Here is a 56,212-nt window from a genome sequence, read left to right as displayed (position 1 = left end):
GAAGAGGCAGAAGATCAGCAGAATCTGCCAGATGAGCGCGCCGAGCGGACCCATGAAATACCAGCCGAGCACGGAGGCGAAGAACCAGGCGATCGGCGTCAGCGAGCGGCGCAGATTGTCGAACATCTTCCACCGGCCGAGCGCCGTGACGCCATATTTCGGATTGAACATGTAGGGGAGAAGCTGCCAGTCGCCGCGCGCCCAGCGATGCTGGCGCGAGGTTTCCACCTCGTAGCGGATCGGGAAATCCTCCACCAGTTCGAGATCGGTAACGAGCGCGCAACGCGCCATCGAGCCTTCGAGAAGATCGTGGCTGAGCACGGAGTTCTCGTCAATCCGGCCCTTCAGCGACGCTTCGAAGGCATCGACATGGTAAAGGCCCTTGCCGGTGAAGGTGCCTTCGCCGGCGAGATCCTGATAGACGTCGGACACGGTGAAAACGTAAGGATCGAGGCCGCGGTTGATCGAAAAGACGCGCTGGAAGACCGACGCGTCCTTGCCCGTCGTCAGCGACGGGGTGACGCGCGGCTGCAGCACGCCGTAGCCGCTTTCGACACGGCCGGTTTTCGGATTAATCACCGGACGGTTGATCGGATGATAGAGCTTGCCGACGAGCTTGGTGACGGCATCGCGCATCAGGCGCGTATCGGCATCGAGCGTCATGACATATTGTACATTGGCTGGCACGGTATTGGCGCCCGGCAGGTAGGTCGTGTCGCGGTCGCCGCGCAGAAGCATGTTCAGCTCGTGCAGCTTGCCGCGCTTGCGCTCCCAGCCCATCCAGACGCCTTCCGAGGGATTATAGAGGCGGCGGCGATGCAGCAGATAGAAACGCGTCTTGCCGTCATAGGCATAACGGGCGGAGAGATTGGCGATCTCGCGCCTGGCATAATCGAGAACCTCGAGATCGGCAGGCGTTTCCTCGACCTCGCTGTCCGGCCAGTCGCTGAGCATCGCGAAATAGATCTCGCCGCGCGGATTGGCGAGATAATGGACCTCGAGATTGCGCACGTGGTCGTCGACGCTGTCGCGGTTCGAGATCAGGCAGGGCACGACGAGCAGCGTGCGCGCATCTTCCGGAATGCCGTCCTTGAACTCGTAGCCGACGAGGCGCGCCGGTGTCACGAAGAAGGAAAGCAAGGTGTTGAAGAGACCTGTCGCCCCCTCCGACGCCGGCACCGAGAACATGATCAGCAGCAGGGCGATTTCGACCGCCCCCATGCCGGCATTCGCCATGAACTTGCCGACGATTGCCATGGCGATGACCGTCAGCAGCATGACGGGCACGGCAATCGCCAGCCAGTTGAACCGGCGAACGGCGCGCACGAAATGCTGGGTGACCGTCGGACGATAGTTCGCCCGCGCCTCGAGCTTCGGCCGCTGCGCGCCCGACAGGAAGCCGCCGACATTCGGTTCATGCGGCTGCGGCTCGTCGGAGGCCTTGGCGGCATCGGTCATGTCGAGCGCCAGCTGGGCGATTTCCATTTCCGACAGCGGCGAGCGCTTGGCCAGCTTCTCGATCTGCTTGCGATATTTGTTGCGCGAGCCGGAATCGAGGATGCCGTAATCCGAATGCTCCCAGAGCAGCTTGTCGACATGGCTGACCTGCTCGACCCAGACCGACCATTCGGCATCATCGATCTCGCGAAGGCTGCGGATGATGTTGCCCATCGTCACATTGCCGGACGAGAGCCGGCTGTGTTCGGCCGTCGTCGCCTCTTCGGTGTTGCGGCCGAGCTCTTCCAGCCGCTCGTCGAGCCAGGTGATCGCCAGGCTCGACGTCTGCGAGCCGTCGCGCAGGCGATAGAGGAACTGCGTCGAGAAGGTATTGTCCTCGGCAAGCGGTTCCAGCGTCTTTAGATAGGCGGCCGCCCCGGCCGGGTCGGTCAGGCGCACCAATTCGTCGGCTGCCTCGTTGGCGCGGCGGCGCAGCCGGCGGCTGGCTTCGACACGGCTCGAAATGCGGCGAAGGTTTTCGACGAGCACGTAGCGCACCAGAGAGGGCAACGCCCAGAGTTCGCCGATCCTGAGCGTCTCGCTGGCCTGGAAGCCATCGACCAGCGCCGTCAAACTTTCCTGCGAGATCGTGCTGTGGGTATGGGCGACATAGAGCCAGGCAAGCACGAGGGTGCGCGGCACCTCGACGCCACCGACGACCATGGTCGGCAATTCGCGGTAGAAGCGGCGGGGGAAGTCGCGCCGCACCTCCTGGATCGCCTCTTCGACGATATAGTGATTGTCCAGCAGCCATTCTGCCGCCGGCGTGATCGTCTCGCCGGCCTCGACGTCGGTCGCCGTTGTCCGGTAGACGCGCAGGATTTCCTTCTCGTTTTCCTTATGGCGCGCGAAGAAATCGAAGGGGGCGAAAGCCGGCAGCTGGTCGACGCCGTTGCGGGCGACCGCATCGCCCATCGCCTTGATGTCTTCGATCGACAGATAGGTCGAACGGATCGAACCATTGTGATCGATCTGCTTCATATCGGGTTCGCGCGGAAGGCTCGGAGAAAGATGAGAAATAGACATGGGTTCGGTTCTGGATCCAAACGAAGTTATGGCTGTTTTGCTCAGCCTTTTGCACTGCTTATCATGACTGCTACATGAACGGAGCCCTATTCTTCAAAGATCGATGAAGCCGGGGTGAACGACACTCGGGCCAAGCGATGCAAACGGGCCAAGCCCTGGTTCAGGACTGGCCCGAGGGGATCGAGACCATCGATACCCTCTCCGCGAAAGCTATGTCGGAAATTTGGACACTATCGGGATAATTCAAGTCAAGAGGCGTTCGCCACTCGCCCGGCGAGCTTGTCTGGGCGGTGGGAATGACGAAAGTGCCGGCACCTGGTCCCGGCGATCAACGGCTTCGATTTCAGAAAAAGGAAAGAAGAATCGCCGGATCATGCGCCTGCCGGCGAATTGGCCGGCTTGCGCCCCACGCATGAGCAAGTTCGCCGTGGCGTGCTTTGGATGGCGTGAAAAAGTACAGAAGAATGATGGTGATGAGTCTCGGAAAGCCGAGACAAATTAATGTTCCGGAATTCAATAAAGGCGGAAACCGCCGCAGCGCCGGCACCTGCCGACGCTAATCATCCGCCGGATTACCCGACGACGCCGCAAACCATGGCTACGACGAACAGGAATGCTGCGGTGAAGATCGCGCCATGGAGCATCGTTTGAAGCCTGTGGCGCGTGGTGAGCGGCTTCTTGGTCGGTACGGAACCATATTGGTTCACGTGAGCATGCGAAATACCCAGATCTGCCATATGTCGCCTCCGTTGTTCTCGTTCGGCCGGTTGTGCGGCTCGCGCTTATATTCGTATTTTGTCTATCAAGTAGGTAGAGATAAATTTCCGTCCAGGGCGAACGAAAGAGAAAATTCAACCAGACCTTTTAGCAGAGCGTGCGCCATGCCCAGATCAACGAGCGCTCGACAGCGTTCTCGGTCTGGGGCGGGTTGGAGGAAGTCTCGATCAGCCGACGGTCCTTTTCCGCAGGAATGGATGCCGAAATCTGTTCCCGGCAATCGGCTTTAACAGGAGGATCGAGGTAACCCATGGTCATCCCACCGAGAAAGAACATGCAATCAACCTCCATCGATCACGAAAGCTAACAAACGTTAACAGGATCATGACAGAAGCAAGGCAGCTGTCAATAGTCTAGTTGAATGGTCGTCTTTTAGGAAACCATTATCCTTAACACCGTCGCCGGTCTTTTCTTTTCAAAGGTTTGAAAAGATTGGCTTTCACGCTTTGACGAAACCCTTGCTCGCGATCATCAAATTTCTCGTATAGTCCTCGTGAACCGCGCCTTCTGCCAGTGCCTGCGAGCTCAGCCGCTCGACGACGGCGCCGTTGCGCATCACGGCGAGCCTTTCACACATATGGGTGACGACACCGAGATCATGGCTCACCATCACAAAGGTAAGCTTGCGGTCGCGTCGGATCTCTTCCAGCAGGTTCAGCACCTCGGCCTGCACCGAGGCGTCGAGCGCCGATGTCGGCTCGTCGAGCAGCAGGATCGACGGTTCCACGATCAGCGCCCGGGCGATCGCCACGCGCTGACGCTGGCCGCCGGAGAGCTGGTGCGGGTAGCGGAAACGGAAACCATTGCCGAGGCCGACCTCGTCGAGCGCTCGGGCGATGCGCTTCTCGCTGTCGGCGATGCCGTGGATTGCAAGCGGTTCGAGCAGAAGCCGATCGATCGTCTGGCGCGGATGTAGCGACCCGTAGGGATCCTGAAAGACCATTTGCACGCGCCGGTAGAAGGCTTTGCTGCGCTTCGAACCTTTCAGCGGCTCACCATCGATGTTGATCGCCCCGCCGCTGATCGGTGCAAGTCCGGCAACGGCTCGCAGCAAGGTCGATTTTCCCGAGCCGGACTCGCCGACAAGACCAAAGGATTCGCCGCTTTCGATGGCGATGCTGACATCCTTCAGCGCATGAAAATGGTCGTAGACGACGCTGAGATCGTGGATATCGAGAGCTGCGCTCATGCCGCCCACTCCGGCTTGCGGTCGAGCACCGGCAGCGGATGGCGGTTTGCACCGATCTCGGGCATGCAGTTCAGGAGCCCCTGCGTATAGGGATGCTGCGCATGTTTGAGATCGGCCGCCGCCAGCTCCTCGACGACCTTGCCGGCATACATGACGATGACGCGGTCGCAGAAGGACGAGACCAGCCTCAGATCATGGGAGACGAAAATCAGCCCCATGCCGCGCTCGGACACCAGCCTGTCCATGATCCGCAGCACGTCGAGTTGCACCGTCACGTCAAGCGCCGAGGTTGGCTCGTCGGCAATCAGCAGTTCAGGCCCGGCAATCAGCATCATGGCGATCATCGCCCGCTGCCCCATGCCGCCCGAGACCTCGTGCGGATGCAGGTCGAACACACGTTTCGGGTCGCGGATCTGCACCGCTTCCAACATGGCGAGCGCGCGCTCGCGCGCCTCCGCCTTGCCGACCTTCTCATGCGTCCGCAGCGTCTCGCAGATCTGCCGTCCGATCGACATGACGGGATCGAGCGAATATTTCGGATCCTGCAGGATCATGGCGATACGCTTGCCGCGCAGCCTGCGTCTTTCGCCGGCGGAGGCGTTGATCAGATCGATGCCGTTGAAATTAAGCCTGTCGGCCGTGACGATGCCGTGTTTCGGCGTCAGGCCCATGATCGCCCGTCCGGTCTGCGACTTGCCGGAACCGGATTCGCCGACGATGCCGAGCCTTTCCTTGCCGAGCGTGAAGGAGACGCCGCGCACGGCCTCGATCACGCCGGTGCGCGTGGGGTAGCTGACCTTGAGCTTGTCCACGGTCAGAAGTGTCGTCATTGGCCACTCTCCTTCGGATCGAGCGCGTCGCGCAGGCCGTCGCCAAGGAGATTGAAGCCGAGGCTGACGATGAGGATGGCGATGCCGGGCATCGCTGCGACCCACCATTGATCGAGGATGAAGCGCCGTCCCGAGGCGATCATAGCACCCCATTCCGGCAGTGGCGGCTGCGCACCGAGACCGAGGAAGCCGAGACCGGCCGCCGTCAGGATGATGCCCGCCATGTCGAGCGTCACGCGCACGATCAGCGAGGAAATGCAGAGCGGCATGACATGGCGCACGACAATGCGAAGCGGCGAGGCGCCCATCAGCTTCACCGCCGAAATATAGTCGGAACGCCGGACCGCCAGCGTCTCGGCGCGGGCGATGCGGGCATAGGGCGGCCAGGAGGTGATGGCGATGGCGATGATCGCATTCTGGATGCCGGGCCCGAGGGCTGCGACGAAGGCGAGCGCCAGAACCAGCTTCGGAAAAGCGAGGAAAATATCGGTGATACGCATCAGCGTCGCATCCACCCAGCCTCCGGCATAACCGGAGACGGTGCCGACGATCAACCCGATCGGCGCCGAGATGACGGCGACGAGCGCAACGACAAGGAGCGTCAATCGCGATCCGTAGATCAGCCGCGAATAGATATCACGGCCCTGGTCATCCGAACCGAGCCAGAATTCCCCCGTGCCGGGCGGCAGCAGGCGAGCATTGCGCAGATCGCCGATCACCGGATTATGCGTTGCGAGCACATCGGCAAAGGCGGCGATGAAAAGCAGCGCCACGATGATGAGCAGACCAACGACAGCAAGTCGGTTTGCCGTGAACTGCCGCCAGGTAACATAGGTGCGGCCGAGGCGAGCCTGCAGGCGCGATTGCGGCCGGTCGGAGAGCAGCCATTCGCGGCGGCTCATCGGCTGGGATGGGCTGGCGGTCACCGTCATCGGTTTCGCGTCCTCGGGTCGAGTGTCCGGTAGAGAAGGTCGGACAGAAGGTTGATGCCGATGAAGACCGTACCGATGACGATCGTGCCGCCGAGCACGGCATTCATATCGGCATTCTGCAGCGAATTGGTGATGTAGAGCCCGATGCCCGGCCAGGAAAAGACAGTCTCGGTCAGCACCGATCCTTCCAGCAGGCCGGCATAGGAAAGCGCAATGACGGTAACGAGCGGCACGGCGGCATTGCGCAGCGCATGGCCCCAGATCACCCGCGTTTCCGAAAGCCCCTTGGCACGCACGGCGACGATATATTCCTGGGAAAGCTCGTTCAGCATGAAGCTGCGCGTCATGCGGCTGATATAGGCGAGCGAGAAGTAGCCGAGCAGTGAAGCGGGCAGGATGATGTGGCGGAATACGTCGTAGAAGACATCCCACTGCCCCTGCCAGGCACTGTCCAGCAGATAGAAGCCGGTGATCGGCGTGAACGTATATTCGAAGACGATATCGATGCGGCCGGGAAAGGCCACCCAGCGCAATTGCGCATAGAAGATGACGAGCGAGATCAGCGCCAGCCAGAAGATCGGCACCGAATAACCGATCAGACCGATGACGCGCACCACCTGGTCGACGATGCTGCCGCGACGCACCGCGGCGAGAACACCGAGCGGCACGCCGACGAAAGCGCCAATCAGCGTTCCGAGCGTCGCAAGCTCGACCGTCGCCGGAAATGCACGGCGAATATCGACCATGACGGGATTGGTCGTCAGGACCGAATTACCGAAATCGCCGGACAGGATGCCTTTGATATAGATGAAGAACTGCTGATAGAGCGGCAGGTTGAAGCCCATTTCCTGGCGTACACGCTCGACGACATGGTTGGGCGCGCGGTCGCCAAGAATGGCGAGCACGGGATCGATCGGCACGACGCGGCCGATGAAGAAGGTGACGGCCAGCAGGCCGAGATAGGTGGTGACGGCGGCAAACAGAAACCGCCCTAACGCCTTCGCAAAGGCCCTAGCACGGCCCTTCCGGGGCCGCGCCTCCTGCGTTGTTTCGACGGTGCTCAAGTCACTCAATCCTGCCGGACTATTCCTTGCCGATCGGACCGACGAAATTGGTGTCGAAGCTCGGACCCAGTTTGAAGTCCTTCAGGCTCTTGCGGTAGCCGGCCACCTCGATCTGCTGGAAGATGAAGACGAAGGGGCTGTTTGCCAGGTACTTCTTCTGGATATCCTGGTACATGGCGGCGCGCTTGGCGCCGTCGCGTTCCAGAAGTGCGGCCTTGGATTGCTTGTCGAGTTCCGGCGCTTCCCAGGTGTTGCGCCATGCGAGCGTCTTCACCGTGCCGGCATCGGAATTGTCGGGGTTGCCGGTGAAGGTGTCGGCATTGGAATTCGGGTCGAAATAATCAGAGCCCCAGTTGCCGATATACATATCGTGGGTACGGGCACGATATTTGGTCAGCGTCTGCTTGCCGTCGCCGGGGATGATTTCCATCTTCACGCCGGCCTGCGCCAGCGTCTGCTGCATCGATTCGGCGATACCGGTCACCGGCTGGCTGTTGCGCACGTCCATGGTGATCGAGAAACCGTCGGGTACGCCGGCCTTGGCCAGCAGTTCCTTGGCCTTGGCGACATCGAGCTTGTAGGGGTTCTCATCGAGTGCGCCGAGCTGACCCTTCGGCAGGAAGGTCTGATGGATCTCGCCGATTCCCTTGATTAGCGTTGCGCCGATCGCATCGTAATCGACCAGATATTTGAAGGCTTCCTGGACTTCCGGCTTCTTCAGGTTCTCGTTCTTGTTGTTCAGGCTGACATAATAAATCGTGCCCTTCGGCGCACTGGCTGTCGCCAGATCCGCATTCTTCGACACCGCGTCGATGTCGCCCGGCTCGAGGTTGCGGGCGATATCGATGTCGCCGGCTTCGAGCGCCAGCCGCTGGGCAGCGCTTTCCTTCATATAGCGGTAGATGACGCGGTTGAGCTTTGCCTTGTCACCATAATAATTGTCATTGCGCTCCAGCACGACGACTTCGTTGGCGCGCCATTCGCGCATCTTATAGGCGCCGGAGCCGGCATAGCCGGTCTTCAGCCATTCATTGCCGAAGTCGTTGTCGTATTTGTGGTCGGCATCGGGCGCCACCGCCTTCACATGCTCCAGCACCAGCTTCTTGTCGACGACGGAAGCGACGGTTGCCGTCAGGCAGTTGAGCACGAAGCTCGGCGCATAGGCCTTATCGACCGTGAAGACGAAAGTGCCGGCATCGGCCGCCTTGGCTTTTTCCGCGACGTTATCGCCGGTCAGACCGAACTGGGTGAGGATGAAGGCTGGGCTCTTGTCGAGCTTGACGGCACGCTCGAACGACCAGGCGACGTCTTCGGCGGTGATCGGGTTGCCGGAGGCGAATTTCAGGCCTGACTTCAGCTTGAACGTATAGGTAAGACCGTCATCGGAAACGCTCCAGCTCTCGGCCAGATCGCCCTTCACCTTGGACGTGTCGTCCATGTCGAGACGGACGAGCAGGCTGTAGCTGTTGGTGGTGATTTCGGCGGTCGAAAGCTCGAAAGCCTCACCCGGATCCATCGTGATGATATCGTCGATGGCGAAACCTTCGACCAGCGTATCCTTCGGTGTCTCGGCAAAGGCCGAGGGTGCCGCCATCATCAGGAGCGAAAGAGCGGCTCCCGCGGAAAGCAGGCGAAAATTGCGGCTGAGTTTGGTCATCATCATGGTCTGTTCCCCTGTTTTTTGATTGAATACGAAAGGCTTAGGCGTGGTCCTCCCGCCAAGCCTGGGCCAGAATGCGAAGCCAGTTTTCACGGGCAAGTTTTGCCAGGTCGGCGTCAGCATAGCCAACCTCTCTGAGAGCGGCAATCAGCTTCTGATTACCGGCTGCATCACCGATTTCCTCCGGAATGGTGGCCCCGTCGAAGTCCGATCCGAGCGCTACGCAGTCGATGCCGATGCGATTCACAAGATAGTCGATATGGCGGATCATGTCGGCAAGCGGCGTGTCGCTGTCTGAGCGGCCGTCGGCACGCAACATGGCGGTGGCATAGTTGATGCCGACGAGCCCGCGGCTTTCGCGGATCGCATCGAGCTGCCTGTCCGTCAGGTTGCGCGCGACCGGCGTCAGGGCGTGGGCATTGGAATGGCTGGCGACCAGCGGCTGGTCCGTCTTCTTCGCCACGTCCCAGAAACCCTTCTCGGTGATATGGGCAAGGTCGATCAGGATGCCGAGGCGATTGCATTCCCTGACCAGCGCGAAGCCGGCATCGGTAAGGCCCGGCGCCGTGTCCGGCGACATCGGGAAGGCGAAAGGTACGCCGTGACCGAAGACATTGTGCCGGCTCCAGACCGGACCGAGCGACCGCAGCCCTGCCGCGTAGAACACCTCGAGCGCCGAGAGATCGACACCGATCGCCTCGCAGCCTTCCATATGCATGACGGCGGCGAAAATGTTATCCGCCATGGCGCCGCGGATATCCTTCACCGTCCGGCAGAGCCGCCAGGCGCCGGCCTGGTCGAGCCGCAGCGCGATCGCCGCCATTTCATTGGCGATGGCAAGGGATGGCAGCGGATCGAGAGGGGCCGCCATCGGCGTCATATAGCGGCCGTGGGCATCCGGATCGGCGAAGACGAGATCGCCCGAGGGAATATAGATGGCACAGAGACCGCCTGAAAGACCGCCCTCTCTAGCCCGATGCGCATCGATATGGCCGACCGTCGTGCCGTCTGCGAATTCCGCGATCGGGTCGCTGCCGTCTTTTGAATGTGTCCAGAGTCGAAGGAGAACGTCGTTGTGACCGTCAAATACGAATTGCATCTGTCTTCCTGCGCTGCCCTACTGCATAATTCCTTAAATCGGAATCGATTTAAGAATAAAATTATGCAGCATTCAAAGTGCTACAGCGTCCTTTGCGCGTCTTTTCAGACGCGCGGCGCTGTAGAGGGCGAATGAAGCGGCCAGAATAGAAAAGCTGACGGAATTCGCCACTTCTTTTTTTATAAATCCGTCGGCGCCGAAAATGAAACGGGGGCCGAAGCCCCCGCAAAAACCATCGGATCATACCGCCAGAGGATTAGTGCTTGCGGCGTTTCTTCTGTCTGTAGACGTCGATGACGACAGCCGCGATGATAATGAGACCCTTGACGATCTCCTGGTAATAGGCGTCGATCCTGAGGAACGTGAAGCCCGAGGTCATGACGCCGAGAATGATCGTGCCGATGACGGTGCCGGTGATGCGCCCGACGCCGCCGGTGAGCGAGGTGCCGCCGATGACGGTCGCAGCGATCGCGTCGAGTTCATATCCGACACCCATGCTGGCCTGTGCGGTTTCAGCCCGGGCCGCCGTGACGATACCGGCAAGGCCGGCGAGCAATCCGGCAATCACGTAGACCTTGACGAGATGCGCCTCGATGTTGATGCCGGAAACGCGCGCGGCCTGCGGGTTCGCGCCGATGGCATAGGTGAACTTTCCATAACGGGTGTAGCGCAGCGCAATATGAAAGATCAGCGCAACCACCAGGAAGACGACAACCGGCCAGGCTTTCGTTCCGATGAAATGAAACTGCTCGGTGATCCCGGAAACCGGCTGCCCCTTCGTATACCACTTCGCCACGCCCCTCGCCGAAACGAACATGCCGAGCGTGGCAATGAACGGTGGGATCTTCGTGTAGGCGATGAGCGCGCCGTTCGCGAGGCCGGCGGCCGCCCCGATCAGCAGACCAACGACGATCGGCACGAAAGCCGGCAGGTCGGTCAGCGAGGGAAAAACGGCTCGTCCCCAGGTGGAGGACTGAGCAAAGCTTGTTGCGATCATCGCCGTCATGCCGACGACCGACCCTGATGAAAGGTCGATGCCGCCGGTGATGATGACCTGCGTGACGCCGACGGCGATGATGCCGATGACGGAGACCTGCAGGATCATGATCGTCAGACGCTGCGAATTCATCAGGAAGCTTTGGCCGATGAACATCCAGCCGAGCACTTCGTAGATGAGCGCGATGCCGACGAGCACGAGGAAAATGCTGAGCTCCGTCGGTATGCGCCGCCGCCTTTGCCGGGTTGCGAGCGGAGCCGCGCCCTCTGCTGCCTTGGTAGTCATGTCAAACCTCCCTTGGGCAATCGCCGTCAACGCATCACTGCGCCGCCAGCTCCATCACCTTGATCTGCGTTGCTTCGTCGCGATTGAGGAAACCGGTCACGCGTCCCTCGTGCATGACCATGATGCGGTCGCTCATCCCGAGAACTTCGGGCATCTCGGACGAGATCATGACCACCGCCACACCATCTCGCGCCATTTCCGTGACCAATCGGTGGATTTCCGCCTTGGCGCCGACATCGATGCCACGCGTCGGCTCGTCGAGGATGAGGATGCGCGGATTGGTGAGCAGCCAGCGCCCGATCAGCACCTTCTGCTGATTGCCGCCCGAAAGATTTTCCACCCGCTCGTACAGATTGGGCGTTTTCACGCGCAGCTTTTTTGCCATGTCTTCGCAGGTTGCCTCGACTGCGCCCTGCTGCACGAAGCCGCCCTTGACGTATCTGTCCTGTAGAACGGCGATCTGCATATTCTCGAGAATATCGAGGATCAGCAGGCAGCCGGTATCTTTGCGGTCCTCAGTCAGGAACGCCATCCGATTGCGGATGGCCTCGGTCGGCGAAGAAATGGTCACCGGCTTGCCGTAGAGCTCGATCGAGCCGGAGCTTGCCGGCGTCACCCCAAACAGCGTTTCGGCGACATTCGACCGGCCGGAGCCGACGAGGCCGGCCACGCCGAGGATTTCGCCGGCCCTGACCTCGAAGGAGACGTTGTTGAAGACGCCCTTGAGACAAAGATCCTTGACGGAGAGCACGACCTCGCCGATCGGCACCTCTTCCTTGGGAAACATCTGGGTAATCTCGCGCCCGACCATCATGCGGATGATGTCGTCGCGGGTGACGTCGGTCGAGGCATGCGTGCCGATATATCGGCCGTCGCGGAAGACGGAGAACTCGTCGGCGATCTCGAAAAGCTCGTTCATCTTGTGGGTGATGTAGACGATGCCGATGCCTTGGGCCCTGAGGTCGCGGATAATACGGAAAAGATGCTCGACCTCGCGCTCCGTCAGCGCCGAAGTCGGCTCGTCCATGATCAACACGTCGGAATTATAGGAAACCGCCTTGGCGATCTCGACCATCTGACGGTTGGCGACCGAGAGGTGGCGGACCTCGATATCGGGGTCGATGGCGATATTGAGCCGAGTAAACAGTTCCTCGGTCATGCGATGCATCACGCCGTGATCGATGAAGCCGAGGCGGTTCTTCGGTTCGCGGCGAATCCAGATATTTTCGGCAACCGTCATGAACGGCATCAGGTTCAGTTCCTGATGGATCATGGCAATGCCGTTCTCCAACGCGTCGAGCGGAGATTTCAGTTGGATCTCGATCCCTTTCAGCCGAATATCGCCCTTATCGGGCGTGTAGATGCCAGCGAGGATCTTCATCAACGTCGATTTGCCGGCGCCGTTTTCGCCCATCAGCGCATGCACGGAGGCGCGCTTCAGCCGGAACTGCACGTCGTCGAGTGCGACGACACCAGGAAATTCCTTGCGGACACCCTCGGCGCTCAAGAGATATTCCGCATTCGGGACCGCGCCGCTCGCGCGCACGGCGGCCATGGTTGTCGGACTGACGGCCATATCATCTCCTCCGGATACGGGCAGGCGAAAAGGATGCGGACAAAGCCCGCATCCTCTTAGCGTTCGCCTCAGTTCTTGGTGACGAAGTCCTTGACGTTGGCAGGTGTGACGAGCTGGAAGGGAATGTAGACCTTCTTCTCGATCTTTTCGCCCTTGGCGAGCTTGAGCGCTGCATCGAGCGAGCCCTTGCCCTGGCCGGCGGCATCCTGGAACACCGTGACGTCGAGATCGCCCGCCTGCATGGCGGCAAGCGCATCCTGCGTGGCGTCGACGCCGCCGACGACGACCTTGGTCATATCCTTGCCGGCCGCCTTCAGCGCCTGAATGGCGCCGATCGCCATTTCGTCGTTGTTGGCGATCACGGCGTCGAATTCGATGCCGCTCGAGAGCCAGTTGGTCATCAGGTCGGCGCCCTGGGTGCGGTCCCAGTTGGCCGTCTGCTCTTCGACGATCTCCAGGCCCTTGCATTCATCCGTCTTGATGACGTCGTGGATGTCCTGGGTGCGCATGCGCGCAGCCTGGTTGGAAAGCTCGCCCATGATGACGACGGCCTTGCCCTTGCCGCCGAGAATGCGGCAGATTTCCTTGGTTTCCAGCGTGCCGGATTCCTGTTCGTTGGATGCGACGAAGGCCTGCTTGTCCGGCAGCGTGTCGACGTTGACCGGCTGACGGTTGACGTAAACCAGCGGGATGCCGGCATCGGCCGCGAGCTTCGACATTGCCGTAGTCGCATCGGTATCGACAGGGTTGACGATGATCGCATCGACCTTGGAGGCGATGAAATTCTGGATCTGGCTCTGCTGCTTGGAAACGTCGTTCTGTGCGTCTTCGACCTGCAGCGTCACACCGCTCAGTGTCTTTGCATAATCGGTCATGCCGTTGCGCAGAACCGTCAGGAAATTGTCGTCGAATTTCGCCATCGAGACGCCGACAGTTTCCGCGTGAGCGGCCGTCGACATGACGAGCGCCATCGCAGTGCCCAGGATAAACTTTTTCATTTTCACTTCCTCCACAAAGCGGTGCCCGGCTGCACCCTCCTCACGCCGGAGCTCCAGGCATTTGCTCTGAAGCCGCAATTCCCCTGCGCCACCTCTCCCGCGGCGCTCCGCAAAACGGAACAAACAAACCGTTAAATCTGTTCTGCGGAATATTCATTCCATTTTCTGGGAACGGCGTCAAGTATCTTTAGCGGCGACGAGATATGGATGAGAGCGAAATGCCACGGGGCCTCACGACCGACGCCCACATTCCTCGTGTTGTGAAAGACCAAGCGAGCATCCATCTATGGGAGGATCGAAGGCAGGCTCACGGCCGCAGGCGCCTTCGACCTCTCGCCGCGACCCAATCATTTGAAGATTTTGGAGACAGGACAAATGTCCATTTCGATGTATCGCCTCACCGTTCCAATGTTCCAGCGCGGCCTCGCCAGTCTGAAAACCTACCTCGACAAGGCCGAAGCCTATGCGAAGGAAAAGAATATCGATCCCGCCATATTAGCCGCCGCTCGCCTGGCGCCCGACATGCTGCCGCTCTCCGGCCAGTATCAGCGCGCCAGCGACAGCGCCAAATTTGCGCTCGCCCGCCTGACGGCGACCGACGCCCCGAAGTTCGAGGATAACGAAACGACGTTCGACGACCTGCGCGAGCGCCTGGCAAAGACCGAAGCCTATCTCGCCGGCTTCTCGGCGGAAGCATTGGAAGGCACGCAAACCCGCCAGATCACCCTGCCGGGAAAGAGTGGTATCGTACTGCCGGGTGACGAATATATCGCCACCTTCGCCCTGCCGAATTTCTATTTCCATGTCGCGACGGCCCACGCCATCCTGCGCAACCAAGGCGCACCGATCGGCAAACGCGATTATCTCGGCTGAACCCCCGGTTCGGCTCGGCTGAACCCCCGGTTCGGCCCGGCTAGACCACTGCATAATTCCTTAAATCGGAATCGATTTAAGGATAAAATTATGGAGCGATTCAAAGTGTTACAGCGTCCTTTGCGCGTCTGAAAAAGACGCGCGGCGCTGTAATATCAGGGCCGGTGCGTCACCGGCCCTCTTTCCGTCAGCTCGGTATAGGCGAGCGTCTGATCGAGATGGCGTGCGCGGAGCGACAGCAGCTTCTCGGCATAGTCGAGCCGTATCGCCGCATAGGCCGGATCCGCCGCGACATTGTCGAGTTCCATCGGGTCGTCGGCAAGATTGAAGAGCAGCGGCGGCAAGGCGGTGAAATGCACATATTTGAACCGCCCGTCGCGGATCACCGCGAGATTGCATTCGTTGGACCGCAGCCGGAAATGCTGCTCGGCCTCACCATGCGCAATGTCGCGGAAATCGAATTCCCAAAATGCCGCGTCCCGCCAGCCCTTTCCGCTGCCACCCCTGACGAACGGCATGAGCGACCGGCCATCGAGCCCGTTCTTCGCGTCGATGCCAAACCTTTGGCAAAGTGTCGGAAAAATATCCGCAGCGCTGGTGAATTTGTCGACGACCCCACCCGCAGCACTGCTTGCGGGATCGCGGATCACCAGAGGAATATGATAGCTGCCGTCGAAGAAACCGCCCTTGCCGAGCATCCAGTGATCGCCCGCCATCTCGGCGTGATCAGAGGTGAAGACAACAAGCGTATCGTCCCAGGCGCCCGCATCCTTGAGGGCCTGCCAGATGCGGCCGAGCTGCGCATCGACCTCTGATATCATGCCGTAATAGATCGCCCGGATCGCGGCGAAATCCTCGGCGTTCCAGCCGCTGAGCGGCCCCGTTGCGCCGTGGATAAAGCTGCCCTTGTCAGCGCGCGGCATGGCATAGGCGAGGTAGGGATGGCTGACCGGTTCCGCTTCGCGGTTTGTCGCGCGGGCAAAAGCCGGTCCCTCGCCTGGCTTGACCATCCGGTTGAACGGCTCCGGCACGGAGAACGGCGGATGCGGACGTAAGAAGGAGACATGCGCAAACCACGGCCTGTCCTGTTCGCCCATCCAGCGGATGAACTCGCCGGCCAGGAAAGCCGTTTGGGTCTCGTCGCGCGAATAGGCCGGCGCCGCATTTGAAATTTCTCCGGCTCCAGCACCAACAGGAATATGGATATCGCGGCTGACGGCATCGGCATGGCCGCGAGACCTGAGCCAGGAGAGCCACTGTCTTTCGTGCTCGGGCAGAAGCTGGCGGGCCGTAAAGCCCGGCAGCACGCCTTCGTAGCTCGTTAGATGCGGATCGCCGCCATCCATCCCGCGCGGATCGGGCGCCGTATCGGTGTAGCCGAACAGCGTCGGGTCGTATCCCGCCCGCCGGGCGGCCAGGGCCAGATTGTCGAAGCGGGCATCGAGCGGCGAACCGTTGCGGCAGACCCGGTGGTTCATCTGATAGAGACCGGTATAGAGCGTGGCCCGCGCCGGTGAGCAGGGCGCCGCGCCGGCATAGTGCCGCCGGAACAGGGTGCCTTCCCGCGCCAGAGCATCGACGCCAGGTGTCTTTACACAGGCATGACCGACAGCCGACAGGCAATCGCCGCGCCACTGATCCGCCGTGATCAGCAGGACGTTCGGCCGGCGCGCTTTCTCGATGCTGGTTGGCTCAATGCTGGTTGGATTTTGCATGCCAGTCCCAGGCGGAGCGGATGATCTCGGACAGATCATATTGCGGCACCCAGCCGAGCACGTCGCGCGCCTTGTCGTTATTGGCGACCAGCGTATGCGAATCGCCTTCGCGACGGCCGATATATTCGACCGGGAAAGGCCGGTTCGATACGTCCTCGATCGCGCCGAGCAATTCCTTGACTGTCGTGCCGGTGCCGGTGCCGAGGTTGAGCGCGACGGAATCGCCGCCCTTCAGTAGATATTCGACGGCGCGCACATGCGCATCGGCAAGATCCAGCACGTGGATATAGTCGCGCACACAGGTGCCGTCGCGTGTTTCGTAATCGCTGCCGAACACCTTGAAACCCTGACGGCGGCCGAGTGCCGCGTCGATCGCCAACGGTATTGCATGCGTTTCCGGTTGATGCCATTCGCCGATCCGGCCCTCGAAATCGGCGCCGGCCGCATTGAAATAGCGCAGTACCACCGAGCGCAGGCTCCTGTAATGGTCGTAATCGGCAAGCGCCTGTTCGACGATATATTTCGTCCGCCCATAGGGATTGATCGGCACCTGCCGGTGCGTCTCGTCGAGCGGCACGCTCTGCGGCAGGCCGTAGGTGGCGCAGGTGGAGGAGAATACGAAGGCGTTGATGCCGGCCGCCTGTGCCGCCGAAAGCAGTGTCAAAGTGCCGATCACATTGTTCTCGTAGAAGGAAACCGGATCCTTGACCGATTCGCCGACCTCGATCAGCGCCGCGAAATGCAGGATCGCCGCCGGCTTGTGTTTGGCCAGCACCGCGTCCAGCCGGGTGCGATCGCGAATATCGCCTTCCTCGGCCGGCCCCCATCTGACGAACTCGCGATGGCCGTTCGAAAAATTGTCGAAGACGACAGGCGTATAGCCCTTGTTCGCCAGGTCGAGGCACGTATGCGAGCCGATATAGCCGGCGCCGCCGACGACAAGAACCGTTTCACCTGCCATGCACCACCCTTATTTTTCGTTGAGAGATGGGAGAAACCTAGACGAGATACACGTCAATAAAAAGAAGGAACTGCGATCGGCGTCAACGGACAATACGTCAAATGCCGAAGCCACGTTCGACCGGGTGCGATCCGCCTGCGCAATATATGCCGGATCAGAAGGAAGCATAAATTATTCGCGTGATTTGCATAGCGGCCCGATCTAAGGCGCTTGCACCACCATGTGATGATCAACGGTCCGCAGCCATCAGACAGGAGAGCGCGAATGAGGAAGGCATTGGTCGTTTGGGGCGGCTGGCAAGGCCATGAGCCGGAGCAATGTGCCGATATCGTCGCCGATCTCTTGCGCGAGGACGATTTTACCGTCGAGGTGACCGGCGATCTCGGCGTATTCGGATCTCCGACGCTGGCGAAAGCCGATCTGCTGGTGCCGATCATTACCGGCGAAAAGCTTGAGAAGGAGCATGCCATCGGCCTCGTCGAAGCGGTGCGCGGCGGGCTCGGACTTGCCGGCCATCACGGCGCGCTCGCCACGTCCTTCAAGGAAAGCGCGCCTTTCCGCTATATCTCCGGCGTCACCTGGGTCGCCCATCCCGGCAATATCATCGACTTTCGCGTTGCCGTCACCCGCCAGGACGATCCCGTCATGGAGGGCATTCCCGATTTCGACTATCGTTCGGAGCAATATTATCTCCATTATGATCCGACCGTCGAAATCCTCGCGACCACCACCTTCACCGGCGCCTACGATCCGGCGGCCCGCAATGTGGTGATGCCCGTCGTCTTCAAGCGCCATTTCGGCGCCGGCCGCATCTTCTATTCCGCCCTCGGCCATGTCGCGGCCGAATTCGACCATCCCTACATGCCCCTCATCCTGCGACGCGGCCTGAGCTGGGCCGCACGCCAGTAACGTCGGGACGAGCCGCACGCGGGCGACCGCTTGCCGATCGTCGGCCCGCGCCATAACTTGCCCGGATGCCGGATCGCTTCTCTTTCTTCCCCGCCACCGCCGGCCGCCTGGCCGATATAGAAGCGGTCTTCGACGATTGCGCCGACGGCCGGAATTGTCGCTGCGCCTATTGGTATCTTCCGAATGCCGACTACAAGGCAGGATGGGGCGAGGGAAATCGCAACTGGTTCCGAAGCCTGCTCGCCGAACCGCGCCCGCCCGGCATTCTCGGCTATCATGAGAACGAGCCGGCCGGATGGTGCGGTGTCGCGCCGCGCATCGTTTTCGACCGGCTGCGCCGTTCAAAACCCTTTGCGCCGGTCGATGACAAGCCGGTCTGGTCGATCAATTGCTTCATCGTCCGCAAGCCGTTCCGGCGGCAGGGATTATCGCGACTGCTGCTGAAACATGCCGTCGAATTTGCGACGGCGAACGGGGCCGAATGTCTCGAGGCATACCCCGTCGACCAGGCAGCCCGCGCTTCGAAAGGAGCCGAGCTTTATCCGGGAACGCTCTCGATGTTTCTGGATGCCGGTTTCACCGAAGTGGCAAGACGCCTGCCGGGAAGACCGGTCGTTCGCCTGGAATGCCGCTGAATATTTCGGCAACCCAGGGATTGATAATATGGCTTAGCGGGCCGCCTTGATCTGCCGGTCGTTCTCGACGGCGGGAGCCGCCTCGTCATAAATCCGCAGCAGCCGTCCGGCTGCCTTCAGCTTCTCGATGAGGTCGTTTCCATCAGGCGAGGCCTTCGTCAGCTCCAGCTGTTCGAACTCCCTCAGCGCCTGCGCCCAATGGCTTTCCCCACGCCCATCCGGCCTGCCTTCCGATTCCCATAGTGAATAAGCGCGCTGGCTGACCCAGGCGTCTTTATTATGGCTCATAATCAACCCCAGCGAGAAATTTGGAAGCAATATTCGACAAGCAACAAGGTGCCAAAACCGGCTTTAGGAGTCGTTACGAGGCAGCGTTAGTTTTTAGCTAATCCGAGGTGCCCGAGGGATTATCCCGTGCACACATTCCGAGACCTTGGCCTCGTACCGCCTGCAGGGTAGGGTCACCCGCAGAAACGACAGCGATGACCGATGGCAGCCAAGACGACACTCAATGCGACGAATCTCGAATCCCTTGGTGCGCAGCGCCTTGCTGAGCTGCTGATCGAGATCAGCATGGGCAGTGCTGCCCACAAGCGTCGGCTTCGAATGGAGCTTGCCGGCAATCACGGCGGCGCCGAGGTGGCGCGTGAGGTGCGAAAGCGACTTGTCAGCATTGCCCGCGCCCGCACCGTCATCAACTGGCGCAAAGTGAAAGCGCTGAAGAACGACCTGGAAACGCAGCGCAAGACGATCGCAGAGACGGTTGCAGCCGATGATCCCCAGGAGGCTTTCGAACTGATATGGCAGTTCCTCGCATTGGCGAATCCGATCTTTGAGAGATCCAGTGACAGCAGCAGTTCTCTCATCCAAAGTTTTCATCAGGCTTGCGAGGATGCTGCCGCAATCGCCGCCTCCGCCAGAATCGACTCCAATGTCCTGGCCGATAAGGTGTTCAAAGCCGTGCAAGACGATGGTTACGGCCAATACGACAACCTGATTTCGGCAATGGCGCCAGCTCTCGGCAAGGATGGTCTCGATTGCCTGAAAACGCTCTTCGTTCAATGGTCCAAGGAGCCGAAAGACAAGCCGACGAATGACAAGCGCCAGGTCATCGGCTGGGGTAGCGCGGGCCCCCTTTACGAAGACGAGATCTACGGCACTCAGCGCGATCTGACGGTGCGCATAGCCTTGCAGGAAATTGCCGACGCCCAGGGCGATGTTGATGCCTACATCGCTCAGCAATCCGAGAAAATGCGCAAGATGCCGATGATTGCGGCCGACATCGCCAATCGCCTGGTCTCGGCCGGCCGGGCGAAGGAAGCACTTGAGGTGCTGAATGAGGTCGATGCGACAGGCCGGGCCGGCATGCCATTCGAATGGCAACTCGCGCGCGTCGAGACGCTCGAGGCCCTGGGGCGACGAGAGGAGGCCCAAACCTATCGATGGACGTGCTTCGAGCAGTCGCTGCACGATCAGCATCTCCGCGCCTTCCTCAAGCGACTGCCGGACTTCGACGATCTGGAGGCCGAGGAGAAGGCATTCGCCCATGCTCAGGCTTTCCCGGACGTCCACCAGGCGCTTGCATTTTTCCTGCTTTGGCCGGCACCGGCCGAGGCAGCAAAACTCGTGATGAGGCGGAAGGCGGAACTGGATGGCAATCTCTATGAGCTGATGCCGGCGGCGGCCGAAGCTCTGGCGGAGAAACATCCGCTTGCGGCAACCATCCTCTTGCGCTCCATGATCGATTTCGCGCTCGATAGCGGCCGGTCCAGCCGCTATAAGCATGCGGCGAGGCATCTTGCGGACTGCGCATCGCTTGCGCCTCATATCAATGACTTCGGCGACACAAGACCCCATGACATCTATGTCGCAGAACTTAAGCGTCGGCACGGCAAGAGGCATGGCTTCTGGAGCCTGGTGACCTAAGTCGCTTCAGATATCTCACCTTCGGAGGAATTCCATGACGACCACTTCCTGGCATGCCGATCCGCTCACTTGGGGCACTGGACCCCGCATCTTCGAAGCCTTTCTGGAGCCGACTTGCCCCTATTCGGTCAAAACGTTCAACAAGCTCGATGACCTGCTGAGCCAAGCCGGCGAAGACAAGATCACCGTGAAGATCCGCCTGCAGTCGCAACCCTGGCACATGTATTCGGGCGTCCTCGTCCGCTGCATCATCGCAGCCTCAACGTTAGAAGGCGGCAAGCAGACAGCAAAGAAGGTGATATCAGCCATCGCCGCCCATCGCGAGGAGTTCGAATTCGAGCGTCATGCCGGCGGCCCGAATATGGATGTGACGCCGAACCAGATCATCGAGCGCCTGGAAGGCTACAGCGGCGTCAAGCTGAAGGAAGCCTTCGCAATCCCGGATCTCGACCGGGAGATCAAATGGCACTGCAAATATGCCCGGCAGAACGGCATCCACGTCTCGCCAACCTTCATGATAGACGGGCTGGTACAGTCCGACATGAGCAGCGGCGATGAGGTTGGCGTCTGGGTGAAGAAGGCGCTCGGTAGCTGACGCTGGTGGTGGCAGGGACTATTCCACCCGCGTATCTGTCTCCAGCCTCCTGCAACAATCTGACAAACTAAACTGTCCAGAATGACGAGGCATATGGATGTACAGCCTCCATTGAAGATCCGTTTTCAGCAATCAAAGCCTTGAACCTCTCCAACCGCTCTTGCACGATTGGGGGAAAATTCGCAATTGGGACGGCACCCCTTCCGAAGTGGGCCTCAAACTCTTGGCCTATCTTTTCGACAGTTGCTATCGTGTAGTCGATATCCTCGACGAGCGCCTCACTGATTCCCTCGGCAAGAACGGTTAGTTCGTGCATTCGAGGGGCGACTGCACGATATTGGTCTTCGGTTAGAATCGTTGTGCCAAGCGCTCCGGTCATCGATGCAGGCATTACGTCGGTCAGCTGCGTCCGGCGCTCGTTGAATGTCCGCACCGCCTCTACTAGCGAATAAAATTTCTCCGACAGCAGCATCAGATCGGTGGCGGTCTGTCCCTTTCTCATCACAAACAGAAGCGCTATTTCGTCTTCGTCAATTCTGGTTGGGTTCAACGGCAAGCCACTAATTGGCAGCAATCTTTGCCATAACGCGATATTCTGATTGCCGCCTGCCCGAGCTTCTTCAAGCGCGTCTAAAAACGTTGCGAGGATGGAGTAGAGCTGGTTGGAAATTGTAAAAACCTTTGCAGTGATCTTCACTGCGGCTGCCTTCTGCTTTTCGAGCCTATCACCCTCTGCTTGAGCTCTATTTCGTGAGAATTCCTGGCGGGAAACGAGCGCTTGAATACTACCGGCTATACCGGCGCCGACAACCGCGCCAATCAAGGTCGATACGGCAGTAATGCCGCTGTCCGTCGTCCAATACTCCAAACTCCAGATGCTTTTCGTGTCGCTTATGAGGAAGCGCCCGATCGCATCCAGAATGCTTTCTTGAAAATTCTTCACTGCTATTGGCTAACTTTTTGAGTGTGGGGCGGGCGCGCCGAATTTGACGCGCCCGGGATAGTTAGGAGTTCAGGGTGACACGTCGCCAAGGCAACTGCGACGGATGGACATTTCGCAGGAACCGCACAATGTCCTGCCGGCCATATGTTTCGTGTCGCTGCGCTCCGAGCAACACGACAGGCTGTCCAAGCCGAACGGCTAGAGCCGAGATCACGCCATCAGCCTCTCGACGATTATGGATGACATGGTCGCGGACGGCTGCTACCGCGAAGTTGATACCCTGCTCACGCACGAGCGCAATTTCCCATTGAGACATTATGCAGCACTCCTTCGCGATCTTGCGACGGCTTCGCTGCCATCGTGCTTATGACCTTTAAGGATCTCATTGATCCGACCGGGATTGACGCCATAGCTCGCCGCGGTCGTGTGCTGATATTCAGCCTGCCCAATGGCGAAGCCAGACGTCGACGGCGTCGTCGAACGTCAGGCGGTGGGGCTGTGGATATTTACTCGACATTGTCAGTCCTCTCTAAAAAGGACCGGTCAGGCCTTGACTGCTCCCGCCATTTGACTCAAGGTCCGGCGGTGATCACACAGCAACCTGACCGGGTTGCCACTACTTTGGGTCGACACGTCTCGAACACGTGTCGACCTAACCATTTGAGCGATTCGCGGTTGAAAATCGAATCCTATGGTTGCAAAGATACCGCCCGAGTGCCGCTTTCCACAGGATTCACGGCATTGCTGTAAAGCTGGTTGGCTGTGACGACATCAACCCCCATCACCCTTAACCAACGCGCTGATGCAATTAGCGAAGTTCGCCCCTGTCTCCGGTGAATGAGTTCTAACGCCTTCATCCGATGTTGCTTTCACATCCAGCTCAAGCGGGAGAAGAATGTCAGTGTCACCGCCGGCTTTATTGAAGGCGACAGTGACTTTGTTAGTTTGAGCTGCGGCGGCCATGATTGCCAACGTGGGATCGATATTGAAGATCGAAAAGAGCGCACCAGGTGTGTCCGACGGCGTTGACGCGACGAACGCCGACAGGTTGGTTTGGTAGTCATTGCCAATCAGATACGCACGGCTCGGCGCCGCCGGAACCAACTTGAAACCCTCTTGCGGCGAGACAACAACCTCATTCACCACCACCTTAAGCGTGGTGCCGACGTTGCTGCCGGTGTTGATGATGGATATCGAGCCATCGACCTTCAGATACTGTCCTTTTCGATAGGTCCAGTCCTGTGTCAGGGCGCTGAAGACGTATTGGCAACCGGAAAGCCGTCCCTCAATCATTGAAGGTTCCGCGCGCACGGTAATCGTCCCGAGCATGCGAGCGATCACGACGTCAAGCGCACTGGCTCTAGCGTTGCCGCAGACTGCGGCGAGAAAACACGCTGCGAAAAACAGACGTTTCATAGATGCTTTCCTTTCACGTTAGCGTCGCCGAGTGTAGCTGTGCACATACGTGCCGTTCTTGCGATAATAGCCGCCCACATAGACGCTTCCGCCATAGCTCGGCGCCGGCCTCGCCCAAGATGAATATCCATCATAGCCACCAGGCCGAGAGGCCGCGCTTCGGGCGCCGCAGCGATGACCAGCAGCGTCGAGGCTATCCGGCGTCGGGCAGTTGCCGGTGTAGACGCGCGTCGACGGGGCGTAGGTGCTCGAGACGGCATAGACTGGCGAGGCCGTGCTGCCGGCGACATTGTTGTCGGACGGGAGCGTCACTTTTGCCCAATCGGTCGACGAAGCGCTGGTCGCTGGTGAAGCCGGGCGGGGCTAGCACCGCGCAGCGCGGCCGAACGCGATATTGCCGCGGGAGCCGTCGGCGAGCGTGACGGTTCCCGTTCCGCTCATACCGTCGGGCGATCGCAAGACTGAGATCGTGCCGTAGCGGCCATCGGAGCAGCGCACCGGTGCCGATATGACGGGCCGAGTGTCGAGAGCGTCATAGTTCCCGCTGCAGGAGGTATCGCCTTTCGGTGTGGCGACCTGGAACGTGCCTCCGCTCAAGGCCGCGGTCGTCGTGCCCATCAGTGCCTGGCCATCATTCATCTTGACCGCTGCCGGCAGCGTGATGTTCCCGCATCCTACCAGCGGAAGCACCGCAAGGAGGCCAACTATCGTTCTCGATTTCATGAAGGCGCCCCAACTAATGATGGAAGTATTAAATCAACTAAAAGGCGTGTCCATAGGACAACCGGACATTAATTGGTATTTCAACGTCTGATGCGGCATTCACTTCATCAAACGTTCTAGCAGCTCGGGGCGATATTAATGTCAGCGCCTCGCTGCCTTGCTGTCACGAATTCGGCTGGTAACGATCGCCGCAATTTTCAGGCCTATATCCTGTTTAATCAGTCCTTTAGATTGCCATCTATCTTGGCAGCGCTCGATCGCCTGAAGAATGAACACGTTGGGGTTTCCTTTGATAGAAAACGGTTCCAGATGTTCAGTCGCCGCTCCCCCCAGGTCCGACGGGATGGGTGGAACTTCGACGTCGAGGCAATAAGTTTTTTCTATCGCTTCCCGATAAGAAACCAACGAGTCGATTGATCTTTTATCAGAGATCATGTGCGACGCGTCAACAACGGTCACCGACGATCCCTGCAGCACACTAAGCAGCTTTTCCGCTCTCGGAGATGGTTCGTTTTTCTTGAAGGTCTCGAGCAGTTCGTCGACGAAAGATTGAACTTCCCGCATTGGCCACTTCGCTAACTGTCGGACAATTGCAAGCTCTGACGCCCCAACTGCGCTTTGCTGGTTGTAGAATACCGTTCCAGTACCATAGATATCTGCTTCTTTATTTTCAGGTGGGGGCGCCTCGTCGCGCCGGAAGTAGCTTATTGAAATAAACATTACGAGTGTGAATGTAAGTATAGCTGCCGCCTCACGTAATTTAGACACCGCATAGCCCTCCTGCAGCGGACATGATGTTATGTAGAATAGACCAATTATGGAAGCGCGGCGAACTAAACCTTTTGCTGTTACCTGACAAAAGCCGACAAGGGAGGATGTTAAAGATGAGGTCACCAGCGCGAACGGGCTTTGGAAGGGGCAAAGGCATGCGGCATCGCTTGTCATTCCTATTGAGTTTCGTCTCAGCGTTTGTTGTTATTGCAAATGCCGCTGCTGCCGTGGACATCCAAAAGATCGCCGGGCACGAGATCGCGGTCGAAGGCACGGCTTTCGACAATGAATTGAAGGTTGACGGTCGCAGTATTCACAAAGACGCGATCATCGGGTTCAAAGAAATCGCCATCGTTGACGGCACGCCCGCTCTGATCGGCTACTCCGCGAACGGAGGCAATGCGTGCGACAGCTCGCCTTTTGTCTTATCCTTCCCTCCTGGCGGCGAACCCAAAATGGATGGACCAATCGACACTTGTTTTTCGGTGGAACACCAAGTGGAAGGCGACCGCATCCTATTTTCAACAAACCCTGGTCCAGGTCATGACTCAGAACGCTGGAGCTGGACGCCCAAGGACGGCATTGCAGAACTTGCGGCGGAGCCATTCAAAGCCAACACCGCAGCTGACTGGAGCAATTTGCGCGAGCGAAAATTGAAGCGTCCTTCTGAGGCATTCGCGAATGCCGGGGTTGTGGCCAGCATCAAGAATCTGCTCGGGCCGGATTTCGCGTGGTATCAGGAACTTATGAACGGCGTCGCCGGCGGCGAATTCAAAGGCGATGACTATGTCGGCACATCTTGCCGACCGCATATGTGTTCGGATGAAGCGGGACTGCTATTCCTCGCATCGCGTCAGAAAGCGGTCTATGCGGCCTGGAGGCCCGATGGCCAGAAAATCGTGGTCCGACCGCCGATTAAGCAATGGCCTGAAAAGGCGAAACTCGAATTGCGCGCTTGGGCGCGAAAATGGCAATAAACGTCACCTGGACGTTGTCACACTCGGCGTATAATTGATAAGTATCCTTTAAGCATTTTCCGAATGAAAGCGATGCCTGTTGCGATGATACCCGTTGCGCAGGAGTTCCCCGATTGCTTGGGCCACTGGTAGTCGGCGAGTGGCACTGCCTTGGAGAACAGCGGCTGCAATTTGACGCGCAGCTGGTTCTTTACGAATCCATCCCCCCTTTTACCTGTTATGTTTATAATCTCAGAATGCGCGGGATTAGATGGGAGTTCCTTAGTTGCTTTTTGGGGCGTCGCTATCACTTCAAAGCAGTTTGCACTGTCGATAACAACGGAAACAACGGCATCACTATGCGCTTCTGAAACCCACACATCGATCCTCTCCGGGGGTGCAAGTTGCTTTTCTGAAAGAGCATTCGTGAATTCGGGCGTCGCAAGGCACTTTCTATCAACGCTGAACCCGTTTTGAATTCCCCGAAGATCGTTGGAGCTAAAAGCTGACGTCATGACCTCGCGTGTGGTCTCGTTCACGTCCTTTGGGCTCCAAACTACCCTAAGAATAGTCTCATCGCGAACGATTGGCCCCCGATAGGCTGCTGCTCCCTCACCAGACATTGGGGCTGCGCCTATATATGCAACGCAGTCAAGACTTCAGGGGGCAACGACGTAGCCACTGAAATATCTTCGCCAGAATAAGGCGCCCCTCCGATTTCAGCATAATAGGAATAGGTCCCCCGATCGTTAATCGTGAGATCCATGATTATGCTGCCCTGTTTCCAAAACATGGCAATCTCACCGTCTCCGTCAAGACCAATGAACGGCGACGTCCTTTGCTCGCTGCCGAAAAACCATGTGAGAAAATCAACCGCGCCGGACTTGACACTGTCGGACATACGGATGCTGCCGCGCCCCTTCCATCCATCGGGTTCGGTGGCAAGTTCGTTGATACGGGCGACAGAAGCCGCAAAGTCATCAGAACGCAGCTTTTCGTCAATCGCTGGCGCCGTCACCGGTGAGGCGACTGCAGTGACTGCCGGTAGGTAATTTTCGGTCCGCAAAGGTGGCGTCTGCGTGACTAGAGTACCCGCAATAATTGCCCCGGCGAAACGCATACCGGCGGATACCGTTCTCTTCGCCGAGGATGCGTCGAGGTAGGTCTGAGGCCGATCGAACGACCGGGTATAATCGCCCGTAATAGGAAGTGTGGCGAATGTCATGTATTTTTCCCAAGGCCGATTCGCTGCAATATAGGGGCAGTTAAAAGCTCTTGCAATAACGCATGGTTGCAATTCTTCGCGTCTGAAATGAAGTCGGAGTAAGCGCCGGTCGTACTATTTGGCTCCATCACTGACGGATCGTTGCCCTCGTCAAGCCTGACCACAATACTGTGAAGAATAGAGACGGAAGGAACTCCATTCGCCTGCGTTATTGCGTCTATATTGAGCTGTTGCAGAACATTATTCCCGCGACCAGGCATCAGAGAAACCCACCCCGAGGTGGTGTGCCATTTGTTATCGGCGACTTTGATAATGTTCGCAGGAATATAAGGCGAGCCGGGCTGAAAAAGTACCGAAAGATCGTAATTCTTATTTGTTGGTTTGTATATGAAGCGATCAAGATAGCGAAGCCCGACAGATCTCGGCAGATTTTCTTTGAAACTGACGCCGCGCAGAATGCCTTGCAGAAGTTTGCGGGCTTTACCCCAAGTTCCACTCCAGCCTTCATACTGAAGCGCATGAAGCGAGACCGCGTCGGCGCCAATCCTGGCGACCCAATCAACCGAGCCATCTGGCTTGTAACGCTTCCATTCTTCGCCTTGTATGGTGGACTGGTGAAATCCATCCGGGCCTTGTTCGAACTGAATGCCGTTCATATCTTCCCGACCCGGAAGGTCAGCCGCGACTTCTCCGTGATTTGCAATCAACGCATCAAGAGAGGCAGGCTGAAGAGGTTTCTGAAACTCAAAAAAGAATATCAGCTCAGAGATGGAGTGATCAGCGTGAAGTGGTGCAAACATGTTCCATCCTAGAGCAATGGTCGCGCAATATGGTAGCCTCGTAGCGCTAACATTCGGTTTATGTGTAACCCAGTACAGTTGCTCATGTTCCGGAGCAAGATCGTTCCTTTAACAACTTGCACCTTGATGACTGCGCGAAGCTCGTGCTTCGCACGGTAAATCGAATCGACCCCGCCAGATTCCAAGCTTTTCCGCCACCGCGACGGCCTGCTCGGCGGCGAATGCGCCGTGGCTGTAGCGAAACCAATCCACGGCGTTGCCGGTGCGGACAAGCCAGGCGTTGACGTTCTGGCCATCGGCGCGGAAGCAGTTGGCAACGATCCGGTGATAGCGGTCGACGTCGACCGGCTCGCATCGCGTCGGGCGCGACGCGGCCAGGAACTCGTCGAGCGCGAAGGCTGCCGCGGCGCCGCACCGATATTCCGAACCGTCCGCGCGCCGGCACTTCTGCCAGCTCTCAGGCGCGTCGATGCCGTTCAGACGAATTCGCGCGCCGGCTGATGTCGATCGTGTCGCCGTCGACAATTGAGGCCCGCCCTGTGACCGTCTCTTGTGCGGAAACGGGAATGGTCATGAAGCTAAGCAGGATCAACCCAATCACAGCGCGTCGTATCATACCGACAACCAGTACCTCCCGAATTCATAAAGATCTATGGCGGTTGCTACCTGCCTCTCCGAGCGTTGAGCTCGCCAATAGCTCAATACAGCGGCCCGCAACGTTGCCTCATCCTCTTTCGTGACGATCGGAAAATCCTCTTCAGACCGTCGTATCCGACGGCAGACCTGTGTTTCCTTATCCCCAGGCTTATCTAGAGCGGGCTCGCGACGCCATATCCCATTGAAGGACGCGGTCCGCTGATTAATGGTGAAGTCCAGAAGGAACGCGTTGGTCGGCAAGTCCGGCCAATGGCGATAAACGCTGTAGTCCTTGCCAAATTCTTCTCTCACGGCTTCCTCGGCATTCGCAAACCGCGCAGCATCCTCCCCTTCGACTGGTAGAGAGATGGCAAGATAAGCAAACTTTCCCTTGAGGCTCTCTGGATCCGATTTGAGAAGCTCAAGCACTGACCGGGTTGGTTCTTTCGTCGATGGTGGCGGAAAGTGCGTTTTTCTAATTTGCCACCGCTCGCGAGCCAACGTTATCCTATGGTCGCCGATTTTAAGCGGATCGCCGGCCTCACTCTTTAGCCGGGCGAATTCGACGTTGAGCCGGTCGATGTCTGCGGCGTTCTCAAAAATGACATTCAGCTCTTCCCACGCGCGAGCTTCCGCTCCTTGCAGACCCAGGCCATTAGCGGACGCGTTCGACGAGCCAAGGAAACCGAAGTTGCTAGCTATTCCCATTTTCGCGTGAAGTGTCTTGTGAGCGTGAACTTTGGCCCCCAGGCGGATAATCTCTTCAATCTCGTCGGGGTTCGTGCCACCCATCTCGAGATTGCATATTATTTCGATCTTGTGGCCTGCTGTGAGGCCTATAGCGTCGACCGCACCGCCACCCCAAAATGCGATAGCGAGCCTAACACTCACAGATTTCGAAACGGCCGCCTTGAGTTGCTCGAACAAGTTCGGCCCGGTAACGATCGGCATTGTTGTATCCTGCGCAAAATTGTTCCAGACGGCACGTTAAAGATATCGATTTGAGTCGCTAGCGTCCCGAACTCTAAACCCCGGAATTATTTGGCAACTATTGCGGCACGCCACCACGAGGAAGGGCGGCCGGCGTCTGGCCCGGCCCGCCACGGGCGACAGCTTCCCAGATTAAGTCGAGAGACCGCGGCTAGTGAACAAGCGCGCGAGCTCGCTGACGCCGCCCTGCAGCGCGCCGTGCTTGTCGCCAACGTATTTTTTCATGACTGGCAGCCCTTCCTGATGCCGTAGACCCGGAAACGTCCGGAAACGATATTGCCGCTGCTCATTAGAAAGCGGATGCTGTCGAAATAAGCGGTAGATCTGAGCCCTTGAACTGCAAGGTATTTCGTCGCTTGATCGATTGTTAAAGCTGCGGGTGGGATGGCTGACATAAGAGTGCTCTCCGTCATGCATTGCGATGACTCAGAACTGCCTGACTCAAATTTCGCTCGGAAGAGACATTGTGAAAAAGCCTTTTATATCAGTGATATACAGGTGAAATATGCCGATTCGCTAAAGCCTTGGCAGATTTGAAATTTTGAAGAAAAATTCGACTACGATCTGATCAAAAGCGGACCATTTTACCCGGCTTACCGCTTTAGGGCGTGTGGCGGAGAGGGTGGGATTTGAACCCACGATACCCTTGCAGGTATGCCGCATTTCGAGTGCGGTGCATTCGACCACTCTGCCACCTCTCCGCGGTCTGGTCGGCGCTTGTTCGGCGCGGGCGTTCTCATAACGGGCAAATGACAGGCTGGCAAGCCGAAAAGTCGAAGCATTCCATCCTTTTGCCTTGACACCTTTTTGTCACTCGCGTATCTCGGCTGCGCAATAGGTTTGGAGAAATCCGCGCCTTAGCTGTCCCGCGCTCGCGCGGGGCTTCACCGGCAGGAAGAGTTCGAGGATTAGACCTCTGAAATCCCTGCTTAACTTCGACTGATAAAAAGACAGCCACCTGCTCAATTAGCGGGGAGCGCTGGAACGAACATGAAAGGATAAAAAATGTTCGCAGTCATCAAGACCGGCGGTAAACAGTACCGTGTGGCAGCCAACGACGTGCTGACCATCGAAAAGCTGGAAGCCACCGCTGGCGACTCCATTGAATTCACCGAAGTGCTCGTGATCGGCGAAGGCGCCGACGCTGCGATCGGTGCGCCCTTCGTAACCGGCGCCTCTGTCAAGGCAGAAGTCGTCGAACAGAACCGCGGCAGGAAGGTCATCGCCTTCAAGAAGCGCCGCCGTCAGAATTCGAAGCGTTCGCGCGGCCATCGTCAGCATCACACGGTCGTCCGTATCACGGACATCGTGGCTGCCAAGTAAGATCAACGGGACAAGGTTTAAAGGAGAACTCCAATGGCACACAAAAAAGCTGGCGGTTCATCGCGCAACGGTCGCGATTCTCAGTCCAAGCGCCTTGGCGTGAAGAAGTTCGGCGGCGAAGCCGTCATCGCAGGCAACATCATCGTGCGTCAGCGCGGTACTGAGTGGCATCCGGGTTCCAACGTCGGCCTCGGCAAGGATCACACGATTTTTGCGCTTACCGCCGGCAATGTGAACTACCGAACCAAGGCCAACGGTCGCGTCTACGTGTCTGTCATGCCGAAAGCGGAAGCAGCGGAATAAGCCGGTAGCGCTCAAAAACAGCCGGCGTCTCATCGACCCGGCTGGCCGTATCAGGTTCAGTCTAGAAAACAGGGGAGATGGGGCGCCATCTCCCCTTTTTCTTTACCCCTCAAGGAGGACTGAACCATGCAAGGCGAATTGTTAAGGGTAGACCAATCACGGTCTCCCCAGGAAGACCAGCGGTCTTCCACGGAGCGGCTGAGGCCGGAACGGTTAAGGACCGATTGCCCTGTCTTGTTATCGGAAAGGCTCGTCATGCGCGCGCCCCACGAAGAAGACATCGACGCCCTTGCCCATCTCGCCAATAACGCCAAAGTCGCCACCATGGTATCGCGTATGCCGCACCCTTATACCGCCGATGATGCTGCTGACTTCGTGCGTCGCACGAAAAATGGCGAGATTGGCAAGTGCGTCTATGCGATCACCAAGGCCGAAAACGGCGCCTTTATCGGCTGCTGCGGTGTGGAGCCGCAGACAGACGGCAAGACCGTCGAGATCGGCTACTGGCTGGGCGAGCCCTATTGGAACAAGGGTTATACGACCGAGGCCTGCCATGCCCTGGTGGATATGGTGTTCAGAACCCGTCAGGACGTCGATCAGATCGATGCCCGTTGCCGGGTCATGAACGTCGCCTCGCGCCGCGTCATCCAGAAGTGCGGCTTTCAGTTCCAGGGTTCGGGGCTCGCAGCCTCGCTGGCGCTCGGCAGCAACGTGCCGGTCGAATGGTACAGGCTCGACCGCAAGACCTGGATGTCCCTCCGAAGCTGGGGGAACATCGCATGAGCACGACTGCGCTGCAAAGGCCGGAGGCCAGGCCGATGATGCCCGGCCCCGCGCCGGTTATCTCGACCGCCCGGCTGACGCTCCGCCCCCACAGGCTGAGCGATGCGCCTGCGATCGCGGAATCGCTTTCCGATTTCGCGGTCACGCGCATGCTGTCCCGCGTACCCGCGCCGTTCGACCGGCAGGATGCGCTGGACTGGCTGATCCCGGTCACCTCGGGCACCCTGCCCGACTGGCCGCTGGCGATCACCGATAAGGACGACGTCCATATCGGCAACGTCTCGATCGAGCTGCGCCACGGTCGCTGGCACCTCGGCTACTGGCTGAACCGCTATTACTGGCGGCGCGGCTATATGAGTGAGGCGGTGGCGGCGATCATCGAGCGCTTCTCGCGCCGCATGCCGGAGACGCCGGTTCATTCCGGCGTCTTCGCCGACAACCCGGCTTCGCTGCGACTGCAGGAGAAGCTCGGTTTCCACATGACGGGCTGCGGCGAAATCTATTGTTTCGCCCGCAATACCATGGTGTCGCACATCGAAACCGTGCTGCAGCCGGGCATGCTGCAGCCGCGGAAGGTCGCCTGACTGCATAATTCCTTAAATCGGAATCGATTTGAGGATAAATTATGCAGCATTCAAAGTGTTACAGCGTCCTTTGCGCGTCTGAAAAGACGCGCGGCGCTGTAAGCATGATGCCGAAAAGTGTATGCGGTTTTCGGACAACATCATGCTCCAGGTCTAGAAAGCAGACGTCGCCGTAGTGGCGGCGTCTCCATCAAACGCCGATCTCGACCCATAGAGGGAAGTGATCGGAACCGACGGATTGCGTATCGATCCGGGCGGATTTCAACCGGCTCTGCAGGCCGCAACTGACGAAGCAATAATCGAGATGCATGCGTTTGCCGTGATCTTCGGGATCCATCCAGCTGTAGCTCTCCGGAGAGTAAGCCTGCAGCGCCGCAAAAGCGTCGACCGGCGTGCCGATCCTCGCCACGCGGCCGTAATATCCGCCGCCAGCACCGGCAAGCGCGCAATATTCCGGCGATTCCGGCTCCATGTTGAAATCGCCCATGATGACGTAATCCTCCGGCAGCGGCGGCTCCGGCAGATCAAATTCACCACCCCCGGTCAGCGACCCACCCCCCTGGACGAAGGCATTGATATGCGCGTTCAAAAATTGCAGCTGGCGGATGCGCTCGTCGGCGGAGACATGGTCGAGATGCACGGAGTAGACGCGGATCGCACCGCCGGGTGCGTCGATCACCGCCTCGGTTGCGCCGCGCTGCAGGTTGATCTTGCCGATCGTCCGGCTGCGCGGCAGAAGCAGCGTCCGGGTCGAGACAACAGGCCAGCGCGACAGCACCATGTTGCCGAACTGGAATCGCGTGCCGCGCGCCGGCTGCAGCCCGCCTTCATCAGCTTCGACATGCATGTCGCAAGCCGGCCCATACACCCAGAAATAGTCGGGAAAGAAGGCTGCAACATCGGCTGCCATGTCGGCAAAACCGTTGCGCGAGAAGCCGCGAGTCACCTCCTGCAGCGCGATGACATCGGCTCCCTCGAGACTTCGGGCAATGCGCGCCAGATCGTATCTGCCGTCGAGACCGAAGCCGTACTGTATGTTATAGCTCGCAAAATTCACGATAATCTTTGACCTCCGTCGGAACCGCCTATATCGAATGGGCCAAGACGGCCGTCCAACTGCCACTGAATATTGGAAGTAAAATGAAATTTCTCGACGAAGCAAAGGTCTATATCAAGTCCGGGGACGGCGGCGGCGGCAGCGTTTCCTTCCGACGCGAGAAATTCATCGAGTTCGGCGGCCCTGACGGAGGCGACGGCGGACGCGGCGGTGACGTCTGGGTCGAGACCGTGAACGGCTTGAACACGCTGATCGATTTCCGCTTTCAGCAGCATTTCAAGGCGACGATCGGCACCCATGGCATGGGCAGGAACCGCACCGGCGCCAACGGCAGCGACGTGACGCTGAAAGTTCCGGTCGGCACCCAGATCTTCGAGGAAGACCAGGAAACGCTGATCTGCGACCTGACTGTCGAAGGCCAGCGTTACTGTCTTGCCCATGGCGGCAATGGCGGCTTCGGCAACGCCCATTTCAAAACCTCGACCAACCAGGCGCCGGATTGGGCCAATCCCGGTCTGCCTGGCGAGGAAAAGACCATCTGGCTGCGCCTGAAGCTGATCGCCGATGCCGGCCTCGTCGGCATGCCGAATGCTGGCAAGTCGACCTTCCTGGCATCAGTCACCCGCGCACGGCCGAAGATCGCCAACTATCCCTTCACGACGCTGCATCCCAATCTCGGCGTCGCCACCATCGACGAGCGCGAATTCATCCTTGCCGACATTCCGGGCCTGATTGAAGGCGCCCATGAAGGTGTCGGCATCGGCGACCGTTTCCTCGGCCATGTCGAGCGCACCCGCGTGCTGCTCCACCTCATCTCCGCCCAGGAGGAAAAGGTCGGCAAGGCGTATAAGACGGTCAAGCACGAGCTCGAAGCCTATGGAAACGATCTGACCGACAAGGCTGAAATCGTGGCGCTATCACAGATCGACGTGCTCGATGATGCCGAATTGAAAAAGAAGACCAAGGAATTGGCCAAGGCCTGCGGCAAGACGCCGTTCCAGATTTCGGCCGTCACCGGCAAGGGCATGACCGAGGTGCTGCGTGCGCTGCGCGACATCATCGTCGAAGCCAATACCGAGGAGAAGCCGGCCAAGGTGCCGAAGCTGCGCCATCGCGACATGGTCGTCACCGATGAGGGCGAGGACAAGGGTGGGGACGAGGGCGATGACCAGCCGTAAGCCGCTTGGCCGCTACCGCCGCATTGTCATCAAGATCGGCTCTGCGCTTCTGGTCGACCGCAAGGCCGGGCTGAAGAAAGCCTGGCTCGACGCCATGTGCGCCGATATCGCAGGCCTGAAGGCCAAGGGCATCGACGTGCTCGTCGTCTCCTCGGGCGCAATCGCGCTCGGCCGCTCGGTGCTCGACCTGCCCTCGGGCGCGCTGAAGCTGGAGGAAAGCCAGGCGGCGGCGGCCGTCGGCCAGATTGCGCTGGCGCGTGCCTGGTCGGAAAGCCTGTCACGCGACGAGATCGTCGCCGGCCAGATCCTGCTGACGCTCGGCGATACCGAGGAGCGCCGCCGTTATCTCAATGCACGCGCCACCATCAATCAGCTTTTGAAAATCGGCGCCGTGCCGATCATCAATGAAAACGACACCGTCGCCACCAGCGAGATTCGCTATGGCGACAATGACCGCCTGGCCGCCCGCGTCGCGACGATGACCGGCGCCGATCTGCTCATTCTTCTCTCCGATATCGACGGCCTCTACACCGCGCCGCCGCATCTCGATCCGAACGCGACGTTCCTGGAAACGATTGCTGAAATCACCCCGGAGATTGAGGCAATGGCCGGCGGTGCGGCCTCCGAGCTTTCGCGCGGCGGCATGCGCACCAAGATCGACGCCGGCAAGATTGCGACGGCATCAGGCTGCGCCATGATCATCGCCTCCGGCAAGACCGACAACCCACTGTCGGCAATCGAAAACGGCGCGCGTTCCTCGTGGTTTGCGCCGTCGGGCACACCCGTTACCGCCCGCAAGACCTGGATTGCTGGGCAGCTGCAACCGGCCGGCGAACTGCATGTCGATGACGGCGCCGTCACAGCCCTCGGCGCCGGCAAGAGCCTGCTTCCTGCTGGCGTTCGCAGCGTTTCCGGCCTCTTCAGCCGCGGCGATACGGTGGCGGTCATCGGCCCGGCCGGCCGCGAGATCGCCCGCGGCCTTGTAAGCTACGATGCCGACGACGCCCGTCGGATTGCCGGCCGCAAGTCGGCGGAGATCGAGGCCATCCTCGGTTATGCCGGGCGCGCCGCCATGGTCCATCGCGACGACATGGTGATGACCGCGCAGATCGGTTCGAAATCGGAAAGGCAGAAGAAGGACGCGAGCTATGCTTGATACCGTTGCGCCAGGCCCTGACATTGACTTGCTGATGAACGACATCGGCCGCAAGGCAAAGGCTGCCGCACGACCGCTGGGCTTTGCGTCCACCGAGGCCAAGAACAGGGCGCTGAATGCCATGGCCGATGCGATCCTGGCGAACAAGGCGCATATTCTTGCCGAGAACGCCAAAGACCTGAAGGACATCGAAGGCACCGAGATGCTTGCCTCCTTCGTTGACCGGCTGACGTTGAACGACAAACGCATAGCCGAAATGGCCGAGGGAATCCGCGCCATCGCCGCCCTTGCCGATCCGGTCGGCGAAGTCATCGCTGCCTGGGACCGGCCAAACGGGCTGAAGATCGAGCGTGTCCGTACGCCACTCGGCGTCATCGGCGTGATCTTCGAAAGCCGGCCGAACGTCACCGCGGATGCCGGCGCCCTCTGCCTCAAGGCGGGCAATGCCGTCATCCTGCGTTGCGGCTCGGATTCGCGCCGTTCATCGCAGGCTATTCATGCCTGCCTGGTCGAGGGCCTGAAGGCGACGGGACTTCCAGAGCATGCTATCCAGCTCGTGCCGGTCACCGATCGAGCCGCCGTCGGCGCCATGTTGCGTGGCCTCGACGGGGCAATCGACGTCATCGTGCCGCGCGGCGGCAAGAGCCTGGTTGCCCGCGTGCAGAGCGAGGCCCGCGTGCCGGTTTTTGCCCATCTCGAAGGCCTTTGCCACATCTATGTCGATGCCTCGGCCGATATCGAGATGGCGAAGAGGATCATCGTCAATGCCAAGATGCGCCGCACCGGCATCTGCGGCGCAGCCGAAACCCTGCTTGTCGATGGCGCCGCGATCGGTACGCATTTGACGCCGCTGCTCGAGGTTCTGACGGAGGCCGGCTGCGAGATCCGCGCTTCGCCAACAGTGCTGAAGGTCGCACCGGGTTTGAAGCCCGCGACCGAGGAGGACTGGTCGACCGAATATCTCGACGCGATCATTTCGGTTGCCGTCGTCGACGGCATATCGGGCGCTATCGCCCATATCCAGACATATTCCTCGAACCACACCGAGGCCGTCATCGCCGAGGACCCCGACGTCGTGGCGCGTTTCTTCACCGAAGTCGATTCGGCGATCCTGCTCCACAATGCCTCGACACAGTTTGCCGATGGCGGCGAGTTCGGCATGGGTGCGGAAATCGGCATCGCCACCGGCAAGATGCATGCCCGTGGCCCCGTCGGCGTCGAACAGCTCACCTCTTTCAAATATCGGGTGCACGGTGCCGGACAGACGCGGCCCTGACGTGACGACCGAGCCTGACGTAGCGATCGAGAATGTGGACCGGCACTATCTCCGCATGCCGCACAGCGAGCGCGGCATGGTCGTCGGTCTGTTCGGCGGCTCGTTCAATCCGCCGCATCAGGGCCACGCGCTCGTCGCCGAAATCGCTCTCAAGCGGCTCGGCCTCGACCAGCTCTGGTGGATGGTCACCCCGGGCAATCCGCTAAAGAGCCGCAACCAGCTCGCACCACTCGCCGAGCGCCTCGCCGAAAGCGAACGTGTTGCCGCCGATCCCCGCATCAAGGTCACCGCCTTCGAACAGGCGTTCGGCACCAGCTACACCGCCAACACGCTTGCCCGCGTCAAGGCGCGTAATCCACATGTGCATTTCATCTGGATCATGGGCGCAGACAGCCTGCAGACCTTTCACAAATGGCAGAAATGGCAGGAAATTGCCCGCACCTTCCCGATCGCGGTGATCGATCGGCCGGGCGCGACGCTGTCCTTCCTGTCCTCGAAAATGGCCAGGACCTTCGATTTCGCCCGTGTCGACGAGGATGATGCCCGTGTTCTCTGGAAGAAACGTGCACCGGCCTGGACCTTCATCCACGGACCACGCTCCGGCCTGAGCTCGACGGCAATCCGCAACGGCTCGTCGCACGGCGACGTCGAATAGAGCGCCGCCGCCCAGCAAGACGCATGCGCCGGCCTGATTTCAGAAGATCCCGAAAACGAGAAAGCCCGACGGGGGAGGATCCGTCGGGCTTATAAACTCGATCGACAACTGGGAGGAGGAGTGTTGTCGACCCTATCGAACGGCTATGGGAGGAGGAGAAGCCGTTCGATGAGTATGTTGTACCATATTTCGCAGGAAGATGAACATCGATTGGTGCATTGCAGCAATGCATTGTGCGCAAATCTCGAGGCGGATTTGGCTTCATCATTGCCGCTTTTATTAGCAAAAATTAAGGAAACGTCCCCCGCTGCCCGGAGTCCTTGCGGTTGGCAAACTGACTCTGGGTATTTTCGCCATGCTGATCTGACTTTCGCCGGAAGCCATGCACCTCACGAATGCGTGAACATTGCGCCGCTGCGAACGCGAGCACCCGATACGGTTATATTTTCCTGGATATATCCCTAGCCAAGATGCCTCGCCCGTTATATTCGTCGCAATATTTCGAACCCTGGGGAACAAGTCATGCAAAACCGCCGCCAATGGATGAAACTGGCAACCGCTGCGATCGCCGGCCTCTGGCTTGGCGCGACAGCGCTGCCGGCGCCTGCCGCCGCAGCCGAAAAGCTCACCGTCTTTGCGGCGGCGAGCCTCAAGAATGCGCTCGACGCCGCCAATGCCGCCTGGGCAAAGGAAAGCGGCAAGGAAGCCGTCGCCTCCTATGCGGCGAGCGGCGCGCTGGCCAAGCAGATCGAAAGTGCCGCACCCGCCGATATCTTCATCTCGGCCGACCTCGACTGGATGGATTATCTCGCCAAGAAGAACCTAATTAAAGCCGATACCCGTTCCAATCTGCTCGGCAACAAGATCGTGCTCGTTGCCGAAAAGGACAAGGCAAAGCCGGTTGAGATCAAACAGGGCTTCGATCTTGCCGGACTCCTCGGTGACGGCAAGCTTGCCATGGGTGAGCCGAAATCGGTTCCGGCCGGCAAATACGGCATGGCCGCGCTCGAAAAGCTCGGCGTCTGGAAATCGGTCGAAACCAAGGTTGCCGGCGCTGAAAGCGTGCGCGCCGCCCTGGCCCTCGTCTCCCGCGGCGAAGCGCCTTATGGCATCGTCTACCAGACGGATGCCGCAGCCGATAAGGGTGTCGCCATCGTCGGCACTTTCCCCGCCGAGTCCCATCCCCCGATCATCTATCCGATTGCAATCCTCGCCGAGAGCAAGAACTCGGATGCATCAGCCTATCTCGATTTTCTGAAATCGGACAAGGCGGCCGCCTTCTTCACGGCGCAGGGTTTCACCATCCTGAAATGATTGAGAAGTTGAGATGATTGCGGAATCGACAGTGACCGCTTAGCGTGAAGACTCAATAAGGCGAGCCGCAGATAGCAGTCTGGTTCGTGCCGATGTTGCCCCTCACCCTAACCCTCTCCCCGTAAACGGGGCGAGGGGACGTGCCCAGCGAGACGTTAGCGAGGGACGGAGAGGGTGCGGCTATTCCCTTTCGCCCCGCGAGCGGGGAGAAGGTGCCGGCAGGCGGATGAGGGGCAGGCATCGGGTGATGCCGGATTTCCAGGGAGACCATCGCATTTGAACATATTGGGCTTGAGCAATGAGGAATGGACGGCGATCCTGCTCAGCCTGCGCGTCTCGATTGTCGCCATGTTGGCGAGCCTGCCCTTCGGCATCCTCGTCGCCCTGCTGCTTGCCCGCGGCCGCTTCTGGGGCAAGTCGGTGCTGAATGGCGTCGTTCATCTGCCGTTGATCCTGCCCCCGGTCGTCACCGGTTTTCTTCTCCTCATCCTGTTCGGCCGCCGCGGTCCGATCGGCAGCCTGCTCGACCAGTATTTCGGCATCGTCTTGTCTTTCCGCTGGACGGGTGCTGCACTGGCCTGCGCCATCATGGCCTTTCCGCTGATGGTGCGCAGCATCCGCCTGTCGATCGAGGCGGTCGACCGCAAGCTGGAAGAGGCGGCCGGAACGCTCGGCGCCGGCCCTGCCTGGGTTTTCCTGACGATCACCCTGCCGCTGACCCTGCCCGGCATCATCGCCGGCATGATCCTTTCTTTTGCTAAGGCGATGGGCGAATTCGGCGCAACGATCACCTTTGTCTCCAACATTCCCGGCGAAACCCAGACGCTGTCGTCGGCGATCTACACCTTCACCCAGGTGCCGGGCGGCGATGCCGGCGCGCTCCGCCTGACGTTCGTCGCCGTCGTCATTTCCATGGCCGCCCTGCTCGCCTCCGAATTCCTCGCCCATCTCGCAGGCCGGAGGATCGATCCGGAATGACGCTGATCGTCGAGGCAAAACAGCGGCTCGGCGCCTTTTCGCTCGATGCCGCCTTCACCTCCGAACGTGGCGTCACCGCGCTGTTCGGCCGCTCCGGCTCCGGCAAGACCTCGATGATCCGCATCATCGCCGGCCTTGCCCGCCCGGACCAAGGCCGCGTCGTCCTCGACGGCGAGCCCCTGACCGAAACCGCAACCGGCATCTTCGTCCCGAAACATCGCCGCCGCTTCGGGTATGTCTTCCAGGAAGCGCGGCTTTTCCCACATCTCAGCGTTCGCGCCAATCTGTTCTACGGGCGATGGTTCGCGGCGAGAACGGCGCGCGGCGAGAGCTTCGACCACATCGTCGACCTGCTCGGCATCGAGGCGCTGCTGGAGCGCAGCCCCTCGAAACTCTCAGGCGGCGAGAAGCAGCGCGTCGCCATCGGCCGCGCGCTTCTCTCCTCGCCGCGCCTGCTGTTGATGGACGAGCCGCTCGCCGCCCTCGATGAGCTGCGTAAGGCCGAGATCCTGCCTCATCTCGAGCGGTTGCGCGACGAGACCGACATCCCGATCGTCTATGTCAGCCACTCGATCGCCGAGGTGGCGCGGCTGGCAAACCAGGTCGTCGTCATGCGTGACGGCAAGGTGGAAGCGACAGGCCCCGCCGTCGACATATTGAGCCGCCCCTCCACCATCTCCGACCGGCGCGAGGCCGGCGCACTGCTGGAAGGCACAGTGGAAAGCTTCGATGTGAGTCATCGTCTATCGACGGTGGCGCTGAAATCCTGTCAGCTCCATATTCCGGGCGCTGCCCTTGCGCCCGGCAAATCGGTCCGCATCCGCATTCCCTCCCGCGATGTCATGCTGGCGACCGCAAGACCCGAGGGGCTCAGCGCGCTGAATATCCTGGAAGCAAGGATAGAGGGGATCTCGTCGACCGAGGACGGAACGGTGGAAATCCGGCTCGATTGCGGCGGCGATATCATTCTTTCCCGGATCACGACGCTGTCCTGCGAGCGTCTGGATCTTCGACCGGGAAGGGCGGTCTTCGCCGTCATCAAGACAGTTGCCCTGGAGGCCTGATCAGTTGCGCTCGCCCTGCTGCAGGTTGCGCTTGGCCTCGAGCCAGGCGAGGTCCTCAGCAAGGCTGGTCCGCACCGTCTTTTCCATCCGACGGAAACGCTCGAGCAGTTCCTCGCCGAACGGCGTCAGCACCGCACCGCCGCCCTTCTGCCCGCCGCGCTGCGATTCCACCACCTGTTCGTTAAACATCCGGTTCATCTCGCTGACCAGCAGCCATGCCCGCCGATAGGACATGTCCATCGCCCGCCCGGCCGCCGAGATCGATCCGGTCTGGCGGATATGCTCCAGCAGTTCCATCTTGCCATGGCCGAGACGATCCTCATCCGGGAAGCTGATTCGCAGGACGGGCACGAGTGTTTTTGCGGCTGAGTCGGTCATTGAATCTGGAGATCGTGGAATTTGCCGCACTTTACGCTGCGGCATGGAAACTGTACACCGCCCGCACGAGGCCGCCCCGAGCAGTCAAATACTTCAATTCGAACGGCAGATCGGATTTTCGGCCGTTCTGTACCTTAGCATGTCTTGAAACATTAATGGTTTGATGCCTATCTTAACCATGATCCGGTCGCGATCGGATCTGTGTTGTGCATAGTTTGTCATTCCAGGAAAGGGAAAGCACTGACAACAGTACACGCCAAGGGAAAAACGTTCGCCGTTATCCCGAAGAGTGCGGAACGTGGCGCCGATGCCGCCGCCCGTGCCCTAGAAACCGTCCTCGCCAGCCTCGAGGACTCCAAAGCTGAAGATATCGTCACCATCGACATTGCCGGAAAATCGGCGCTGGGAGACTACATGATCGTCGTCTCCGGCCGCTCGAACAGGCATGTCATGGCGATCTCGGATCACCTGCTCACCGACCTCAAGGACGACGGCCTCGGTACGGCCCGCGTCGAAGGTCAGGAAGGCGGCGATTGGGTCCTGATCGACACCGGTGACATTATCGTGCATGTGTTCCGTCCCGAAATCCGCGAGTTCTACAACATCGAAAAGATGTGGGCGGCTCCGGATATGGATGAAGAAACACGGCACTGACAGGCGGGCCGGCATTTTGTCCGGCGCCTGAGACGTGGCATTGGCTGGCCGGCAAACATCACAAGCCGGCCGGTGGCGTAACGTGCGCCCGATGTGCTGCATGAGCGGGAGCGGATGAATGCGAATAGGTCTTTTTGCGGTGGGACGGCTGAAGTCCGGCCCAGAAAAGGATCTTGCCGCCCGTTATTTCGACCGTTTCGCCAAGGCCGGCCCTGCCGTCGGCCTCGAATTGACCCGCGTTGCCGAAGTTGCCGAAAGCCGGGCCTCCAATGCGGAGACCCGCAAGCGCGAAGAGGCGGCGATGCTTCTGAAATCGCTTGCCGATGGCAGCATCCTCATTCTTCTCGATGAACGCGGCAAAGCGCTCGACAGCGAATCCTTTGCAAACCTGCTCGGCTCCTATCGCGACCAGGGCAAACGCGAGCTGACCATCGCGATCGGCGGCGCCGACGGCCTCGATCCCTCGCTTTACGACCGTGCCGACGCGACGCTGTGCCTGGGTAAGATGACTTGGCCGCACCAACTCGTGCGCACGCTGATCGCCGAGCAGCTCTATCGTGCCGTCACCATCCTGTCCGGTCACCCCTATCACCGCGTCTGATGCCGCATCGGCCTGATGCGTCGGCCCGATACCCCGGCAATGCGTCGCAATGTCACGCAGCCGTGTTTGCTTGGCCACCCGTTCTCCTGCAAACCTTATGGCAAAGTGCACCAAATCAGCTTAGTCTCCGCGCGATTTGAGAAAGTGCCCCAACACGCATGTCGAGAGCATCCACCAGGCGACACCGCATGATCCTGCCGGCTATCGCGGCCGGCGTCGGTGTGGCGGTGATTGTCGTGTCGGCAAATCCGTTCATCGTCCGGGCGCAGGATGCCGCGCCCGAGGCGGCACAATCCGCACCGCAGCCGGCAGCCGAGCCGCCGCCGCCCGATCCGGCGGCCGAACTTGCCGCCAAGCGTGATCAGACCCGTGCCGAACTCGAAACCCTGTCGAAGACGATCAGCCTCTCCACCGACAAGGTGAGCGCGCTTCAGCAGAGCATCGCCGATCTGGAAAAGAGCACGGAAAGCGTCCGCCAGGCACTGATCGATTCCGCTGCCCGCCGCAAGGCGCTCGAAAAGCAGATCCTCGAAAGCGAGAAGAAGCTTGCCGATCTCGGCGTCAAGGAGGATGGCATCCGCCGTTCCCTGCACGAGCGCCGCGGCCTGCTGGCCGAGGTGCTGGCAGCACTCCAGCGGATGGGCCGCAACCCGCCACCCGCTTTGCTCGTCACCCCCGATGACGCGCTCGGCTCCGTGCGCAGCGCCATTCTGCTCGGCGCCGTCGTGCCCGGTATCCGCAAGGAGACCGATAAGCTTGCCGCAGACCTCGCAAGCCTTGCCGCATTGCAGACCGCAAGTGCTGCCGAGAAGGCCTCGCTGACCGGGACGATGACCAACGGTATCGAGGAAGAGCGGCGCATGGACCTGCTGCTTGCCGAAAACGACAAGCTCAGCCGCAGCAACGCCACCGAACTCGGGGCCGAAAGGAAACGTTCCGAGGAACTGGCAGGCAAGGCGACCAGCCTTGAAGGTCTGGTCGCCTCAATGGAATCCGAGATCGCTTCGGTGCGGGATGCCGCCGCTGCCGCCCGCCTGGCGGAGGAGAACCGCAAGCTTATGACGGACGAGCAGCGCGCCCAGGCCAAGGCGCTTGCCGACAGCGGCGTGCCCGATAAAAACCGCATTGCGCCCGCATATCCCTTCGGAGAATTGAAGGCGAAATTGGAGGTGCCCGTTACGGGTGATATCCTGCGCCAGTTCGGCGATGCCGACGGCACCGGGCACGAGGCCATGGGAATGACGGTCGCCACCAATCCAGAGACAGTGGTGACGGCGCCTGCGGATGGTCTGGTGGTTTTCGCCGGCGCATTCCGCAGTTACGGCCAGATGATCATCCTCGACACGGGTGATGGATACCACCTGGTTCTCTCGGGAATGGATACGATCAATACCCGTCAGGGAAAATTCGTTTTCTCCGGCGAGCCGCTTGCCGTGATGGGCGCGAAAAGAGTGGCAAGCGCAACTGCATTGGCGCTGGAAACGAACCGGCCAACGCTTTACATTGAATTTCGAAAGGACGGTAAACCGGTCGATTCCCGGCCGTGGTGGACCGCCAAAGACACTGGAAAGGCACGCAATGATTCGTAGGGCTTCTCTTGTTCTGGTCGGCGCATTGATGGGTGCGACCGCAATGAGCGTCATTTACTCGGCGGGTGTGCCGGCAGAAGCGGCCGGATCCTCGACCTACAAGGAACTTTCGGTTTTCGGAGATGTCTTCGAGCGTGTGCGTGCGCAATATGTGACACCGCCTGCGGAAGACAAGCTGATCGAGAACGCCATCAACGGTATGCTCTCCTCGCTCGATCCGCATTCGAGCTACATGAATGCGAAGGACGCCGAGGACATGCGCACCCAGACCAAGGGTGAATTCGGCGGCCTCGGCATCGAAGTCACGATGGAAGACGAACTCGTCAAGGTCATCACCCCGATCGACGATACGCCCGCCGCCAAGGCCGGTGTTCTCGCCGGCGACTACATCTCCGAGATCGACGGCCAATCCGTGCGCGGCCTGAAGCTGGAAGACGCAGTCGAGAAGATGCGTGGCGCCGTCAACACGCCGATCAAACTGACGCTGATCCGCAAGGGTGCCGACAAGCCGATCGAGCTGACGATCGTCCGTGACGTCGTCGCCGTCCAGGCAGTCAAGTCACGTGTCGAGGACGATGTCGGTTATCTCCGCATCATCTCCTTCACCGAGAAGACCTATCCTGACATGGAAAAGGCGATCAAGAAGATCAAGGACACCGTTCCGGCCGACAAGCTGAAGGGTTACGTGCTCGATCTGCGCCTCAATCCGGGCGGTCTGCTCGACCAGGCGATCAACGTCTCCGATGCCCTGCTGCAGCGTGGCGAAGTCGTTTCGACCCGCGGCCGCAATCCGGATGAAACCCGCCGCTTCAATGCCGGCCCGGGCGACCTGACGGATGGCAAGCCGGTGATCGTGCTGATCAACGGCGGTTCGGCTTCCGCATCGGAAATCGTCGCCGGCGCTCTTCAGGATCTGCGCCGTGCCACCGTTCTCGGTACGCGCTCCTTCGGCAAGGGCTCCGTCCAGACGATCATCCCGCTCGGCGAAAACGGCGCGCTGCGCCTGACCACAGCGCTCTACTACACGCCGTCGGGCCGCTCGATCCAGGGCACCGGCATCACCCCCGACATCAAGGTCGAGGAGCCGCTGCCGCAGGAACTGCAGGGCAAGATGGTGACCGAAGGCGAGTCCAGCCTGCGCGGTCACATCAAGGGCCAGAGCGAGACGGACGAAGGTTCGGGCTCCGTTGCCTACGTCCCGCCGGACCCGAAGGACGACGTTCAGCTGAATTACGCGCTCGACCTTCTGCGCGGCAAGAAGACCGATCCGGCCTTCCCGCCGAATCCTGACAAGGCCGTCGTCGCCAAGTAATCGATCACGTCAAGGCCGGGCACCTCGCCCGGCCTTGACCCTTCTGCTGTTTCCCGGTTTTGGAGCGGGCGAAAAATTGGGAACGGACCTGCATACGCCTCTGGGCCGCAACCGCAAAACCGGCCGCAAGCGTCCGGGTTTTCTGCGCCTTGGCCGCATCGCCGCCAGTCTTTGCCTTTTCGCGATTGGCGGCTTTTCCCTCTATACGGCGTTTCGCGGTGATGGGCTCGAACGCACCAAACCGCCGGCGGCCGAACAAGCCGCAACAACCCCTGCCAATACCCCTCAGCCGACGGCCACCACGGGCCAAGCTGCTGACGGCATGCCCCGCGCCGACCCGCGCTCGGGCGCCAATGTCGAGCAGATGGTCACCGGCGACGGCTCGGTCGTCACCAAATACAGTCCCCGCCCGCGTGACGGCGGCGGGCCGGTGCTGGTCGACGCCATGCAGATCGGCCAGGATCCGCGCATGGCAGCCCAACCCAATGATGCGCTGCTCGAAGAGACGCCTTTTGGCAGGCTACCAATCGTCGGGCCGGATGGCCGGCGGCCGATGGATCAATATGCGCGTCCCTCATCCGGCGCGCGCGGCGTCCGCATCGCCATCGTCGTCAGCGGCCTCGGGCTCAGCCAGACCGGAACGCAGCGCGCCATCGCGGAGCTTCCGGAGGAGATCACCTTCGCTTTTGCCGCAAGCGGCAACAGCCTGCAGCGTTGGATGCAGGAAGCCCGCCGCGGCGGTCACGAGATCCTTCTGCAGGTGCCGCTCGAACCCTTTGATTACCCGGCGAACGATCCAGGCCCCGAAACGCTACTGACCACGAAACCCGCCGCCCGCAACATCGAAAACCTGCACAAGGCGATGGGCGAGATCACCAACTATACCGGCGTCATGAATTATCTCGGCGGCCGTTTCCTGTCCGATCCCGCCGCCATGGAACCTGTCATGCGCGACATCGGCAAGCGCGGGTTGCTGTTTCTCGACGACGGCACTTCGGCGCAGTCGAAGACGGCGGCAATCGCCAAGGGAACCGAACTGCCCTATGCCTTCGCCGACCTGCAGCTCGACGGCCAGCTTGATATCAATGCCGTCCTGAAGAAGCTCGACGAACTCGAGCGCATCGCCCGCAAGAACGGTCAGGCGATCGGCGTCGCCTCGGCTTTCGATGAGAGCGTTGACGCCATCGCCAAATGGAGCGAGGAGGCCGCGATGCGCGGCATCGAGATTGTCGGCGTTGCCGCCCTTTCCAACGACCCCCGGAATCCTTGAGAGTATCCTTGAGAAGAATTCCTGAACGGAGAAGATGATGAGCCAGGCGACCGTGAAAGCCGAGGATCTGCCCTACCGCCCCTGCGTTGGCGTGATGATCCTGAACCGCGATGGCCTCGTCTGGGCAGGACGGCGCATCGCCGACGGCAATTCCGAATATGACGGCTCGCCGCAGCTCTGGCAGATGCCGCAGGGGGGCATCGACAAGGGCGAGGATCCATTGGACGCTGCCTACCGCGAGCTTTACGAGGAGACCGGTATGAAGACGGTGACCCTGCTTGCCGAAGCGAGAGACTGGATCAACTATGATTTGCCGCCGGCACTGATCGGCATCGGGCTCAGGGGGAAATTCCGCGGCCAGACACAGCGCTGGTTCGCCTTCCGCTTCGATGGCGACGACAGCGAGATCGCCATCAATCCGCCGCCTGGCGGCCATGAGCCGGAATTCGATGCCTGGGAATGGAAGCCGATGCGGCAGCTGCCGGGGCTGATCGTGCCCTTCAAGCGCGCCGTCTATGACCAGGTGGTGGCCGAGTTCCAGCATCTGGCAGCACTACAATCGGAAGACTGATCGATACAGCACGATCGCGATTGATCAGGTCCGTTTTTGATTTCAGCAGATGGAAATGAGGGCCACCGGTTTCGATCCGGTTTGATGCAGCCGATCGCGGAGGACGGCAGCTGATAATTCGAGAGGTAACACCGGCCGCCATCGGCGGCCGGCATCTCTTTCGAGTATTATTCGGCTTCGTTGGCGGAATCGGCGTTGAGCTGGCCGTATTTGCTCTCGCCGATTTTCCCGAGCAGGTCGATCTGTGTTTCGAGGAAGTCGATATGACCTTCCTCGTCCGCCAGCAGCTCCTCGAAAAGTTTCATGGAAACGTAGTCGCCGGCGTCATGACAGATATCGCGCGACTTTTTGTAGGCCGCGCGAGCGTCGTACTCGCCGGCAAGATCGGCTTCCAGAACTTCCTTGACGTTCTGGCCGATGCGCAGAGGTGCAAGGGTCTGCAGATTGGGATGGCCTTCGAGGAAGATGATGCGTGCAACAAGCAGGTCGGCATGGTGCATCTCTTCGATGGATTCGGCGCGCTCCTTCTTGGCGAGCTTGGTATAGCCCCAGTCCTCAAGAAGACGATAATGAACCCAGTATTGGTTGACCGCACCGAGTTCGAGGAACAATGCCTCGTTAAGCCGCTCGATGACCTTTTTGTCGCCTTTCAATGTCCGCTCTCCTGTTTTCCTCATGGAATTGTTTCAAGCGGGACATGAAATCAAATATTTCGGTCTCCGTCGAGTGGCGACGGGCGTGATATTCCTCGGTTGTCTGGATAATGATGTCGACGACGTTGGGGAAACAGCCGCAGCAGCGGCCGCGTTTTTCCATGGCGTGGTAGACTTTCGCAGGCACGATGAGCTGCCAACAGTCTTCATCGAGAAGGTTGGTGATAACCTCCCGGATTTCCTTATCGGTTATATAATTGCAGCTGCAGACAAGCACGTCTTCATTCCAAACATGACACTGACTATCGTGTTTTCTGCTAAAGAAGATGGTGGCTGTCAAGAAAAAATTCGAGTCCCACAGCGTCAAACAGCGATGTACGGTGAGGCCTCCATGCATGTTGTTCGGGATTATGCAGCGGTTTCAGGATGATGACGCCATAAGCCAAATGAAGGTGCGCCGCATGGTCTCGATCGGTGCGATGCATTTTTAATGAAAGTTGCGTCCGCGCGGCATCACCTCAGCGGTTTCCGCCGCGCCCGCATGGCGGCCTGTGGCAACCATGCGTTTTTCCGGGTCCGCCGTTTCCTGCGCATTTACAAGCTTTTTCTGCCGCTGATCGGCACCCGGCCTCAGCACCTCGTCTGCTCGCTCGCAGACTCCGAAACGCCGGGCCTCGCGTTGCAGGATACCGAGTGCCGGCGTCATGTCCTCGATATGCTCGACGACGGTATGGATCACCCCGCTCTGGCATTGCAGCCTGCCGCGGATTTTCACCAGCCGAGCGCCCATCACGACCGAGCGGTATTTGTCGAACATTTTCGACCAGACGATCGCATTGGCCACGCCGGTCTCGTCTTCCAGCGTCATGAAGATCACGCCTTTGGCCGAACCAGGCCGTTGGCGCACCAGCACGAGGCCCGCGATCGTCACCCTCTTTCCGTTCGCGACCTTCAACAGATCGACATTGCGTGTGATGCCGGCCTTGCGCAATTCCTCACGCAGGAAGGAGACGGGGTGCGCCTTCAGCGACAGTGAGAGATAACGATAGTCCTCGATAACCTGCTCTCCGGGCAGCATTTCCGGCAACTTTGCCGCAGGCTCGGCCTGGAGGTCGACATGACGAACCTGCTCGAAAAGCGGCAGCTCCTCGGTCGCACTCCTCACATCCAGCGCCCGCACTGCCCAGAGCGCGTCGCGTCGTGACAGTTTGAGGGATCGGAACGCATCGGCATCCGCCAGTCGCTCGATGACCGATTTCTGCAGACCGGACCGCAGCCAGAGATCACGCACCGAGCTGTAGCCTTCGCCGCGATGGCTGACGAGCCGTTCCATATCGTCTGTCGAAAGGCCCTTGATCTGCCGGAAGCCGAGCCGCACCGCATGCCGGGTCTTGATGATCTCGCGCATCTCATGATGCCGAAAATCGATAGCATTCCGATCGAAAGCGGCCTCTTCCAGACCGCAATCCCAGTTCGAGTCATTGATATCGACCGGCAGGATCGCTACCCCGTGCTCGCGTGCATCCCGCACCAGCTGCGCCGGCGCATAAAAGCCCATCGGCTGGGAATTCAGCATCGCCGTGCAGAAGACGTCGGGATAATAGGCCTTGAGCCATGAGGAGGCATAGACGAGCAGTGCGAAGGAGGCGGCATGGCTTTCCGGGAAACCGTATTCGCCGAAGCCTTTGATCTGGTTGAAACATTGCTTTGCGAACTCCGGATCATAGTCCTTTGAAACCATTCCCTCGATAAACCGCTTTTCGAAGTTGCCGATCGTACCCGTTCTCTTGAATGTCGCCATCGCTCTGCGAAGCTTGTCGGCTTCCGCCGGTTTGAAGCCTGCGGCGGTAATGGCGATCTGCATGGCCTGTTCCTGGAACAAGGGCACGCCGAGGGTTCTTTCCAGAACCGTTTCCAGCTCCTTGCTCGGATATTTGATCGGAATGTTCTTGGCCCGCTGCTCCCGGCGCTTCAGATAGGGATGCACCATGTCGCCCTGGATCGGTCCTGGCCGCACGATCGCCACCTCGATGACGAGATCGTAGAACACCTTCGGCTTAAGACGCGGCAGCATGCTCATCTGCGCCCGGCTTTCGATCTGGAAGACGCCGAGCGTATCGGCCCGGCCCATCATCTCGTAAACCGGCTCGCCTTCATCCCCATGCTCCTTGTTACCAAGGTCTGCGAGCGTCTTCTTCACGTCGTAATGCAATTCAAGCAGCGAGAAGGCCTTCCGCAGGCAGGTCAGCATGCCGAGCGCCAGCACATCCACCTTGAGGATCTTGACGTTATCGAGGTCGTCCTTGTCCCACTCAATCATGTAGCGATCCGGCATCGCCGTCTTCATGATCGGTACCACCTCGTCGAGCCTATCGCGCGTGATGACGAAGCCGCCGACATGCTGGGTGAGGTGGCGCGGGAAGCCGAGAAGTTCGGACGCATACTGAAGAACGTTTCGGGTCACCGGATCCTTGATGTCGAGACCCGCCGCCTTCGCGTCCCGCTCCGAGAGATTATCCTCCGACCAGCCCCAGACGAGGCTGCTGATCGCCGACTGGACATCCTCCGACAGCCCAAAGGCCTTGGAGACCTCGCGGCCCGCCGAGCGCGTACGGTAGGTGGTCACCCCCGCCGTCAGCCCAGCATGTTCTATGCCGTATCTTTTATAGATGAACTGGATGACCTCTTCACGCCGGTCATGCTCGAAATCGACATCGATATCCGGCGGCTCGTCCCGGTCCATCGAAATGAAGCGATCGAAGAGAAGCGTACTCTTTTCAGGATTGACTTCCGTTATCTCGAGGCAATAGCAGATGACCGAATTTGCCGCCGATCCGCGCCCCTGGCACAAGACCTTAAGTTCATAGCGGGCGTGCTGGATAATCCTGTGAACCGTCAGGAAATAAGAGGCATATTTCTTTTTTTTAATGAGATCGAGTTCATACTCGATCTGTGGCGCCACCTTGGGCGGGATACCCTTGGGATAGCGTCTTGCGGCTCCCGCTCTCGTCAGCCTTTCGAGAGTCTCCTGCGGCGTTTCACCAGGATCGTTTTCCGGCGGATAATTGTGCTCCAGTTCCTTCAGCGAAAAGGTCAGCCTGTCGAAGAATGTCTGCGTATTCTCGATCGCATTAGGATACTCTCGGAAGATCCGGGCCATTTCACGTGAATCCTTGAGGTAACGTTCAGCATTCGGCGCCAGCAGGAACCCGGCTTGCGATATCTGCACATGCTCCCGGATCGCGATCACGACATCCGAAAGCGGCCGGCGTTCAGGATGATGGTAAAGCGGCTGGTTGGTTGCAATCAGCGGCACACGGTTTTGAGCGGCAAGCATGGCAAGCACCGCAAAGACCTGCCTGTCGCGGCCATCATAGGCTGGCGCCAGCGCCATATAAAAAGCCTTGCGGAAGCGCCTGCGAAACCGTTCCAGGTAATCTTCCAGCGTCGGCTGACCCGCCTGATGACCGACAAGGGTGCGATCGGGAACGAGAGCAAGCATCATCTCGTCCCCCCATTCCATGAGTTCCGCTTCCGTCAGAATGCAGCTTCCCTTGACCGCTTCCTCCTTCAGATTGCCGGCGCTCAGAAGACGGCAAAGGTTCGCCCAGCCTCGCCGGCTCCGGGGATAGGCGAGGATATCAGGCGTTCCATCGGAAAAGACGAGACGGGCGCCCGGCTGAATCCGGATAGGATCGAGGATCTCCTCCTTTTTTCCTTCCTTCTTCGCTTGGGCCAGAATCGCATCCTTGTTCTTGTATCTCTCCTCAAGCTGCTCCGCCTGCGCATGCGCCCGCACCACGCCGGCAACCGAATTCCGGTCCGCAATCCCGAGACCGCCGAGCCGTAGACGAGCAGCCTGCACGACCATCTCCTCCGGGCCAGAGGCGCCTTCAAGAAACGAGAAATTCGTCCTTGTGCCGATCTCGAAGAATGCGCGCGCGATTGTCATGCGAACACGCCATGCATGAACCAGCGAGGATCAAGCGCCTGACCATAAAAGCCCCGCCGATAGATCCAGAAGCGATGTCCGGTCTCATCCTCGATGCGGAAATAGTCGCGCGACTCGGCGTCATTCCCATCGATCCACCATTCCATGGCGATCCGTTCCGGCCCTTCGCTTCTTGCCACCTGATGCTGAATGCGCCGCCAGCGGAAGATCTGCGGCGGACCATCGGGCACTTCGGCAAGGATGGTCTCGACGGGCTCTGGCGTTGCAAAGAGCCGCAGCGGGCGCTCTTCGCGGAAAGGAAGCTGGATGTCCTGCGCTGCCTTCCGCCTGGGAAGGCTCTCCATCACAGGAACCGTGATGACGGCGCGTTCCGGAACATGGCTCTCGCGGAGCTGGAAGCTTTGCAGGCAATCCGCACCAAGTCGGGCCGAGACCCGGTCGACGAAGGCCGAAAGCGAGACCTCTCCCTGACGGTCGCCCTCGAAATCACCCTGCGCCTCGTTGAAGGGATCGTGCCGCAACACATTCAACCGCAGGATCTCGAAACCATAGCCGGCATCGAGATCGTCATAGACCGCCTGCAATCGCTCGGAAAAAAGTCCGGCGATGAACTTTGGTTCGCGAAGCGGCTGCGAAGCGCCGACAGAGATACGAAAGACCCTGCCGTCGACGCGGAACAAGACCAGTTCGAACACCCGCCCGCCAGCACCCCGCGCCTCCAGCGACGGCTGCAGCGATAAGGCGACCTGCCTGGTGACGGCAAGGATCTGTTCTTCCGTCCCGATGGGCTCGATCAGCCGGCTTTCGGCCGAGAGGCTGGCAACAGGACGCCGGGGCGAGACCGGCTCCTCTTCACGTCCCAGCGCCTGGTCGAGACGCAGAAGCAGCTCCGGGCCGAACCGGCGGGTCAATGGCGCTCGCGGCGCATCGATGACGTCGCCGATATATTTCAGACCGAGCTTCTTCAGAGCATCGACGGTCCGTCCTTCCAGCCGCAAGGCTGCAACCGGCAAGGACACCAGCACATGTTCCGTCTCTTCGTCCTCGATCACGCCGCCTTGCCCGAAGCGGGAAGCGGCCCAGGAAAGGCCGGGTGACGATGAGATCGCGCCGCGGGCATCGAACCCCATATGAAAAAGCCGCGACAGCACATCCCGAAGAAGCGCCTTTTCACCGCCCAAAAGATGGGCGCAGCCGCTAATGTCGAGAAACAGGCCGTCCTTGCCGTCGAACGCCACCAGCGGCGTATAACGGTCGCACCAGTCGGCAATTGCCTCCAGCAACCGGCGGTCGGCCGCCGGATCCTCTTCCGCGACCTCGAGCATGGGGTACATGGCGCGCGCTTCGGCAACGCCGAGCTCCTTCCTCAACCCCAGCCTCTCGGCCAACTCGTCCAGTGCCGTTAGCCGCATGGCATTGTTGAGCTTGCCGGAACAGACGATAGGCGGCGTCTCAGGACGCCCTTTCGAACGCCAGGAGAGCCCCCATCGCTTGCGGGCGATGCGGTCCGTTGGCAGATGCGGGAAGCTGAGCGCCAGAATGCGCTGACTGTTCGCCTGGAGGACGAACGAGGTTTGGTTCGGCGACAGGGAGAAATTCGCGTTCATGGGGATTCCACTCCAGAAGAAAGGAGAGCGGGGCCGGATTTCGGCTCTTCTCCAGCGTCAGACGGAAAATCGGATTGCCGATGCTGCCGGAAAGTGTCGATCCATCCGGCAACGACCGCAGAGCGGACGGGGCCGGTTCGACATGCAGACGGAAGGCCGCACTGCTTGCCTCCTCCGCCCCGGCCTGACGGACAAGAAAGAGCGGACGGCGGGCAGCATGCGCCCTGAGACTGAGCCTGCGGCTTTCGGTCAGGCCGAAATGGGCGGGATTGCCCCGGACTTCAAAGATGACGGCCGAGAAGGCAGCACTTTCCACCGCCACCTCCGCCAGCCAGAGCGCCTCGTCCAGCTTGCGCGGCGCGGCATGGAGAAACCGCTCCGGGCTCAGCCCGAAATCCCGAAGCCCGGGAGCATAGGGACGGCCGGCCTCCAGCGTGCCGACGGCATCGCCGATCCAGAGCAACGGCAGAAGGCGGCCGGCATCCGCCTCCTGTTTTTGCAGCCGCGCGGCAACAGCCATCGCCAGCCCGCTTGCAGCACCGGCATCGCGAGACAGAGCGGAACGGAATTCGGTGATCGCATCGAGCGGCAAGCCGCCTTCCAGGGCGCCGTCGAGAAACTCCACCCCAAACGCCAGGGGCGGCAGAATGCGCTCCTGGCGGGTCTTACGTCCTTCTGCCAGGGCTTCCCGCTCCGCTGCGGCAAGTGCCGGCGCGAGTCTTCCCTCCAGTCTGGCGATGGTTTCGCGGAGCGCAAAAAGCCGCTCGCGCGCCAGGGCGTGCTGCGCCATGGCGTTCTCCGATCCGTCTTGTTCCTGTTATGTTCTTATAGATTCCAGAGAGCTAATGAAGAGTCAACGGCCATTTTCTATGAAAATATTCCTGCCTTTGATTCCGCACTCGAAAATCGGCGATAAAGGTTCTATATGGGCCCGCAAAGGAAGGAACATTCATGGCCCGCATAGACCAGAGCGATGATTGGCGGGACCGCCATGCGCCGACGATCAGCGCCTTCGAGTCGCTGGCGATGGAGGCCTATAGCCATCTGCCGGATGAATTCCGCCAGCTGACGACCAACCTCACGATCGAGATCGAAGATTTCCCCGATGACGACGTTTTCGAGGACATGGCGCTGGAAACCCCTTTCGATCTGCTTGGCCTTTTCGAGGGCAGGGGCATTTCCGAACGTTTCACGGTGGAAACCGGCGAGATGCCGAACCGCATCCGCCTCTACCGCCGCCCCATCCTCGATTACTGGGCTGAGAACGACGAGACGCTCGGCGATATCATCACCCACGTCCTGATCCACGAAATCGGCCACCATTTCGGGCTGAGCGACGATGACATGGAGCGGATCGAGGCAAGCGCCGAGGAAGCAGCCGAGCGATAGAGCGCCGCGCGTCCAAGGACGCGCTAAGGACGGTCTATCACTTTCAATCACGCATAATCCTTTCCGAAAATCGATTACGATTTTCGGGGTTATGCGCTAAAACCTCACTGCTCGGAGAGTTTCATCTCAGGATCGTAATCCTTGCCTTCGACATGTTTGACGACGGCCTGGCCGCACTGCATCGCGCCGATTGCGGCATTGAAGGCATAGGTCGGGGAGCCCTCCAGCGACCAGCCCTTGTTGAGGGCGGCGGTGACCTTATGGCAGAAGGAAGCATCGTCAGGACCGGTCAGGAAGCGGTAGAGTTTCATCACATCGTCTTTCGTGCTGCAGCCTGGCGGGCTGCGATCAGGCGGGCTTTATGGACCAGACTTTCCGCCTGGACAAGATGCAGCCGCTCGACCATCCGCCCGCCTGCATTGATGACGTTCAGCCCATCGGAAGCGGGGTCGGCAAAGGCTGACATGATCGCCTCCGCTTCCGCAATCGCTGCCGGATCCGGACCGAAATGGCGGTTGGCGGGCTCGATCTGCGCCGGATGGATCAGCATCTTGCCGGCAA

57 protein-coding genes, 1 tRNA gene and 1 pseudogene (2 of these 59 only partly in view) are annotated in these 56,212 nt (G+C 59.8%); 24 read left to right on the top strand and 35 right to left on the bottom strand.

Going from position 1 to position 56,212, the window contains the following annotated elements:
- The 12 genes from ACM5SV_RS07140 to ACM5SV_RS07085 form a co-directional block, all read right to left on the bottom strand.
- Positions 1-2,523, bottom strand: the 5' end (the start) of a protein-coding gene (locus ACM5SV_RS07140; RefSeq protein WP_222016848.1) for a GH36-type glycosyl hydrolase domain-containing protein. 5,997 nt of this gene lie to the left of the window's left edge; 2,523 of the gene's 8,520 nt are visible here — the first part of the coding sequence; the start codon lies at positions 2,521-2,523; its stop codon lies beyond the left edge, outside the window.
- Positions 2,524-3,095: 572 nt separating this feature from the next.
- Positions 3,096-3,260 carry a hypothetical protein gene (locus ACM5SV_RS07135; protein ID WP_003543858.1) on the bottom strand — a complete coding sequence of 55 codons (165 nt, stop codon included), beginning with the start codon at positions 3,258-3,260 and terminating at the stop codon, positions 3,096-3,098.
- Positions 3,261-3,387: 127 nt separating this feature from the next.
- Positions 3,388-3,576, bottom strand: a complete 189-nt coding sequence (locus ACM5SV_RS07130; RefSeq protein WP_012759460.1) for a hypothetical protein — start codon at positions 3,574-3,576, stop codon at positions 3,388-3,390.
- 163 nt (positions 3,577-3,739) lie between these two features.
- Positions 3,740-4,489: an ABC transporter ATP-binding protein gene (locus tag ACM5SV_RS07125; protein WP_222016850.1), complete on the bottom strand. Its 750-nt coding sequence runs from the start codon at positions 4,487-4,489 to the stop codon at positions 3,740-3,742.
- Positions 4,486-5,319, bottom strand: a complete 834-nt coding sequence (locus tag ACM5SV_RS07120) for an ABC transporter ATP-binding protein (protein WP_222016852.1) — start codon at positions 5,317-5,319, stop codon at positions 4,486-4,488. Before ACM5SV_RS07120 ends, ACM5SV_RS07125 begins: the two co-directional genes overlap by 4 nt.
- A complete protein-coding gene (locus ACM5SV_RS07115; protein ID WP_026230976.1) occupies positions 5,316-6,251 on the bottom strand; it encodes an ABC transporter permease in 936 nt (311 codons plus the stop codon). Before ACM5SV_RS07115 ends, ACM5SV_RS07120 begins: the two co-directional genes overlap by 4 nt.
- Positions 6,248-7,315, bottom strand: a complete 1,068-nt coding sequence (locus tag ACM5SV_RS07110) for an ABC transporter permease (protein ID WP_033181959.1) — start codon at positions 7,313-7,315, stop codon at positions 6,248-6,250. Before ACM5SV_RS07110 ends, ACM5SV_RS07115 begins: the two co-directional genes overlap by 4 nt.
- A 19-nt stretch (positions 7,316-7,334) precedes the next feature.
- Positions 7,335-8,978 (bottom strand): ABC transporter substrate-binding protein, encoded by a 1,644-nt coding sequence (locus ACM5SV_RS07105; RefSeq protein ID WP_222016855.1) that lies wholly within the window; start codon positions 8,976-8,978, stop codon positions 7,335-7,337.
- A gap of 37 nt (positions 8,979-9,015) precedes the next feature.
- Positions 9,016-10,074: a dipeptidase gene (locus ACM5SV_RS07100; RefSeq protein WP_222016857.1), complete on the bottom strand. Its 1,059-nt coding sequence runs from the start codon at positions 10,072-10,074 to the stop codon at positions 9,016-9,018.
- Positions 10,075-10,330: 256 nt separating this feature from the next.
- Entirely contained in the window at positions 10,331-11,356 is a 1,026-nt protein-coding gene (locus tag ACM5SV_RS07095; protein ID WP_012759467.1) for an ABC transporter permease, read from the bottom strand.
- A gap of 34 nt (positions 11,357-11,390) precedes the next feature.
- Positions 11,391-12,932, bottom strand: a complete 1,542-nt coding sequence (locus ACM5SV_RS07090) for a sugar ABC transporter ATP-binding protein (RefSeq protein ID WP_012759468.1) — start codon at positions 12,930-12,932, stop codon at positions 11,391-11,393.
- Positions 12,933-13,000: 68 nt separating this feature from the next.
- Positions 13,001-13,930 (bottom strand): sugar ABC transporter substrate-binding protein, encoded by a 930-nt coding sequence (locus ACM5SV_RS07085; RefSeq protein WP_012759469.1) that lies wholly within the window; start codon positions 13,928-13,930, stop codon positions 13,001-13,003.
- A gap of 375 nt (positions 13,931-14,305) precedes the next feature.
- On the opposite strand from ACM5SV_RS07085, the gene ACM5SV_RS07080 reads away from it, so the two are divergent.
- Positions 14,306-14,803 carry a DUF1993 domain-containing protein gene (locus tag ACM5SV_RS07080; protein ID WP_012759470.1) on the top strand — a complete coding sequence of 166 codons (498 nt, stop codon included), beginning with the start codon at positions 14,306-14,308 and terminating at the stop codon, positions 14,801-14,803.
- Between the two features lie 155 nt (positions 14,804-14,958).
- Here the strand turns inward: ACM5SV_RS07080 and ACM5SV_RS07075 are convergent, their stop codons facing one another.
- Complete coding sequence (locus tag ACM5SV_RS07075) at positions 14,959-16,518, bottom strand: alkaline phosphatase family protein (RefSeq protein ID WP_222016859.1); 1,560 nt, start codon at positions 16,516-16,518, stop codon at positions 14,959-14,961.
- The gene (gene galE, locus ACM5SV_RS07070) at positions 16,496-17,479 is read right to left on the bottom strand and encodes a UDP-glucose 4-epimerase GalE (RefSeq protein WP_222016861.1); all 984 of its coding nucleotides are present in this window, start codon (positions 17,477-17,479) and stop codon (positions 16,496-16,498) included. The genes ACM5SV_RS07075 and galE overlap by 23 nt, the downstream gene beginning before the upstream one ends.
- A 264-nt stretch (positions 17,480-17,743) precedes the next feature.
- Here galE and ACM5SV_RS07065 point away from each other — a divergent pair, with 264 nt between their 5' ends.
- Positions 17,744-18,388: a ThuA domain-containing protein gene (locus tag ACM5SV_RS07065; RefSeq protein ID WP_012759473.1), complete on the top strand. Its 645-nt coding sequence runs from the start codon at positions 17,744-17,746 to the stop codon at positions 18,386-18,388.
- A gap of 65 nt (positions 18,389-18,453) precedes the next feature.
- Positions 18,454-19,023 carry a GNAT family N-acetyltransferase gene (locus ACM5SV_RS07060; protein WP_222016864.1) on the top strand — a complete coding sequence of 190 codons (570 nt, stop codon included), beginning with the start codon at positions 18,454-18,456 and terminating at the stop codon, positions 19,021-19,023.
- A 33-nt stretch (positions 19,024-19,056) separates the two neighbouring features.
- Here the strand turns inward: ACM5SV_RS07060 and ACM5SV_RS07055 are convergent, their stop codons facing one another.
- Positions 19,057-19,311: a DUF2934 domain-containing protein gene (locus tag ACM5SV_RS07055; RefSeq protein ID WP_012759475.1), complete on the bottom strand. Its 255-nt coding sequence runs from the start codon at positions 19,309-19,311 to the stop codon at positions 19,057-19,059.
- Positions 19,312-19,512: 201 nt separating this feature from the next.
- Between ACM5SV_RS07055 and ACM5SV_RS07050 the strand changes: the two genes are divergently transcribed.
- Positions 19,513-20,949 (top strand): DUF6880 family protein, encoded by a 1,437-nt coding sequence (locus ACM5SV_RS07050; protein ID WP_222016867.1) that lies wholly within the window; start codon positions 19,513-19,515, stop codon positions 20,947-20,949.
- A gap of 34 nt (positions 20,950-20,983) precedes the next feature.
- Complete coding sequence (locus ACM5SV_RS07045) at positions 20,984-21,544, top strand: DsbA family protein (protein WP_222016869.1); 561 nt, start codon at positions 20,984-20,986, stop codon at positions 21,542-21,544.
- 67 nt (positions 21,545-21,611) lie between these two features.
- Here the strand turns inward: ACM5SV_RS07045 and ACM5SV_RS07040 are convergent, their stop codons facing one another.
- The 5 genes from ACM5SV_RS07040 to ACM5SV_RS07020 all read right to left on the bottom strand — a co-directional run bounded on the left by ACM5SV_RS07040 (position 21,612) and on the right by ACM5SV_RS07020 (position 25,571).
- Positions 21,612-22,487, bottom strand: coding sequence for a hypothetical protein (locus ACM5SV_RS07040; protein ID WP_419425168.1), 876 nt, complete (start codon positions 22,485-22,487; stop codon positions 21,612-21,614).
- A gap of 771 nt (positions 22,488-23,258) precedes the next feature.
- Positions 23,259-23,903, bottom strand: a complete 645-nt coding sequence (locus ACM5SV_RS07035; protein ID WP_222016878.1) for a hypothetical protein — start codon at positions 23,901-23,903, stop codon at positions 23,259-23,261.
- Positions 23,904-23,921: 18 nt separating this feature from the next.
- Positions 23,922-24,215 (bottom strand): hypothetical protein, encoded by a 294-nt coding sequence (locus tag ACM5SV_RS07030; protein ID WP_222016880.1) that lies wholly within the window; start codon positions 24,213-24,215, stop codon positions 23,922-23,924.
- 51 nt (positions 24,216-24,266) lie between these two features.
- Positions 24,267-24,626 carry a hypothetical protein gene (locus tag ACM5SV_RS07025; RefSeq protein WP_222016882.1) on the bottom strand — a complete coding sequence of 120 codons (360 nt, stop codon included), beginning with the start codon at positions 24,624-24,626 and terminating at the stop codon, positions 24,267-24,269.
- A 141-nt stretch (positions 24,627-24,767) separates the two neighbouring features.
- Positions 24,768-25,571, bottom strand: coding sequence for a hypothetical protein (locus tag ACM5SV_RS07020; protein ID WP_222016884.1), 804 nt, complete (start codon positions 25,569-25,571; stop codon positions 24,768-24,770).
- Between ACM5SV_RS07020 and ACM5SV_RS07015 the strand changes: the two genes are divergently transcribed.
- Entirely contained in the window at positions 25,553-26,374 is an 822-nt protein-coding gene (locus ACM5SV_RS07015) for a hypothetical protein (RefSeq protein ID WP_222016888.1), read from the top strand. The genes ACM5SV_RS07020 and ACM5SV_RS07015 overlap by 19 nt on opposite strands.
- 17 nt (positions 26,375-26,391) lie before the next feature.
- Here the strand turns inward: ACM5SV_RS07015 and ACM5SV_RS07010 are convergent, their stop codons facing one another.
- The 6 genes and pseudogenes from ACM5SV_RS07010 to ACM5SV_RS06985 all read right to left on the bottom strand — a co-directional run bounded on the left by ACM5SV_RS07010 (position 26,392) and on the right by ACM5SV_RS06985 (position 30,705).
- Positions 26,392-26,892, bottom strand: coding sequence for a hypothetical protein (locus ACM5SV_RS07010; RefSeq protein ID WP_222016890.1), 501 nt, complete (start codon positions 26,890-26,892; stop codon positions 26,392-26,394).
- A gap of 95 nt (positions 26,893-26,987) precedes the next feature.
- On the bottom strand, positions 26,988-27,578 hold the full coding sequence (locus ACM5SV_RS07005; RefSeq protein WP_222016892.1) for a hypothetical protein: 591 nt from the start codon (positions 27,576-27,578) through the stop codon (positions 26,988-26,990).
- Positions 27,575-28,378 (bottom strand): TIGR04255 family protein, encoded by an 804-nt coding sequence (locus ACM5SV_RS07000; protein ID WP_222016894.1) that lies wholly within the window; start codon positions 28,376-28,378, stop codon positions 27,575-27,577. Before ACM5SV_RS07000 ends, ACM5SV_RS07005 begins: the two co-directional genes overlap by 4 nt.
- A 108-nt stretch (positions 28,379-28,486) precedes the next feature.
- Positions 28,487-28,994, bottom strand: a pseudogene (locus tag ACM5SV_RS06995) (thermonuclease family protein).
- Positions 28,991-29,965 (bottom strand): phospholipase D family protein, encoded by a 975-nt coding sequence (locus ACM5SV_RS06990; protein WP_222016896.1) that lies wholly within the window; start codon positions 29,963-29,965, stop codon positions 28,991-28,993. Before ACM5SV_RS06990 ends, ACM5SV_RS06995 begins: the two are co-directional and overlap by 4 nt.
- Before the next feature lie 650 nt (positions 29,966-30,615).
- Positions 30,616-30,705 (bottom strand) — tRNA-Ser (locus tag ACM5SV_RS06985).
- A gap of 304 nt (positions 30,706-31,009) precedes the next feature.
- Here ACM5SV_RS06985 and rplU point away from each other — a divergent pair.
- From rplU to ACM5SV_RS06965, 4 genes are all read left to right on the top strand, one after another.
- Positions 31,010-31,327 (top strand): 50S ribosomal protein L21, encoded by a 318-nt coding sequence (gene rplU, locus ACM5SV_RS06980; protein WP_012759478.1) that lies wholly within the window; start codon positions 31,010-31,012, stop codon positions 31,325-31,327.
- Between the two features lie 33 nt (positions 31,328-31,360).
- Positions 31,361-31,630, top strand: coding sequence for a 50S ribosomal protein L27 (gene rpmA / locus ACM5SV_RS06975; RefSeq protein ID WP_003543909.1), 270 nt, complete (start codon positions 31,361-31,363; stop codon positions 31,628-31,630).
- A 126-nt stretch (positions 31,631-31,756) separates the two neighbouring features.
- Positions 31,757-32,413, top strand: coding sequence for a GNAT family N-acetyltransferase (locus ACM5SV_RS06970; RefSeq protein WP_003543911.1), 657 nt, complete (start codon positions 31,757-31,759; stop codon positions 32,411-32,413).
- Entirely contained in the window at positions 32,410-32,997 is a 588-nt protein-coding gene (locus tag ACM5SV_RS06965; RefSeq protein ID WP_222016898.1) for a GNAT family N-acetyltransferase, read from the top strand. The genes ACM5SV_RS06970 and ACM5SV_RS06965 overlap by 4 nt, the downstream gene beginning before the upstream one ends.
- A gap of 190 nt (positions 32,998-33,187) precedes the next feature.
- On the opposite strand, the gene ACM5SV_RS06960 is transcribed toward ACM5SV_RS06965, so the two are convergent.
- Positions 33,188-34,054: an endonuclease/exonuclease/phosphatase family protein gene (locus ACM5SV_RS06960; RefSeq protein ID WP_222016900.1), complete on the bottom strand. Its 867-nt coding sequence runs from the start codon at positions 34,052-34,054 to the stop codon at positions 33,188-33,190.
- A gap of 83 nt (positions 34,055-34,137) precedes the next feature.
- Between ACM5SV_RS06960 and obgE the strand changes: the two genes are divergently transcribed.
- The 7 genes from obgE (at position 34,138) to modC (ending at position 41,675) form a co-directional block, all read left to right on the top strand.
- On the top strand, positions 34,138-35,232 hold the full coding sequence (gene obgE / locus ACM5SV_RS06955) for a GTPase ObgE (protein ID WP_026157513.1): 1,095 nt from the start codon (positions 34,138-34,140) through the stop codon (positions 35,230-35,232).
- Positions 35,219-36,388: a glutamate 5-kinase gene (gene proB / locus ACM5SV_RS06950; protein ID WP_222016901.1), complete on the top strand. Its 1,170-nt coding sequence runs from the start codon at positions 35,219-35,221 to the stop codon at positions 36,386-36,388. Before obgE ends, proB begins: the two co-directional genes overlap by 14 nt.
- Complete coding sequence (locus ACM5SV_RS06945; RefSeq protein WP_222016902.1) at positions 36,381-37,664, top strand: glutamate-5-semialdehyde dehydrogenase; 1,284 nt, start codon at positions 36,381-36,383, stop codon at positions 37,662-37,664. The genes proB and ACM5SV_RS06945 overlap by 8 nt, the downstream gene beginning before the upstream one ends.
- A gap of 55 nt (positions 37,665-37,719) precedes the next feature.
- Positions 37,720-38,319: a nicotinate-nucleotide adenylyltransferase gene (locus tag ACM5SV_RS06940; protein ID WP_012759484.1), complete on the top strand. Its 600-nt coding sequence runs from the start codon at positions 37,720-37,722 to the stop codon at positions 38,317-38,319.
- 522 nt (positions 38,320-38,841) lie between these two features.
- The gene (modA, locus tag ACM5SV_RS06935; RefSeq protein WP_017995544.1) at positions 38,842-39,633 is read left to right on the top strand and encodes a molybdate ABC transporter substrate-binding protein; all 792 of its coding nucleotides are present in this window, start codon (positions 38,842-38,844) and stop codon (positions 39,631-39,633) included.
- Between the two features lie 276 nt (positions 39,634-39,909).
- The gene (modB, locus tag ACM5SV_RS06930; protein ID WP_017995545.1) at positions 39,910-40,611 is read left to right on the top strand and encodes a molybdate ABC transporter permease subunit; all 702 of its coding nucleotides are present in this window, start codon (positions 39,910-39,912) and stop codon (positions 40,609-40,611) included.
- Positions 40,608-41,675, top strand: coding sequence for a molybdenum ABC transporter ATP-binding protein (gene modC, locus ACM5SV_RS06925; RefSeq protein WP_012759487.1), 1,068 nt, complete (start codon positions 40,608-40,610; stop codon positions 41,673-41,675). Before modB ends, modC begins: the two co-directional genes overlap by 4 nt.
- On the opposite strand, the gene ACM5SV_RS06920 is transcribed toward modC, so the two are convergent.
- Positions 41,676-42,053: a winged helix-turn-helix domain-containing protein gene (locus tag ACM5SV_RS06920; RefSeq protein ID WP_017995546.1), complete on the bottom strand. Its 378-nt coding sequence runs from the start codon at positions 42,051-42,053 to the stop codon at positions 41,676-41,678. It lies immediately after the preceding gene.
- A 210-nt stretch (positions 42,054-42,263) separates the two neighbouring features.
- Here ACM5SV_RS06920 and rsfS point away from each other — a divergent pair, with 210 nt between their 5' ends.
- The 6 genes from rsfS (at position 42,264) to ACM5SV_RS06890 (ending at position 48,050) form a co-directional block, all read left to right on the top strand.
- On the top strand, positions 42,264-42,707 hold the full coding sequence (rsfS, locus tag ACM5SV_RS06915; protein WP_003589592.1) for a ribosome silencing factor: 444 nt from the start codon (positions 42,264-42,266) through the stop codon (positions 42,705-42,707).
- A 118-nt stretch (positions 42,708-42,825) separates the two neighbouring features.
- Positions 42,826-43,308, top strand: coding sequence for a 23S rRNA (pseudouridine(1915)-N(3))-methyltransferase RlmH (rlmH, locus tag ACM5SV_RS06910; RefSeq protein WP_012759490.1), 483 nt, complete (start codon positions 42,826-42,828; stop codon positions 43,306-43,308).
- Between the two features lie 188 nt (positions 43,309-43,496).
- Positions 43,497-44,897, top strand: coding sequence for a murein hydrolase activator EnvC family protein (locus tag ACM5SV_RS06905; protein ID WP_222016904.1), 1,401 nt, complete (start codon positions 43,497-43,499; stop codon positions 44,895-44,897).
- Positions 44,887-46,209, top strand: coding sequence for a S41 family peptidase (locus ACM5SV_RS06900; RefSeq protein WP_017995549.1), 1,323 nt, complete (start codon positions 44,887-44,889; stop codon positions 46,207-46,209). The genes ACM5SV_RS06905 and ACM5SV_RS06900 overlap by 11 nt, the downstream gene beginning before the upstream one ends.
- A gap of 76 nt (positions 46,210-46,285) precedes the next feature.
- Positions 46,286-47,479, top strand: coding sequence for a divergent polysaccharide deacetylase family protein (locus ACM5SV_RS06895; protein ID WP_113546693.1), 1,194 nt, complete (start codon positions 46,286-46,288; stop codon positions 47,477-47,479).
- A gap of 37 nt (positions 47,480-47,516) precedes the next feature.
- Positions 47,517-48,050 (top strand): RNA pyrophosphohydrolase, encoded by a 534-nt coding sequence (locus tag ACM5SV_RS06890; protein ID WP_113546692.1) that lies wholly within the window; start codon positions 47,517-47,519, stop codon positions 48,048-48,050.
- Between the two features lie 167 nt (positions 48,051-48,217).
- Here ACM5SV_RS06890 and bfr read toward each other — a convergent pair whose 3' ends face one another.
- From bfr to ACM5SV_RS06865, 5 genes are all read right to left on the bottom strand, one after another.
- A complete protein-coding gene (gene bfr / locus ACM5SV_RS06885; RefSeq protein WP_222016907.1) occupies positions 48,218-48,703 on the bottom strand; it encodes a bacterioferritin in 486 nt (161 codons plus the stop codon).
- Complete coding sequence (locus ACM5SV_RS06880) at positions 48,669-49,100, bottom strand: (2Fe-2S)-binding protein (RefSeq protein ID WP_113546691.1); 432 nt, start codon at positions 49,098-49,100, stop codon at positions 48,669-48,671. The genes bfr and ACM5SV_RS06880 overlap by 35 nt, the downstream gene beginning before the upstream one ends.
- Positions 49,101-49,190: 90 nt before the next feature.
- A complete protein-coding gene (locus ACM5SV_RS06875) occupies positions 49,191-52,655 on the bottom strand; it encodes an error-prone DNA polymerase (RefSeq protein ID WP_222016908.1) in 3,465 nt (1,154 codons plus the stop codon).
- Complete coding sequence (locus ACM5SV_RS06870; protein ID WP_419425178.1) at positions 52,652-54,097, bottom strand: Y-family DNA polymerase; 1,446 nt, start codon at positions 54,095-54,097, stop codon at positions 52,652-52,654. Before ACM5SV_RS06870 ends, ACM5SV_RS06875 begins: the two co-directional genes overlap by 4 nt.
- A gap of 10 nt (positions 54,098-54,107) precedes the next feature.
- Positions 54,108-55,052 carry an ImuA family protein gene (locus ACM5SV_RS06865; RefSeq protein ID WP_245460659.1) on the bottom strand — a complete coding sequence of 315 codons (945 nt, stop codon included), beginning with the start codon at positions 55,050-55,052 and terminating at the stop codon, positions 54,108-54,110.
- A 161-nt stretch (positions 55,053-55,213) separates the two neighbouring features.
- Here ACM5SV_RS06865 and ACM5SV_RS06860 point away from each other — a divergent pair, with 161 nt between their 5' ends.
- The gene (locus ACM5SV_RS06860) at positions 55,214-55,651 is read left to right on the top strand and encodes a metallopeptidase family protein (RefSeq protein WP_003543974.1); all 438 of its coding nucleotides are present in this window, start codon (positions 55,214-55,216) and stop codon (positions 55,649-55,651) included.
- Between the two features lie 104 nt (positions 55,652-55,755).
- Here the strand turns inward: ACM5SV_RS06860 and ACM5SV_RS06855 are convergent, their stop codons facing one another.
- Both ACM5SV_RS06855 and ACM5SV_RS06850 read right to left on the bottom strand, forming a co-directional pair.
- On the bottom strand, positions 55,756-55,962 hold the full coding sequence (locus ACM5SV_RS06855; RefSeq protein WP_012759499.1) for a DUF1737 domain-containing protein: 207 nt from the start codon (positions 55,960-55,962) through the stop codon (positions 55,756-55,758).
- Positions 55,962-56,212, bottom strand: partial view of an HpcH/HpaI aldolase/citrate lyase family protein gene (locus ACM5SV_RS06850; RefSeq protein ID WP_113546688.1) — the 3' end only. Its footprint extends 670 nt past the window's final position; only the last 251 of its 921 coding nucleotides appear in the window; its start codon lies off the right edge, out of view; the stop codon is at positions 55,962-55,964. Before ACM5SV_RS06850 ends, ACM5SV_RS06855 begins: the two co-directional genes overlap by 1 nt.

The organism is Rhizobium sp. CRRU65 (assembly GCF_048551595.1).
Taxonomy (GTDB): domain Bacteria; phylum Pseudomonadota; class Alphaproteobacteria; order Rhizobiales; family Rhizobiaceae; genus Rhizobium; species Rhizobium leguminosarum_J.
This window is presented reverse-complemented; position numbering and strand designations above follow the sequence as displayed.

Excerpts from the sequence above, each read along its gene's own strand:
- ACM5SV_RS07135 (WP_003543858.1), bottom strand. The coding sequence starts at position 3,260 with ATGGCAGATCTGGGTATTTCGCATGCTCACGTGAACCAATATGGTTCC.
- ACM5SV_RS07130 (WP_012759460.1), bottom strand. The coding sequence starts at position 3,576 with ATGTTCTTTCTCGGTGGGATGACCATGGGTTACCTCGATCCTCCTGTT.
- ACM5SV_RS07125 (WP_222016850.1), bottom strand. The coding sequence starts at position 4,489 with ATGAGCGCAGCTCTCGATATCCACGATCTCAGCGTCGTCTACGACCAT.
- ACM5SV_RS07120 (WP_222016852.1), bottom strand. The coding sequence starts at position 5,319 with ATGACGACACTTCTGACCGTGGACAAGCTCAAGGTCAGCTACCCCACG.
- ACM5SV_RS07115 (WP_026230976.1), bottom strand. The coding sequence starts at position 6,251 with ATGACGGTGACCGCCAGCCCATCCCAGCCGATGAGCCGCCGCGAATGG.
- ACM5SV_RS07105 (WP_222016855.1), bottom strand. The coding sequence starts at position 8,978 with ATGATGATGACCAAACTCAGCCGCAATTTTCGCCTGCTTTCCGCGGGA.
- ACM5SV_RS07100 (WP_222016857.1), bottom strand. The coding sequence starts at position 10,074 with ATGCAATTCGTATTTGACGGTCACAACGACGTTCTCCTTCGACTCTGG.
- ACM5SV_RS07095 (WP_012759467.1), bottom strand. The coding sequence starts at position 11,356 with ATGACTACCAAGGCAGCAGAGGGCGCGGCTCCGCTCGCAACCCGGCAA.
- ACM5SV_RS07090 (WP_012759468.1), bottom strand. The coding sequence starts at position 12,932 with ATGGCCGTCAGTCCGACAACCATGGCCGCCGTGCGCGCGAGCGGCGCG.
- ACM5SV_RS07085 (WP_012759469.1), bottom strand. The coding sequence starts at position 13,930 with ATGAAAAAGTTTATCCTGGGCACTGCGATGGCGCTCGTCATGTCGACG.
- ACM5SV_RS07080 (WP_012759470.1), top strand. The coding sequence starts at position 14,306 with ATGTCCATTTCGATGTATCGCCTCACCGTTCCAATGTTCCAGCGCGGC.
- ACM5SV_RS07075 (WP_222016859.1), bottom strand. The coding sequence starts at position 16,518 with ATGCAAAATCCAACCAGCATTGAGCCAACCAGCATCGAGAAAGCGCGC.
- galE (WP_222016861.1), bottom strand. The coding sequence starts at position 17,479 with ATGGCAGGTGAAACGGTTCTTGTCGTCGGCGGCGCCGGCTATATCGGC.
- ACM5SV_RS07065 (WP_012759473.1), top strand. The coding sequence starts at position 17,744 with ATGAGGAAGGCATTGGTCGTTTGGGGCGGCTGGCAAGGCCATGAGCCG.
- ACM5SV_RS07060 (WP_222016864.1), top strand. The coding sequence starts at position 18,454 with ATGCCGGATCGCTTCTCTTTCTTCCCCGCCACCGCCGGCCGCCTGGCC.
- ACM5SV_RS07055 (WP_012759475.1), bottom strand. The coding sequence starts at position 19,311 with ATGAGCCATAATAAAGACGCCTGGGTCAGCCAGCGCGCTTATTCACTA.
- ACM5SV_RS07050 (WP_222016867.1), top strand. The coding sequence starts at position 19,513 with ATGGCAGCCAAGACGACACTCAATGCGACGAATCTCGAATCCCTTGGT.
- ACM5SV_RS07045 (WP_222016869.1), top strand. The coding sequence starts at position 20,984 with ATGACGACCACTTCCTGGCATGCCGATCCGCTCACTTGGGGCACTGGA.
- ACM5SV_RS07035 (WP_222016878.1), bottom strand. The coding sequence starts at position 23,903 with ATGAAACGTCTGTTTTTCGCAGCGTGTTTTCTCGCCGCAGTCTGCGGC.
- ACM5SV_RS07025 (WP_222016882.1), bottom strand. The coding sequence starts at position 24,626 with ATGAAATCGAGAACGATAGTTGGCCTCCTTGCGGTGCTTCCGCTGGTA.
- ACM5SV_RS07015 (WP_222016888.1), top strand. The coding sequence starts at position 25,553 with ATGCGGCATCGCTTGTCATTCCTATTGAGTTTCGTCTCAGCGTTTGTT.
- ACM5SV_RS07020 (WP_222016884.1), bottom strand. The coding sequence starts at position 25,571 with ATGACAAGCGATGCCGCATGCCTTTGCCCCTTCCAAAGCCCGTTCGCG.
- ACM5SV_RS07005 (WP_222016892.1), bottom strand. The coding sequence starts at position 27,578 with ATGACATTCGCCACACTTCCTATTACGGGCGATTATACCCGGTCGTTC.
- ACM5SV_RS07000 (WP_222016894.1), bottom strand. The coding sequence starts at position 28,378 with ATGTTTGCACCACTTCACGCTGATCACTCCATCTCTGAGCTGATATTC.
- ACM5SV_RS06990 (WP_222016896.1), bottom strand. The coding sequence starts at position 29,965 with ATGCCGATCGTTACCGGGCCGAACTTGTTCGAGCAACTCAAGGCGGCC.
- rplU (WP_012759478.1), top strand. The coding sequence starts at position 31,010 with ATGTTCGCAGTCATCAAGACCGGCGGTAAACAGTACCGTGTGGCAGCC.
- rpmA (WP_003543909.1), top strand. The coding sequence starts at position 31,361 with ATGGCACACAAAAAAGCTGGCGGTTCATCGCGCAACGGTCGCGATTCT.
- ACM5SV_RS06970 (WP_003543911.1), top strand. The coding sequence starts at position 31,757 with ATGCAAGGCGAATTGTTAAGGGTAGACCAATCACGGTCTCCCCAGGAA.
- ACM5SV_RS06965 (WP_222016898.1), top strand. The coding sequence starts at position 32,410 with ATGAGCACGACTGCGCTGCAAAGGCCGGAGGCCAGGCCGATGATGCCC.
- obgE (WP_026157513.1), top strand. The coding sequence starts at position 34,138 with ATGAAATTTCTCGACGAAGCAAAGGTCTATATCAAGTCCGGGGACGGC.
- proB (WP_222016901.1), top strand. The coding sequence starts at position 35,219 with ATGACCAGCCGTAAGCCGCTTGGCCGCTACCGCCGCATTGTCATCAAG.
- ACM5SV_RS06945 (WP_222016902.1), top strand. The coding sequence starts at position 36,381 with ATGCTTGATACCGTTGCGCCAGGCCCTGACATTGACTTGCTGATGAAC.
- ACM5SV_RS06940 (WP_012759484.1), top strand. The coding sequence starts at position 37,720 with ATGCCGCACAGCGAGCGCGGCATGGTCGTCGGTCTGTTCGGCGGCTCG.
- modA (WP_017995544.1), top strand. The coding sequence starts at position 38,842 with ATGCAAAACCGCCGCCAATGGATGAAACTGGCAACCGCTGCGATCGCC.
- modC (WP_012759487.1), top strand. The coding sequence starts at position 40,608 with ATGACGCTGATCGTCGAGGCAAAACAGCGGCTCGGCGCCTTTTCGCTC.
- ACM5SV_RS06920 (WP_017995546.1), bottom strand. The coding sequence starts at position 42,053 with ATGACCGACTCAGCCGCAAAAACACTCGTGCCCGTCCTGCGAATCAGC.
- rlmH (WP_012759490.1), top strand. The coding sequence starts at position 42,826 with ATGCGAATAGGTCTTTTTGCGGTGGGACGGCTGAAGTCCGGCCCAGAA.
- ACM5SV_RS06905 (WP_222016904.1), top strand. The coding sequence starts at position 43,497 with ATGATCCTGCCGGCTATCGCGGCCGGCGTCGGTGTGGCGGTGATTGTC.
- ACM5SV_RS06900 (WP_017995549.1), top strand. The coding sequence starts at position 44,887 with ATGATTCGTAGGGCTTCTCTTGTTCTGGTCGGCGCATTGATGGGTGCG.
- ACM5SV_RS06890 (WP_113546692.1), top strand. The coding sequence starts at position 47,517 with ATGAGCCAGGCGACCGTGAAAGCCGAGGATCTGCCCTACCGCCCCTGC.
- ACM5SV_RS06880 (WP_113546691.1), bottom strand. The coding sequence starts at position 49,100 with ATGCATGGAGGCCTCACCGTACATCGCTGTTTGACGCTGTGGGACTCG.
- ACM5SV_RS06875 (WP_222016908.1), bottom strand. The coding sequence starts at position 52,655 with ATGACAATCGCGCGCGCATTCTTCGAGATCGGCACAAGGACGAATTTC.
- ACM5SV_RS06865 (WP_245460659.1), bottom strand. The coding sequence starts at position 55,052 with ATGGCGCAGCACGCCCTGGCGCGCGAGCGGCTTTTTGCGCTCCGCGAA.
- ACM5SV_RS06860 (WP_003543974.1), top strand. The coding sequence starts at position 55,214 with ATGGCCCGCATAGACCAGAGCGATGATTGGCGGGACCGCCATGCGCCG.
- ACM5SV_RS06855 (WP_012759499.1), bottom strand. The coding sequence starts at position 55,962 with ATGAAACTCTACCGCTTCCTGACCGGTCCTGACGATGCTTCCTTCTGC.